This is a genomic window from uncultured Holdemanella sp. (assembly GCF_958348295.1).
In the GTDB taxonomy this organism is placed as follows: domain Bacteria; phylum Bacillota_I; class Bacilli_A; order Erysipelotrichales; family Erysipelotrichaceae; genus Holdemanella.
Window position 1 is genome coordinate 1 of sequence record NZ_CATVYQ010000008.1, and the last position, 50,662, is coordinate 50,662.

General features: G+C 33.7%; 52 protein-coding genes and 1 other annotated feature. Of the genes, 6 read left to right on the plus strand and 46 right to left on the minus strand.

The window, feature by feature from the left end; genetic code table 11:
- The 3 genes from lysS to Q3907_RS02520 form a co-directional block, all read right to left on the minus strand.
- Positions 1-1,512 (minus strand): lysine--tRNA ligase (gene lysS / locus Q3907_RS02510; protein ID WP_301897080.1); only part of this gene is annotated, 1,512 nt, incomplete at its 3' end.
- 44 nt (positions 1,513-1,556) lie between these two features.
- Positions 1,557-1,768 (minus strand) — a binding site (T-box leader).
- Positions 1,769-1,808: 40 nt separating this feature from the next.
- Positions 1,809-2,369 (minus strand): TetR/AcrR family transcriptional regulator C-terminal domain-containing protein, encoded by a 561-nt coding sequence (locus Q3907_RS02515; RefSeq protein WP_301897082.1) that lies wholly within the window; start codon positions 2,367-2,369, stop codon positions 1,809-1,811.
- A gap of 10 nt (positions 2,370-2,379) precedes the next feature.
- Positions 2,380-2,937, minus strand: a complete 558-nt coding sequence (locus Q3907_RS02520) for a manganese efflux pump (protein ID WP_301897084.1) — start codon at positions 2,935-2,937, stop codon at positions 2,380-2,382.
- A 102-nt stretch (positions 2,938-3,039) separates the two neighbouring features.
- On the opposite strand from Q3907_RS02520, the gene Q3907_RS02525 reads away from it, so the two are divergent.
- Positions 3,040-4,068 (plus strand): Mbeg1-like protein, encoded by a 1,029-nt coding sequence (locus tag Q3907_RS02525; protein ID WP_295560872.1) that lies wholly within the window; start codon positions 3,040-3,042, stop codon positions 4,066-4,068.
- Here the strand turns inward: Q3907_RS02525 and Q3907_RS02530 are convergent.
- The 14 genes from Q3907_RS02530 to Q3907_RS02595 all read right to left on the minus strand — a co-directional run bounded on the left by Q3907_RS02530 (position 4,065) and on the right by Q3907_RS02595 (position 19,498).
- Positions 4,065-4,691, minus strand: coding sequence for an SdpI family protein (locus Q3907_RS02530; protein ID WP_301897085.1), 627 nt, complete (start codon positions 4,689-4,691; stop codon positions 4,065-4,067). The two genes, Q3907_RS02525 and Q3907_RS02530, sit on opposite strands and share 4 nt — an antisense overlap.
- Positions 4,678-4,959 (minus strand): autorepressor SdpR family transcription factor, encoded by a 282-nt coding sequence (locus Q3907_RS02535; RefSeq protein WP_301897144.1) that lies wholly within the window; start codon positions 4,957-4,959, stop codon positions 4,678-4,680. The genes Q3907_RS02530 and Q3907_RS02535 overlap by 14 nt, the downstream gene beginning before the upstream one ends.
- Before the next feature lie 108 nt (positions 4,960-5,067).
- A complete protein-coding gene (locus Q3907_RS02540) occupies positions 5,068-5,958 on the minus strand; it encodes an O-acetyl-ADP-ribose deacetylase (protein ID WP_301897086.1) in 891 nt (296 codons plus the stop codon).
- Positions 5,959-5,960: 2 nt separating this feature from the next.
- Positions 5,961-6,254 (minus strand): hypothetical protein, encoded by a 294-nt coding sequence (locus Q3907_RS02545; RefSeq protein ID WP_301897087.1) that lies wholly within the window; start codon positions 6,252-6,254, stop codon positions 5,961-5,963.
- A 51-nt stretch (positions 6,255-6,305) separates the two neighbouring features.
- A complete protein-coding gene (locus Q3907_RS02550; protein ID WP_301897088.1) occupies positions 6,306-7,226 on the minus strand; it encodes a patatin family protein in 921 nt (306 codons plus the stop codon).
- A 50-nt stretch (positions 7,227-7,276) separates the two neighbouring features.
- Complete coding sequence (locus tag Q3907_RS02555; protein ID WP_301897089.1) at positions 7,277-8,020, minus strand: SPASM domain-containing protein; 744 nt, start codon at positions 8,018-8,020, stop codon at positions 7,277-7,279.
- Positions 8,021-8,074: 54 nt separating this feature from the next.
- Entirely contained in the window at positions 8,075-8,620 is a 546-nt protein-coding gene (locus tag Q3907_RS02560; RefSeq protein ID WP_301897090.1) for a radical SAM protein, read from the minus strand.
- A 201-nt stretch (positions 8,621-8,821) separates the two neighbouring features.
- Positions 8,822-10,825 (minus strand): bilirubin reductase, long form, encoded by a 2,004-nt coding sequence (gene bilR, locus Q3907_RS02565; RefSeq protein WP_301897091.1) that lies wholly within the window; start codon positions 10,823-10,825, stop codon positions 8,822-8,824.
- An 8-nt stretch (positions 10,826-10,833) separates the two neighbouring features.
- Entirely contained in the window at positions 10,834-12,756 is a 1,923-nt protein-coding gene (locus tag Q3907_RS02570) for an FAD-dependent oxidoreductase (protein ID WP_301897092.1), read from the minus strand.
- A 245-nt stretch (positions 12,757-13,001) separates the two neighbouring features.
- Positions 13,002-14,609, minus strand: a complete 1,608-nt coding sequence (gene rlmD / locus Q3907_RS02575) for a 23S rRNA (uracil(1939)-C(5))-methyltransferase RlmD (protein WP_301897093.1) — start codon at positions 14,607-14,609, stop codon at positions 13,002-13,004.
- Positions 14,606-15,367, minus strand: coding sequence for a putative RNA methyltransferase (locus Q3907_RS02580; RefSeq protein ID WP_301897095.1), 762 nt, complete (start codon positions 15,365-15,367; stop codon positions 14,606-14,608). The genes rlmD and Q3907_RS02580 overlap by 4 nt, the downstream gene beginning before the upstream one ends.
- Before the next feature lie 51 nt (positions 15,368-15,418).
- Positions 15,419-16,609, minus strand: a complete 1,191-nt coding sequence (gene thiI, locus Q3907_RS02585; RefSeq protein ID WP_301897097.1) for a tRNA uracil 4-sulfurtransferase ThiI — start codon at positions 16,607-16,609, stop codon at positions 15,419-15,421.
- A complete protein-coding gene (locus Q3907_RS02590) occupies positions 16,593-17,723 on the minus strand; it encodes a cysteine desulfurase family protein (RefSeq protein ID WP_301897099.1) in 1,131 nt (376 codons plus the stop codon). Before Q3907_RS02590 ends, thiI begins: the two co-directional genes overlap by 17 nt.
- Complete coding sequence (locus tag Q3907_RS02595; protein ID WP_301897101.1) at positions 17,723-19,498, minus strand: septation ring formation regulator EzrA; 1,776 nt, start codon at positions 19,496-19,498, stop codon at positions 17,723-17,725. Before Q3907_RS02595 ends, Q3907_RS02590 begins: the two co-directional genes overlap by 1 nt.
- Positions 19,499-19,764: 266 nt before the next feature.
- Between Q3907_RS02595 and rpsD the strand changes: the two genes are divergently transcribed.
- Positions 19,765-20,373 carry a 30S ribosomal protein S4 gene (gene rpsD / locus Q3907_RS02600; RefSeq protein ID WP_295642884.1) on the plus strand — a complete coding sequence of 203 codons (609 nt, stop codon included), beginning with the start codon at positions 19,765-19,767 and terminating at the stop codon, positions 20,371-20,373.
- Between the two features lie 151 nt (positions 20,374-20,524).
- On the opposite strand, the gene Q3907_RS02605 is transcribed toward rpsD, so the two are convergent.
- The 6 genes from Q3907_RS02605 to rdgB all read right to left on the minus strand — a co-directional run bounded on the left by Q3907_RS02605 (position 20,525) and on the right by rdgB (position 26,516).
- Positions 20,525-20,770 carry a single-stranded DNA-binding protein gene (locus Q3907_RS02605; RefSeq protein WP_301897103.1) on the minus strand — a complete coding sequence of 82 codons (246 nt, stop codon included), beginning with the start codon at positions 20,768-20,770 and terminating at the stop codon, positions 20,525-20,527.
- A 174-nt stretch (positions 20,771-20,944) separates the two neighbouring features.
- On the minus strand, positions 20,945-22,198 hold the full coding sequence (locus Q3907_RS02610) for a pitrilysin family protein (protein WP_301897104.1): 1,254 nt from the start codon (positions 22,196-22,198) through the stop codon (positions 20,945-20,947).
- The gene (locus Q3907_RS02615) at positions 22,188-23,387 is read right to left on the minus strand and encodes a pitrilysin family protein (protein WP_301897105.1); all 1,200 of its coding nucleotides are present in this window, start codon (positions 23,385-23,387) and stop codon (positions 22,188-22,190) included. Before Q3907_RS02615 ends, Q3907_RS02610 begins: the two co-directional genes overlap by 11 nt.
- Before the next feature lie 68 nt (positions 23,388-23,455).
- Complete coding sequence (locus tag Q3907_RS02620) at positions 23,456-24,700, minus strand: NlpC/P60 family protein (protein WP_301897106.1); 1,245 nt, start codon at positions 24,698-24,700, stop codon at positions 23,456-23,458.
- 716 nt (positions 24,701-25,416) lie between these two features.
- Positions 25,417-25,938 (minus strand): tRNA (cytidine(34)-2'-O)-methyltransferase, encoded by a 522-nt coding sequence (locus tag Q3907_RS02625; protein WP_295642873.1) that lies wholly within the window; start codon positions 25,936-25,938, stop codon positions 25,417-25,419.
- A gap of 2 nt (positions 25,939-25,940) precedes the next feature.
- Complete coding sequence (gene rdgB, locus Q3907_RS02630; RefSeq protein WP_295642870.1) at positions 25,941-26,516, minus strand: RdgB/HAM1 family non-canonical purine NTP pyrophosphatase; 576 nt, start codon at positions 26,514-26,516, stop codon at positions 25,941-25,943.
- Positions 26,517-26,804: 288 nt separating this feature from the next.
- On the opposite strand from rdgB, the gene Q3907_RS02635 reads away from it, so the two are divergent.
- Both Q3907_RS02635 and tgt read left to right on the plus strand, forming a co-directional pair.
- Entirely contained in the window at positions 26,805-27,053 is a 249-nt protein-coding gene (locus Q3907_RS02635; protein ID WP_301897107.1) for a hypothetical protein, read from the plus strand.
- A 32-nt stretch (positions 27,054-27,085) separates the two neighbouring features.
- Entirely contained in the window at positions 27,086-28,297 is a 1,212-nt protein-coding gene (gene tgt, locus Q3907_RS02640; RefSeq protein WP_301897109.1) for a tRNA guanosine(34) transglycosylase Tgt, read from the plus strand.
- A gap of 44 nt (positions 28,298-28,341) precedes the next feature.
- Here tgt and Q3907_RS02645 read toward each other — a convergent pair whose 3' ends face one another.
- The gene (locus Q3907_RS02645) at positions 28,342-29,442 is read right to left on the minus strand and encodes a methionine synthase (RefSeq protein WP_301897111.1); all 1,101 of its coding nucleotides are present in this window, start codon (positions 29,440-29,442) and stop codon (positions 28,342-28,344) included.
- 126 nt (positions 29,443-29,568) lie between these two features.
- Here Q3907_RS02645 and Q3907_RS02650 point away from each other — a divergent pair, with 126 nt between their 5' ends.
- A complete protein-coding gene (locus tag Q3907_RS02650) occupies positions 29,569-30,603 on the plus strand; it encodes a hypothetical protein (RefSeq protein ID WP_301897113.1) in 1,035 nt (344 codons plus the stop codon).
- A gap of 23 nt (positions 30,604-30,626) precedes the next feature.
- On the opposite strand, the gene Q3907_RS02655 is transcribed toward Q3907_RS02650, so the two are convergent.
- The 22 genes from Q3907_RS02655 to Q3907_RS02760 all read right to left on the minus strand — a co-directional run bounded on the left by Q3907_RS02655 (position 30,627) and on the right by Q3907_RS02760 (position 49,735).
- Positions 30,627-32,435, minus strand: a complete 1,809-nt coding sequence (locus Q3907_RS02655) for a Na/Pi cotransporter family protein (RefSeq protein ID WP_301897115.1) — start codon at positions 32,433-32,435, stop codon at positions 30,627-30,629.
- A 160-nt stretch (positions 32,436-32,595) separates the two neighbouring features.
- Positions 32,596-33,237, minus strand: coding sequence for a site-2 protease family protein (locus Q3907_RS02660; RefSeq protein WP_301897117.1), 642 nt, complete (start codon positions 33,235-33,237; stop codon positions 32,596-32,598).
- A complete protein-coding gene (gene ychF / locus Q3907_RS02665; protein WP_301897118.1) occupies positions 33,230-34,333 on the minus strand; it encodes a redox-regulated ATPase YchF in 1,104 nt (367 codons plus the stop codon). Before ychF ends, Q3907_RS02660 begins: the two co-directional genes overlap by 8 nt.
- A 17-nt stretch (positions 34,334-34,350) precedes the next feature.
- Positions 34,351-34,542: a DUF951 domain-containing protein gene (locus tag Q3907_RS02670; RefSeq protein ID WP_295561578.1), complete on the minus strand. Its 192-nt coding sequence runs from the start codon at positions 34,540-34,542 to the stop codon at positions 34,351-34,353.
- A 2-nt stretch (positions 34,543-34,544) separates the two neighbouring features.
- Positions 34,545-35,399 carry a bifunctional methylenetetrahydrofolate dehydrogenase/methenyltetrahydrofolate cyclohydrolase FolD gene (folD, locus tag Q3907_RS02675; RefSeq protein WP_295561579.1) on the minus strand — a complete coding sequence of 285 codons (855 nt, stop codon included), beginning with the start codon at positions 35,397-35,399 and terminating at the stop codon, positions 34,545-34,547.
- Complete coding sequence (dtd, locus tag Q3907_RS02680; RefSeq protein WP_301897121.1) at positions 35,399-35,848, minus strand: D-aminoacyl-tRNA deacylase; 450 nt, start codon at positions 35,846-35,848, stop codon at positions 35,399-35,401. The genes folD and dtd overlap by 1 nt, the downstream gene beginning before the upstream one ends.
- On the minus strand, positions 35,845-36,330 hold the full coding sequence (gene ispF, locus Q3907_RS02685; protein ID WP_301897122.1) for a 2-C-methyl-D-erythritol 2,4-cyclodiphosphate synthase: 486 nt from the start codon (positions 36,328-36,330) through the stop codon (positions 35,845-35,847). The genes dtd and ispF overlap by 4 nt, the downstream gene beginning before the upstream one ends.
- Positions 36,323-36,838 (minus strand): nitroreductase, encoded by a 516-nt coding sequence (locus Q3907_RS02690; protein ID WP_301897124.1) that lies wholly within the window; start codon positions 36,836-36,838, stop codon positions 36,323-36,325. The genes ispF and Q3907_RS02690 overlap by 8 nt, the downstream gene beginning before the upstream one ends.
- Positions 36,839-36,925: 87 nt before the next feature.
- Positions 36,926-37,939, minus strand: coding sequence for an NlpC/P60 family protein (locus Q3907_RS02695; RefSeq protein ID WP_301897126.1), 1,014 nt, complete (start codon positions 37,937-37,939; stop codon positions 36,926-36,928).
- 134 nt (positions 37,940-38,073) lie between these two features.
- Positions 38,074-38,820 (minus strand): triose-phosphate isomerase, encoded by a 747-nt coding sequence (gene tpiA / locus Q3907_RS02700; protein WP_003864374.1) that lies wholly within the window; start codon positions 38,818-38,820, stop codon positions 38,074-38,076.
- An 18-nt stretch (positions 38,821-38,838) separates the two neighbouring features.
- Positions 38,839-40,023, minus strand: coding sequence for a phosphoglycerate kinase (pgk, locus tag Q3907_RS02705; RefSeq protein ID WP_301897129.1), 1,185 nt, complete (start codon positions 40,021-40,023; stop codon positions 38,839-38,841).
- Between the two features lie 107 nt (positions 40,024-40,130).
- Positions 40,131-40,604 (minus strand): 23S rRNA (pseudouridine(1915)-N(3))-methyltransferase RlmH, encoded by a 474-nt coding sequence (locus tag Q3907_RS02710; RefSeq protein ID WP_117570818.1) that lies wholly within the window; start codon positions 40,602-40,604, stop codon positions 40,131-40,133.
- Positions 40,601-41,311: an AAA family ATPase gene (locus tag Q3907_RS02715; protein WP_295642829.1), complete on the minus strand. Its 711-nt coding sequence runs from the start codon at positions 41,309-41,311 to the stop codon at positions 40,601-40,603. Before Q3907_RS02715 ends, Q3907_RS02710 begins: the two co-directional genes overlap by 4 nt.
- Positions 41,312-41,417: 106 nt before the next feature.
- A complete protein-coding gene (locus tag Q3907_RS02720; RefSeq protein WP_301897132.1) occupies positions 41,418-43,385 on the minus strand; it encodes an ABC transporter permease in 1,968 nt (655 codons plus the stop codon).
- The gene (locus tag Q3907_RS02725; RefSeq protein WP_301897133.1) at positions 43,378-44,145 is read right to left on the minus strand and encodes an ABC transporter ATP-binding protein; all 768 of its coding nucleotides are present in this window, start codon (positions 44,143-44,145) and stop codon (positions 43,378-43,380) included. Before Q3907_RS02725 ends, Q3907_RS02720 begins: the two co-directional genes overlap by 8 nt.
- Positions 44,146-44,236: 91 nt before the next feature.
- A complete protein-coding gene (locus Q3907_RS02730; RefSeq protein ID WP_301897134.1) occupies positions 44,237-45,226 on the minus strand; it encodes a sensor histidine kinase in 990 nt (329 codons plus the stop codon).
- Complete coding sequence (locus Q3907_RS02735) at positions 45,223-45,891, minus strand: response regulator transcription factor (RefSeq protein ID WP_301897135.1); 669 nt, start codon at positions 45,889-45,891, stop codon at positions 45,223-45,225. The genes Q3907_RS02730 and Q3907_RS02735 overlap by 4 nt, the downstream gene beginning before the upstream one ends.
- Positions 45,892-45,982: 91 nt before the next feature.
- Complete coding sequence (locus Q3907_RS02740; RefSeq protein WP_301897136.1) at positions 45,983-46,729, minus strand: GDSL-type esterase/lipase family protein; 747 nt, start codon at positions 46,727-46,729, stop codon at positions 45,983-45,985.
- Positions 46,730-46,731: 2 nt separating this feature from the next.
- Complete coding sequence (locus tag Q3907_RS02745; RefSeq protein ID WP_301897138.1) at positions 46,732-47,865, minus strand: DHHW family protein; 1,134 nt, start codon at positions 47,863-47,865, stop codon at positions 46,732-46,734.
- 11 nt (positions 47,866-47,876) lie between these two features.
- Entirely contained in the window at positions 47,877-48,314 is a 438-nt protein-coding gene (locus Q3907_RS02750) for a hypothetical protein (RefSeq protein WP_301897139.1), read from the minus strand.
- 12 nt (positions 48,315-48,326) lie between these two features.
- Positions 48,327-49,250, minus strand: a complete 924-nt coding sequence (locus Q3907_RS02755; protein WP_301897140.1) for an MBOAT family protein — start codon at positions 49,248-49,250, stop codon at positions 48,327-48,329.
- Between the two features lie 8 nt (positions 49,251-49,258).
- A complete protein-coding gene (locus tag Q3907_RS02760; RefSeq protein WP_301897141.1) occupies positions 49,259-49,735 on the minus strand; it encodes a DUF4358 domain-containing protein in 477 nt (158 codons plus the stop codon).
- A 111-nt stretch (positions 49,736-49,846) separates the two neighbouring features.
- Here Q3907_RS02760 and Q3907_RS02765 point away from each other — a divergent pair, with 111 nt between their 5' ends.
- Positions 49,847-50,254, plus strand: coding sequence for a hypothetical protein (locus Q3907_RS02765; protein WP_301897143.1), 408 nt, complete (start codon positions 49,847-49,849; stop codon positions 50,252-50,254).
- The last annotated feature ends 408 nt before the right edge of the window (positions 50,255-50,662 follow it).

A 50,662-nucleotide genomic window follows, 5' to 3' on the forward strand; every position in this document is an offset into this window, starting at 1 on the left:
TTTTTTAGCTGCTGCTTTCTTGTTTGAATCCCCTATGTTTTTCATGTGAGGGAATAATAATACTTCACGAATTGTTCTTTGATCAGTCAACAACATTACGAAACGATCAATTCCAAGTCCTACACCACCAGTTGGAGGAAGACCATATTCCAATGCTTCTACATAATCTGTATCCACTTCGTTGGCTTCATCATCACCTAATTCACGAAGTTCTAATTGTTTTTCGAAACGTTCTCTTTGATCAATTGGATCATTTAATTCAGAGAATGCGTTCGCATATTCGTGTCCACAAATGAACAATTCATAACGATCCGCAAATCTAGGATCCTTCTTATTCTTTTTAGCTAATGGAGAAATTGATGTTGGATGACCATATACAAATGTTGGTTGTACAATTGTTTCTTCAACATATTTTTCGAAGAATAAGTTGATGATGTGTCCAACTGTATTATGGATCTTTTCAACTTCAATATCATGTTCCTCAGCCAATTTAACAGCTTCTTCATAACTCATATCTTGCCAGAAATCTACACCACAAGCTTCTTTGATCGCATCAACCATGTGAATACGTTTAAAAGGAGCCTTTAATGATAATTGAGTTCCTTGATAAGTAATATCTGTAGTACCCAATACTTCATTAGCTACTGAATCAAATAAACCTTCAATCAAGTCCATCATTCCATGTAAATCACTATAGGCAACATAAGCTTCAACGGTAGTAAATTCAGGATTATGCATCGCATCCATACCTTCATTACGGAATAAACGACCAATTTCATAAACACCTTCTAAACCACCAACGATCAAACGCTTTAATGGTAATTCAGTCGCAATACGCAAATAGAAATCCATATTTAATGTGTTGTGGTGCGTTACGAAAGGTCTAGCACTTGCACCACCTAAGATTGGTTGCATAACTGGAGTTTCAACTTCCACTAAACCTTGACCATCCAAATAATGTTGGATTGCACGAATAATTTTTGGTCTTGTTAGTGCAATATGCTTAGCTTCTGGATTCATGATCAAGTCTACATAACGACGACGGAAACGCTCTTCAACATCTGTTAAACCATGGAATTTTTCTGGTAAAGGACGAAGTGATTTTGAAAGGTGTGTATAATTTTTAGCACGAACAGACAATTGTCCATGATCTGTTTTCATAACAGTACCTTCAATACCTACAATGTCTCCAATATCATTTTTCTTGAAGATTTCATATTGATCATCACCAATTTCATCTTTACGAACATAAATCTGAATTTGACCTTCACGATCCTGGATATTCATAAAACCAGCCTTACCCTGACGACGCTTCGTCATGATACGACCTGCAATTTTAACAGTTACTTGTAATTCATCTAATTCTTCTTTTGTCTTGTCTTCATAAGATGATTTGATAATACCCGAATTTGAAGTACGATCATAACGAGATCCAAATGGATCAATACCCATGTCGATCAAATCTTGCATCTTTTGACGACGAACTTGTTCTTGTTGCGTTAACTTTTCCATTGTTTTCTCCTTTTTCTTTTATCCATAAAAAAAGGCACTTGCCACAAAGGGACGAAGTGCTCGTGTTACCACCCTAATTTACCAGACAAATCACTTTGTCTAGCCTTAGTCACTGTCTATAAACAGCGCTTCCTTTAATGCAGGAAATACAAATAGCTCCAAGTCTTTATTCCCAATTAGTCCTACGCTTTTTTTCACCAACCAAAAGCTCTCTAAAGTATTTCTAAAAGGTACTCGCCCTCTTCATTGCCTTTTTATACGTTTTTATCCTACTAGACAATACACAATTTGTCAATTTAAGATTTATCCATATATCGAATATTTAATTCTTTAATACTGTTTTTAAATAAAACATCAATCTTGGCATAATATGTTTCTACATCCGGTTCAAAATTATGCGAAATCCAATACTTTAAAAAGTATAATAAATCATTCGCATAATAATCCACTAAAAAATCTATTGTGAATCTTGAATCCATCCTACTCACATCTAAATAAGAAAATACATTTCTAAATATTTCTTTAAACACATTACTCATTAAATCTTCAAAACCATTCTGCCCTGTAATTCTATAACAAGACTTAAAGAAATCACGATCATCACTTACAGTCTGAAAGATATGTTTTATAATTTGAGGATTTGATTCATGCTCAATCCCTTTATAAAACATACGATGAATCAAATATTCCAATGCCTCATACTTATCCATAAAATGATTATAGAAAGTTCCACGAATAACGCCTGTTTTATCGCAAATCTGTTTGATTGTGATCTTTTCGAAAGGCTTTTGTTGCATCAAAATATACAATCCCTCACTCAGAAGATCTTTCATTGTCACCTTTTCATTAAATGTCATGAAATCACCTCTACAATCGAATTAATTTAAAAATTAATGATAAGCTCATAAATAAGTATACGACTCCGCAAAGAAAATAATAAGCCTTTTGATATCCGGCCCCATTATAATATCCAATATAAAAATGAATCATATAGCCAGCAAGTACAATTAAAAATAAGACTAAAGACTCCATCAAATAAGGAAGATTCATATAATAACAGCCAACTCCAACAAAGAAACAGTCGAGTCCTCCAATAAGAGCCAATTTAATAATTTGTTTTGTATCAAACTCTTGTAGTCTTTCCACAAACTTTCCACGCTTAAAACTATAAATGATCATTCCATTTCCAAGAATCAAAAAGACAAATATCGCAACATATTTATTCAATGTTGCCAATGGACGCCCAAAAATATGTGTGGACATTCCATGTCCTAATAAAAACATACCCGAACTGCATAGTGCAAAAATCAATCCATAAACCAATGCTTTTGAAAAGCGAATATTACGAATTGAAGCCCCCTGTTCTAGTGCACATACAAATACATCTAAACTCAGACAAATACTCAAAATCCCAAAAATCAACATAACAATCCACCTTCACTAACTTTATTGTATACGAACTCTTTAAATTTTAAAATTATGGATGAACATATTTCAATAAATGTATTTCTGAACTACAATAAAGCTATGAAAAACATCATTGACTACATCAAAGAATACGGAAATTTAACCCTTGAAGAATACCCATTTAATAATGTGGACTCTTTGATTCTCTCACAAATTTCCTATATTAAATTTGAAAACTCAAGCATTGATATCGAATCCGAAATCCATTTATTAAATGATTTTGAAAATGAAATTGATACTTTATGCATGGATACCCGAGTACCTGAATTAAACGAAGAATTATTTCTTCAATTCATACACTCCCTTCGCTATGAAGCCATTACCATTTCTCATCTACAAACTAATTTTGACAAAGATAATGAAAAACAATTCTGTGCTATGACTTTTCATTTACCCAACCAAATAGATTACATTGCCTTTCGCGGTACAGACGCTAGTTTTGTAGGATGGAAAGAAGACTTCAATCTATGTTTTCAAGAAAATATTCCAAGTCAAATTTCTGCCTTAAACTATGTGAATAATTATAAGACAAAACACAAACTCATCTTAGGAGGACACTCCAAAGGAGCAAATCTTGCCCTATATGCAGGCATACATACACATAATCCAATTTATTGTATATACAACCATGATGGGCCTGGATTTCTTACACCTTATCAAACGGATAAGAAAGTATTTAAGACCATACCACAATCGAGTATTATTGGACTCTTACTTGAAGAAACAAATAATTATCAAATCATTCAAAGTGATGCCATATCCATCCTTCAACACGATCCATTTACGTGGTGCGTTGAAAACGGTGATTTTATTTATCTTAAACAAAATGATCAACTATCCAAACATACACAATCCACACTATCCAATTGGCTTAAATCCATTGATGTCAATACCCGCAAACAAGTCATTGATACCATTTATTCTGTCTTTTCAGATTATGAAAATCCAAAGGATTTAAGAAAGAATATCGATATGGTTGAGATGATCAAATCCATTCAAAATATGGATAGTCAAACGAAGAAAATGATTAGTGAAACGATTCAAGTCTTATTCAAATGCATCCAAAATGAAATCAAGCGAGGATTCTAAATTCCTCGCTTAAATAATATATAACTATAGATACACGGAATAATAGTCGCTACAAGAATCACAACAATTCCCATTGTCATATAGCCAAGTAATCCAAGTACTATATATAAGATTCCAGCTATCACCATACAATAGCCACCCACACGATTTGACAACACCCAGTTTTCATCACTATTCAATGCCCACGATGTTTTAATTCCAACTGCATAATTCCGTTTTACTTTTGGCAAATAATTTCCTAATACAATTAGTAATACACCCACTAGAATATTCATCACAAAACTAACATCAAAAGGATAGCCCAAACCAAAATAAATGATTGTCATATCGATAATGATACAGATGACTGGACAAATCATAAATAAAATATTCATCATAAAATCTGGAATATTATTTCGCTTTGGATCTTTTACACTCACAAAACAAGTAAACACATGGATTGCCAAACACAAAAATAACATGCCAAATAACCCCATAAACTTAGGCATTGTTCCATTGACTTGTCCATTTACATCAAAATGGGTTGGCACAACATCTGGAAGTTGATTATAGAAAACTAGATTCAATACTAAAGGAATCACAAACAAAGCTAAACTAAACATAAACCATTTATTCTTCAACATCTTCATTCCCTCCAATAAAAGATTTAAAATAACACAACATCTCCTCAAAAACAGATGCGTTAATTTGATAAAAGATAAAATTTTTATCCTTCTCTTCACAAATCAAACCTGCATCCTTTAATAAGGATAAATGATAAGAAACAGTAGCCTGGCTCATATCAAAATGACTTGCAATATCTCCAGCTGACATTTTGCCTTTCTTTAATAAATTCAATATGTCTCTTCGTACTGGCGCACCTAGCGCTTTAAATGTTTTTTCAAACAAAATATCACCACCTATTTAGAAATATTTCTAAATAGATTATATACCTTTTAAATATTATTTCAATACTATTTAGAAATTTTTCTAAATAGTTAATAAAAAGAATCAGGAAGATTATTCTCCCTGATACGATGTATATTTTTGATATTCCTTTGTCGTTTCTTCATCAAAACAATACAAACTGATTTTCATTGTATAATCACTATTCGCATCCAACCAATCCGCAATTGTCTTTAATACTAATGGCACTGCCTTTTCTACTGGATAGCCATAAACGCCACATGAAATAGCTGGAAAAGCGATTGTATGAATATCATACTTTCTAGCTAACGTTAAGCTATTCCAATAACAATCCCTCAACATATGCTCATCTTCATGTTGACCCGAATAAATGGGTCCTACTGTATGAATCACATACTTCGCCTTTAAATCATAGCCCTTTGTAATCTTGGCCTGCCCTGTTTGACAGCCATTTAATAATTTACACTCTTCAAGTAACATGGGGCCAGCTGCTCTATGAATAGCGCCATCTACACCGCCGCCACCCAAAAGCGATTCATTCGCTGCATTGACAATACAATCTCCATCAAAAGTAGTGATATCTCCTTTTACTACTTTGATTTCACTCTCTAAATTCTTATTGTCTAAAATCATTTCAATTAAAACCTTTGGTAAAAAATACGAATCTTTCCAAGGATTTAATACAACTCCACTTACACCTTGTGTATCATGCACCATATGGAGTACATCCATCACACTTTGATTTAATGTTTCTGTAGCCTGACCCAAATCCACTTGATTCTGAGTGGTAAAGGCTACAAATACATCTTGACCATCATCTAAAGATAATCTTCGATAGACCTTTTCACCATTTGCATCACCGACAGGAATAATAAATTGTTTTTCTTCTTTTGCCAGTTTACGAATATGCGAAAGAACCTCCATATTCTTTTCACGAGTTCCTTCTTGATATAATTCTTGAATCAATGTTTCTAATTTTTCCATACTTATTTCCTTACTACAAATGTTAAACTAAAAGGAAAAGCCCCAATCACATCTTGATAAATAGAGTCATCAATAAAGAATCCATCTTTCATTGCACTTTCCTTTAATAGTGAATCTAACGAAATAAATTCTTCTTCGCTAATTTTAAAATCATTAAAACAATATCCATCATTGAAACGTTGATAGTTAAATACTTCATCCATTAAATCCCAAGTACTTACTTCACTACCATCTTCTAATGTATCCATATAGTTTAATAATTCATTTACAATTTCTTGTTGTCTTTCTTGTACCATAAAAATCACCTACACTTATTCTAACACAAAACGAAAAAGAGGCATCGCCTCTTAATCAATTTCTAAATATTCTTTGATTCTTTGAATCTGATTCAAACCATCCAAATATCCCATGTAGTAAAGATCAGCGAGTTTATCCACATCTCTCTCTACACGCGATACATTCACAGGCTTGCTTGGGGCAATCGTAAAGATTCTACCTTCATTTTCAAGTTTTGCTAATTCATCACACTGCTTATTGTAGTCACTATTCATCGATTCTAGCTTCTTTTCTAAAGCTGGATAGCCTGCATACAATCTTTTCGTCATTTTTTGAACCAAAGGATTTACTTCACTTTTACGATACTCTCTTTGACGCGTACGAACCACAATGATTTTCTCATAATCATGATCCAACGCCCATTGATACGCTATCTTATCACTGCAGCCACCATCTAAATATAAACCATCTTCAATTTCAACCATCTTTGAAACATATGGCATGGTTGCACTGGCTTGTACAGCTTTAAAAATATCTTGCGTTTTATTCTTACTAAAATATTCAGGTCTTCCCGTTTTACAATTCGTACATACCGCAATAAAATCACGCGTTGGATTCATAAAACGAGGCGTATTTAATGGATCAAAATATTGAGTTCCTTTCATCAAAAAATCAAATCCAATGATTCCTTTGTTGTTTTTAAAAGCTTCTAAACCAACATATCGAGAATCATGACGATACCCTAAATTAATTCTAGCACTACGACCAATTTGACCAGCCACATAGTTAAATCCGTTTAGTGCCCCTGCACTTGTACCTACTGTACACTGCATATTGATTTCAAACTGCATCAAAGCATCTAATACTCCTGATGTATATAATCCTCGAAAGGCACCTCCCTCAAGGACAATACATCCAGGAACAATTTTATTTGAAGTATTTCCATTTGGAAGTTTGGATATTCCCGAAAAACGCTTATTATTCTTCTTCATAACATCCCTCCTTCTTAGCTGAAAATTTTATACTCATTTTTTAAATTTGTCTACTTCTTTTGTTCATTCCAAAGTTTGTCAGCCATTGGCTTCCAGTTTTTTGCATATGGAACTGTCTTTTCTAATAAGTGATCCACATCTTCTAATGATTCATAATCTGTATTGACTGCTTTACTTTGTTTAACCAATTCTTGAATGCGTCCCGCATTTTCTAACATTGGACAAGGTCTTAACATATTTTCATTAAATGGTTGATTATCATGATAAGCCTGGAATAATGGAGATCTAAGTGCATCGAGTAATGTCGTGTCATGAATATTGCAGTTTGAATAATGAATGAATACACATGGTTCTACATCCCCTTTGGCATTGATATGAAGATATCTTCTTCCTCCGGCAATACATCCACCAACATATTGTGCATCATTTTGGAAATCCATAGTGAAAATTGGTTTTTCACTTCTGAACTTACGAATCTGATGATAAACATACGCTCTTTGTTCTGGTGTTGGAAGCAATTCTTTCACAGCCCCATTTCCTACTGGCATATAGTGGAAGAACCAGCAGAATAAAGCACCTGAATCAATCATTAAATCAAAGAATTCATCACTTGCGATATCTTTATAGTTTACACTTGTATAACATGTACTAATTCCAAAAGGCAATTTGTGTTTCTTTAATAATTCCATGGCACGTTTTACATTTTCATAACAGCCTTCACCACGTCTAGAATCATTCGCTGTTTCAAAACCTTCCAAACTAATGGCTGGCACAAAGTTTTTAACTCGCAACATATCCTGACAGAATTCTTCATCGATCAATGTACCATTTGTGAAAGATAAGAAGGCTCAATCGGGGTGCATTTCACAAATTTTAATCACATCTTTTTTACGTGTTAAAGGTTCTCCACCCGTATAAATATACATGTAAGTACCTAATTCTTTTCCTTGACGGATGATCGAATCAATATCGTCTAAAGATAAATTTAATTGATGACCATATTCAGCAGCCCAACAACCTGTACAATGCAAATTACATGCAGATGTTGGATCTAATAATACGGCCCAGGGAATATTACAATTATATTTTTCTGACAATTCCTCTTGTTTTGTACTACCATTAAGTGTTGCATTAAAAATAAAGTTTTTAAATACAGCCTGACGAACGCCTGCATCCAAATCATACAACTTTAAAATGTAATCATACCAAACACCTTTTTCATCGATTTGTTCACGAATCAACTTACGCTGTGATCCATACCAACCTTCAGGCATAACCTTATCTACTAAATTCATTAATTTAGGAATGTTTGTTTCTGGATCCTTCTCCAAATATTTTAACGCTTGGTTCATACCAAATTTTTGAACACTACTCTGTAAAGAACTAAAATTCATAACTCTTCCTCCGGTTTCATTTATAATTTCATTCTAGTTCTTTAAAAATATATTTTTAATAGACAAATTTTCAAATATGTAAAAATTTATGAGCTATGGTCATTATTTTTATACCGTTTTGAGATATATATTATATATGATTTATATATTTATGAACCACGGTCATTTTTTGTGAAAAAAAGAAGGTGTTTTCACACCCTCTTAAATTTCATTGGCAGCCTTATATCCTGTACGAATTGCACTTGCGATATCCGCTGTTCTTTCACCACTGCAGTCTCCTACATAAGTAAATGGAACACTTAACTTACTATCATCAAATACATTCTTTTTAGAACCTAATGCATTTACGATTGTATCTGCTGCAATTTCAACATTTGTCTCTTCTTTTGTATTCACTGCATAGATCACATTATCTTTAATTTCACTAACACGTGTATTCACAAATTTTTGAACATTGTGTTCTTCAAAATCAGCTTCCATCAAAGGTAATACAGTTTCAGATTCTTGTGCTGCAATCTTATCCATCATTTCTACGATTGAAACTTCTAGACCTTTATTTGCCAAATATTCAGCGGTTTCAGCACCTACTAAACCTCCACCTAAGACAACACATTTACCAGATACTTCTTGACCATTCAAGATATCCCAGCTTGATACAACATTTGAATTTGCTACAGGCATAGGAAGATCCATATTGTGAGCACCGATTGCCAAGATAACATGATCAAATCCATTCAATTCTTCCATTGTTGGTTCGTGGTTTAATTGAATGTCCACTTTTCCAGGCAAGAATTTTTCGTAGTATTGAACCGAACGTAAAATTTCATCTTTTCTAGGTGGAACTGATGCGATATTGATTTGTCCACCTAAACGATCTGATTTTTCAAACACTGTCACTGTATGTCCACGTTTATATGCTACACGAGCGGCTTCTAATCCGGCAAGACCTGCACCAACTACGGCAACGTTCTTTGTTTCTTCACATGGCTTAATAAAGATTGTTTCTTCAACTCCATTTTCTGCATTTAATACACAACTTAAATAACGACGAGATTGGATGGCATCTACACAACCTTTATTACAATTCAAACATTCACGAATGCATTCACCTGAGCCAACTTTATTTGCGATATCTGGATCTGTTAATAAACTTCTTCCATAGCCAATCATGTCAGCTGTACCATCTTCTAGAATCTTTTCACCAGCTTCCACACTGACAACACGACCCACTGTTGCGACTGGACAATGTACAACAGCCTTTACTTTTTCACAAGCACCTAAAGTCCAGTTATATGGAACAGCACCCATAGGAGGAATTGTATCGCCCATGTTTCCTGTGTGGTTAGCTTGAGCTACTTGAATCATATCAATTCCTGCTGCATCTAACATTTTTGCGAATTCAACCGCTTCATCTTCCAATAAACCACCTTTACCACGTAAAGATCCATCTGGATTGACTGTAATAATTGGAAGTTTATATTCGACCATCATGGTTGGCGCAGCTTCTTTAATTGCTTGTAAAACTTCTAATGCATAACGAGTACGATTTTCTAAGCTACCACCATAGTTATCTGTACGATGATTTAATAAAGTTGAACATAATGAACCAAGTAAACGGTCCCCATGAATTTCAATCGCATCAATACCAGCTTTTTGTGCTTTTTTAGCACATTGGGCAATACTGTTTTTAATAGCTGTTAATTGTTCAACACTTGCTTCAGTCACAAAGTGCTGCATATCATGATGTAATTTTGCGTATGCACCCTTTGTCAATTCATCACAGATCTTTTGTTGTTTTTCAGCCTCTTCTAAATCATTGGCAGCCTTCGCTTTTGCAGCCAATTGACCAGCAATACCAGCTTCCATAATCATTTTTCCTACACCTTGAACATCATATTCTGGGTGGAACAATTGTAAAGCGACTTTACAATCGTGTTCATGTAAGGCATCAGCCAATTTTTTATACATTTCAATTTGTGATTCATCATATAGTTTTGGTGTTGGACTTGCCGTACGAACCGGTGCCACATCACCAATAACAATATAGGAACATCCACCTTTGGCAAGTCTTGTATAGAAAGCTAATGAACGAGGTCCAATTGATCCGTCTCTTTCTTCATATCCTGTTGTCAAAGGGGGAAACATAATTCTATTTTTAAATGTTAAATTACCAACTTGAATTGGTTGTAATAATTTACTTGTCATATTTTCTCCTAGATATTTTTTGCGATTTCATGCGCATTTGTGATCGCATCTTTTAAAGTTCCTACTTTTTCACAATCACCAATGTAGTGTACATTTTCACTTTCTACTTCCACTTTCTTAGGTGCATATCCAACTGCGAAAATTAAAGTATCCGCTTCTGTAAGCTTGTGTTCAACACCCTCTTTTACATACGTAATTGTATTTTCATCCACACTTGTTACTTGTGCATTCAATTCGATGCGAACACCTTTCTGCATCAATCTTTGAGTCAATCTAGATTTTGCAGCTCCACCTTCACCAGGCATTAAGTTATTTGTCATTTCTAATAATGTAATCTTACGATTCATTGGGAATAAGTCATTGATTAATGGTGCTAAATAATCAGCTGTTTCACATCCAACACTTCCACCACCTAATACGACAATATTACGTCCTGGATATTTCTTTCCAGACAATACATCGTCTGCAGTCATCCAGTTTTTAAATACTTTAAATGGAGGAATTTCTTTTGGAGTAGCTCCACTTGAACATACGATTTCGTAATCTTTAAATTCATTTTCAAGCATTTCTTTTGTGACTTCTGTATTTAAGCGAACATCAATACCTTCATGATCTAAACGACGAATCATGAATTTAATAACTTTACACAATTCTTGTTTCGCGATTGGAACCGCGGCAAGTCTTAATTGTCCACCAAGTTCATTTGATTTTTCACAAAGAACAACTTTGTGTCCACGTTTTTTAGCAACATATGCCGCTTCCATACCAGCAGGACCACCACCAATGACTAATACTTTTTTCTTATCTGTAGCTTCTTCAATCGTATCATCTTCAACGCTTGGATTTACTGTACAAGAAATGCGTTTACCCATCATGATACCTGTCAAACAACGTCCACATCCAATACATGGACGAATATCGTCTACTTTACCTTCAAATGCCTTATTCGCAAATTCACTATCACATAAGTTTGGACGTCCAATCATACACATATCACATTTTCCGTTTGCGATTAATTCTTCTGCCATCCAAGGTTCGTTGATACGAGCAACAGTAGCGACTGGGATATTTACATGCTTTTTGATTTCTTCACTTAAATGAGCGTGAGGTGCAGCACTTGTACCAGGAGCTGGCATACTTGATCCACGTTTGATTGTGTTACCACCTGATACGTGAATAAAATCAACACCGGCTTTTTCTAGTTGCTTACAAACATAGATCTGATCATTTAATGTCAATCCACCTTCACTATATTCATCACCACTAATACGAACATCAATAATGAAGTCATCTCCACAGTATTTACGAACAGATGCGATTACTTCTAAGCATAAGCGTAAACGTCCATCAATATTTCCACCATATTCGTCCGTACGTTTATTATATAAAGGTGTTAAGAAGCCACCTAATAATCCATGGGCATGAGCACATTGAATTTCAACACCATCACCACCGGCAATCTGTACACGGTGAGCCGCTTGACCAAATTGATCAACAATTGTGTGTAATTCTTCAATGGTTGCTGGTCTTGGTGCACTTTTTGCATAATAAGGTCCTACACAGCTTGGTGCAATCAATTGAGGTGTTCCTGGAACTGGGAATGCCATATAAGCTGGGTGGAACAATTGTGCTAAGATTTTAGTTCCATATTGGTGTACGCCATCCACCAATTTTTTCCATCCTGGAATAAAACTATCATCATAAATTGACATATCTCCTGGAAGATATACATAAGTTGGTTCTACAGTTACAACTTCAGTAACGATAAGTCCAACTCCACCTTTTGCACGTGCAGAATAGTGTGCCACTAAATCATCTGTAACATATCCCTTATCGGCCATGTTAGTTGAAATAGGTGGCATAAAAATACGGTTTTTTACAGTTGTTTTTCCAATTTCAATTGGTTCAAATAAATGTGGAAAATTATTCATTTTCTAAACTCCTCCTCATTGATTCAGATTATTTTATTCACAAATTGGCACATTAAAAGAATATCCAATTTTTTTAATATTAATTATTATGAAAAAAATAAAAAGAATGCGCTATCGATTTTAGTATAACGCATTTGTTAACATAAAGCTATCTATTTAGTTAATTTGTGAACTTTTTTAGTTAGGTATACTTAACAAGAATCCAATAAGAAAAGGATTTCAGTCAATCTGAAATCCTAGCATGTTTATTTTCCGTATCTACGATTTGGTTTGTCATCATTAAAACGTCTTCTTGGTTTGAAATCACCATCTTTTTTATCGTCAAATCTACGTTTTGGTTTATAGTCACCATCTTTTCGATCATCGAATCGACGTCTTGGCTTGGTATCGTCAAATCTGCGTTTAGGTTTATAGTCACCATCTTTTCGATCATCGAATCGACGTCTTGGCTTGGCATCGTCAAAGCTACGTTTAGGTTTAAAGTCACCATCTCTTCTTCTTGGTTTGTAGTCACGATCTTTTTTATCATCAAAACGACGTCTTTGTCTATAGTCATCATTACGAACAAGAAGTGTAACACTTTCTACATGAGGCGTTTGACTAAACATATCAACTGGCTGAATCTTAACAATGCGGTATTCTTTCTTTAATACGCCCAAGTCTTTTGCCAAAGTAGCAGGGTTACAAGAAACATAGATCATCGTTTTGATCTTTGATTTTAAAATTGTTTCCTTCATTGTATCATCCAAACCAGAACGAGGCGGATCCACAATCAATGTATCCACATCTTTTTCTTGCACTAAGTGTGCTAAAGCACTACCCGCATCTTCACAAATAAAAGATACATTATCGGCATGATTTAACATCGCATTTTCATTGGCATTATCGACCGCATCTTGAATGGATTCAACACCTATAATTTCTTGCGCCTTATCCTTCACAAACAAACTAATAGCACCAATTCCACTATACGCTTCTACAGTTGTTTTTGATCTTGGCATCCAATCTTTGACCACATTATAAAGGTTAACTGATTGTTTCGTATTTAACTGGAAGAAGGATCTAGGAAGTAAAGAAAGTTGAATGTCTTCTAATTGAAGATGCATCTTTTCTTCTCCCCAAATAAAGCGCATATCCCCAAACACTTCACGCTTCGTTTCTGTTTTTACACTTTGCCAGATAGATACAACACCCTCTAACTGTGTAATATCATGAATGAATTCTTCACTTAAATCTTCTTTTCCTGTCACAAAAATAATTTGAATCTTAGAATCAAATTCCTTCATGACCAACGTACGATAACCTGTTTTCTTTTTATCATCATACATCTTTAAATGGTGTTCATTCATGATTTTTAAAACAGCCTGACGCGTCTGTTCTAAAAGTTTTGAATGTACATAACATCTTTCCATCTTTTGGAAATGATTTGTGTCACGCTCATACATTCCTGTATATAATTCACCATATTCTTCACCAAAAGGAAGTTTACAACTATTACGATATGACAATGGTTCTGGATTTTTTAGAATCGGTAATATACGACCATTATAATCCGCATACTTAATTAATGTCTCTTTTAAATTACCCTCTTTCATCTTACATTGTGCAGGATACTTTACGTGCATCAAGGCACATCCACCACACTCTTTCCAAATTGGACATAAAGGATAACGACGCTTTGAACTTTGTTCAACTAAACGAGTCATTTCACCAATCAAGTATGTATTTTCATCACTTTTAATATCAAATTCGATGACTTCTTCAGGAATGGCATTTTCAATAAATACCGGTTTGCCTTCATGGAATGCAATCCCTTCACCGTTGATTCCCCATTTTTTTATTGTTGTTTTCATATTTTTTTGTACACAGTTACGACAAATTCAAACGTAACCTCTAACCTTTCTAATTCTTTTACTCGATCAAGACCAGCTTGACTTGTTTTATATCGATATGGTGTCATTTCCAACAAAGCCCATACATCATCAACCATTTTCGTTTCCTTAATGATTTCTTGACTCACCATGTCATATTGTTCTTGTATTTCAGGCATTTCATTCTCGTAGGGTGTGTCATACAATACTTCTTTTAATTCAAAACAATGCTTAGGACCCGGACCCACAACGATCCAATATCCATTTTCTTTTAGAATGCGATAAATTTCATTTTGTCCTAACGGCACAAAAATACTGGTAACACAATCAATACTCGCATTTGAAAAAGGCATATCAAATAAACTACCCACAATATATTGCGTATGTTTATCTTGTTTAGAAGCATGAAGAATCGCTTCCTTACTCAAATCAATCCCATAACTATGTTCAAAGTTTGCACCTATCTCTTTTGTATAGTAACCCTGACCACAACCAGCATCCAAATAAATAGATCCATTAGCCTTTTCCTTTACATATTGACGCATAAAATCATAATAATCTTTTTCCAAAAAATCCGTACGCGCTTTGACCATTAAAGCATTGTCCCCATGATTCTTTGTCTGTTTACGAGATAAGTTCACATAGCCTTGTTTGGCACAATCAAAAGAGTGATTATTTACGCATCGAAAAGTTTTATTTTCTTTTATTAGTTTCTCTTTACACACCGGACATATCAACATAAAAAGATTATAACATAAAAGAAAAAGAGAAGTGCTTAATTTTCACTTCTCTTAGAACAAATCCTCTTCAACCTTAACTGGATGTACCCAAATATCTTCTGTATTATCTATACAATCATGTACCATCTTGTCAAAATCCCATTTTGCTTCATATTTTTCGCATTTATCAACACGAGGTTTTGTGACTGGATTTTTAGGTGTAAAGATCGTACAACAATCTTCATAAGGAAGAATACTTGTTTCATAAGTTCCAATCTTTTTAGATAGATCAATAATTTCAACTTTATCCATACAAACCACTGGACGAATAATCGGCATATTTGTGACATCATTGATTGTAAGCATACTTTCTAATGTTTGACTAGCAACCTGTCCAATCGATTCACCTGTTGCGATAGCTTGTGCATGTCTTTTTTTAGCAAGACCTGTCGCAATACGCATCATCATACGACGCATCAATGTGATCGCATAGCTTTCATCTGCATTTTGATAGATAGCTAATTGAAGATCTGTAAATGGAACAACATGAACTAAAACATCACCTTGATAGCCAGATACAAGTCTTACCAGTTCCATTACTTTTTCTTGTGCATTTTGTGAAGTATATGGAGGAGATGCATAGTGAATGCATTCAATGTGTACGCCACGCTTCATCATTAAGTAGCAGGCAACTGGAGAATCAATTCCACCACTCAATAAAACCATGGCCTTTCCACCAACACCGACTGGATATCCACCAGCTCCTTGAATACGATCTGTCATAATGTAAGCTGCATCTTGATGAACTTCTACAACAATTTTAACATCCGGATTATGCACATCTACTTTCCAGTCACTGTTCTTTAAAATTTTAGTAGCAACCTTACGATTGATTTCATCTGAAATATAAGGGAATAATTTATCACTACGACGAGCAGCCACCTTAAATGTTTTTGGCGTTGTTAAATCTAAAGATTCATAACAAGCATCAATGATTTGATCTAAATCTGGTTCCACTTTAATAGCCAATGAGAAAGATGAAATCCCAAAGACTTTTGCTAAAATGTCACTAACCTGTTTTGAATCTTCATCATGAAGGTAAATATACATACGATCATGTTGTTTTTCAAATTCTAATGTTGGGAATGCTTTTAAAGCCTTACGAACATTATCATAAAGCGCCTTAATAAAGTTGTTACGGTTTTTTCCTTTTAAACTCAATTCGCCATAACGAATCAAGATATGATTATAACGATAAGCCATAATTCTCTATAATCTCCTTACATGTTTTTATAAAATATTTTGCCTCTTCCAAAGTATTCTCATAAGAAAAAGATAAGCGAATTCCATGTGTCGCATCAAATTCCGACTTATGCATAGCCAATAAGACTTCAGAAGCATTGGTGTTTTGTGAAGAACAAGTACTTTTTGCGGATACACAAATTCCCTTTTGATCCAATGCATTCAATAAGACTTCACTTGTAATTTGATCAAATGAAATATTTAGAATATATGGAATCGCACTCAAAGGAGAATGAATATGTGCACCATCGATTTTCGCCAATTCTTCACGCAAATATTGATTGATCTTTAAAACATGAGCATACGCACTAGATTGTTCTTCTAAAGCCAAACGAATCGTTTTTGCCAAAACAATATTGGCCGGTGCATTCTCTGTTCCTCCACGAAGACCTTGTTCTTGTTGACCACCTTGAATAATTGGAACAAGCTGAATCTTCTTTTTCTTCATTAAAATGGCACTCCCCTTTAGACCATGAATCTTATGTGCAGAGATTGTAGCCATATCTAATTTTCCAAAAGGAATATCAATTTTTGAGAAGCTCTGTACACAATCTACATGAAATACACAAGTAGGATTTTGGTGTACAATTTTTTCTAATTCTGAAATTGGGTTGATTGCACCCATTTCATTATTCACATGCATAACAGAAACTAAAATCGTATCTTTACGCATATGCGCTTTTAAACATTCCGGTGTAACGATACCTTCTTCGTTAATTGGAAGAAATTCAACTTCAAAGCCAAAACGCTTTAAAAATTCCATCGCATGACGAACACTCGAATGTTCAACATTACTTGTTAATACATGATGACCCCTATGTTCATTTGCCAAAGCATATCCAACAATAGCTAGCGTATTGGATTCACTAGCTGCTGAAGTAAAGATGATTTCACTTGGATCTACATGAAGCATAGAAGCAATATTTGATCGACTTTTTTCCATGAGCGTACTTGCCTGACGTCCAGCCGCATGCAAACTATCTGGGTTGCCATAACAAGTTTCTAACATTTGCCCATAAACACGACGAACCTCTGTACGTACAGAGGTTGTCGAAGCATTATCAAAATAAATCATTACTGCACCTGATTCATGACAGCAGGATCTTTTTGAGCTACTAACTTCTCATAAATTCCTGGGTGCATGTTTTCGATTGCTTGAATTGCAATCTTAAGTGCACGAGTATATTCTCCATTTTGGAAACATAGCTCTGCACGAGTTAAATCCGAATCCATTTGTGCATGCGTACTACGGAAACGGTTACCAAACACAATCGCATTTTCTACCATAACGGCAACACCGACTAAATTGTTTGCGTTATTGTATAACTTATACACAAAGTCGATGGCATCCTGCAAATCTGCATTTAATGTTTGTACATCTAATGGTGAGTGATCCAACACGACACGAACACGTTGAATCAAGCGTTCGCCTTCTTTTAAATCTGCAGAAAATTGAGATGAAATACTAGGTAAATGACGTGTTACTGTATTTAGACGCACCTCATTTAAAATCAACTGTAATTTAGTTAATTGTTTTTTAGCACGTGATTCATCACTGCTTGCTCCCACTAGCATCTCTTTCATATCCTTGACTTGATCGTGGAATTCATTAACATCTTCTGAAAATTTACGATAACCATGAATTACATCTACGCTTGGACGTTGATTTTGTTTCAATTCTTTTTGAATTTCATCACGACGAGCTTCTAAATCTTCCATTTGAATTTGTGCCAAAGAGAAGCGGTGTGTCCAATCTTCTAGACCAAAACGATCTTTAATATTGGCATAAAGCGCCATGATTTCCTCAAGTTCCTGACCAATTACATTAACAATATCTAAATTTGATTGAAGACTCACATGAATTTCTTCATATGCCTGTTTTTCATTTGTCACATCATCCTGTAAAGCTAGAATATGATCTCCAATGACTTCCAAGTTTTCTTGAGCCACTTCAAAGTCACCAGCATCCAATTGATCAATTGAGCTTGCCAATGCATTTTGAATGGTTGTTAATTTTTCTTCTGGTTCTAAATAAGATAAGTCAATATCTTTTTCTTGTAATTCCTTAATGTGCAAACGAACTTCGTTGATAGCACGAGGCAGTACATTTTTGGCCTTTTCGTAGAGTCCAGGGAAGGCTGCAATTTTAGAGCTGATCTCATCCACCATTTTTGAGATTTTTTCTTGTTCTTCCTTTGCCTTATTAAATTCAGAAGCAAACATCCATTCTTCGAAATTAGAGAATTCATTTTCAATCTCCTCTAAACATGAATCCACATAATTTACAGATCCATAGAATGAAGAACGATTATCTTGATAAACAGTTTTTACATTGCGAAAACGCTCTTTTAAAGCATTTGCCGATTCACGAACTTCTGTTTCACGAGCTAGGATGTGATCCAAAGATTGCGTAACAATACGAATTCTTTCTTTCGTTTCATCCATCATTGTTTCTAAATCATCCATTGCACGTACAGACTTGCGAAGACGATGTCTAGAAACATAATCATCAGCTTCATTAAACAAATCATCACATGCACTTAAGTTATTTTGACAAGTATCATATTTTGGAGTTAAGTTTTTTACTTTATCCATGATATCGTCGTTCACTCTAGCAAATGCAGATGCTTTGTTGAATTTATAGGCCAAGGAATTGTTACGAATTTCATTCATTTCAATTTCAAGATCTGAAAGTCGTTTCGACGCCTTTTTACGTTTGATCATACGCATAAGGATCCAAATCAATATCAAGACTAAAATTGCTATACAAAGATAGATGATTACAGTCACAGAAAGTTGATTCTTTATAAATGCGTATACTGATCGAAAGAAATTCAAAACACTATCCATAGTGGTACCTCCTTGCAAACCATTCTTATTATAGCAAAACTTCAAAATCATTGCATCATTTTCTTGATTTTATTAATGTTCTTTGATATGATACATAAGCATAAATTGATAGCAGCATACAAAGTTAAAGGAAATGCGTTACAGCCTATATAAGCGATATGAGTAAGCTAATAGCTGATAGCGGAAAGTATCATTGTCAACACAACCTTTAAAGATTTGTACTGTTATTGTTTTGTGAATGATATAAAACAATAGGAGGAAAAATTATGTCAAGAAACACAGGAAGCGTTTGGAAAAAGTCACGCCGTCTTGGATTCTCAGTTTTAGAAACTGGTGAAGAATTAACTCGTCGTAACACTATTCCAGGACAACACGGAAATGCTCGTCGTCCAAAATTAACAAACTACGGTATCCAATTACAGGAAAAACAAAGAATTCGTCACACTTACCAATTAAGTGAAAAACAATTCTACAACACTTACTTAAAAGCAAGTAAAAAAGCTGGTTCTGCTGGTGAAAACTTCTTAGTAATGTTGGAATCTCGTTTAGATAACATCGTTTATCGTATGGGATTTGCACGTACTCGTCGTGCTAGCCGTCAGTTAGTAAACCACGGACACGTATTAGTAGATGGTAAGAAAGTAGATATCCCTAGTTTCCAAGTAAAACCAGGACAAGTTATCGAAATTCGTGAACGCGCTAGAAACTTAAGCGTAATCAACGAAGCTTTAGAAGCTGCAACAGCTACTGTTGATTTTGTAGAAGTTAACAAAGATGCTAAAAAAGGTACTTATGTTCGTTACCCAGAACGTAAAGAATTGTTCACAGCTCAAGAAATCAACGAATTGTTAGTAGTAGAATTCTACAACCGTTAATCTTAGGCATAAGACAAGAAAGAAGCGAATTGTATCGCTTCTTTTTTTTGTGGATGTGTTTTCATAATTCATGTATTTCTTCTTTTTACTAACGTAAAAAATCGATTTTTTCAGCTACAAAGCCATAGTTTAAGTATATTCTTTCATCCTTTTAGTATTTACGCGAATGAATACGACCATTAATACCGACATAATCACCAATTTTGCATGAGGCACTAACCGTTTCCGCAAGACCTCTCCATACTTCAATGATCATATCATCATTTTCATAAATACCTTCCGAATTTGGAAAGTTACGCTGCACAGAAATCGGAAGTTCACAAGTCTTTAATCCATTTGTTGTTTCCTTTAAAACTGGCATGTCCGTAATTTTTCCTACAATACTAAACGCATTCATAATTAATTATCCTCCTTCAAATTTGACCACCATTTTCATCACCATCCTTCTTCAAGAATATTCTACAAATACGCCCATAATAAAACAAACGACCTATTTGCTCTATAGGTCGTTATTTTTTACATATTTTCGTGTTTTACAGCCTCTAATTTAATTAAAATCAAGCAAATTAGATCAAATAGAGTCATTTGGAAGAATTTTAGTGACACATATATTTGAAAAGTCTAAAGACTTAATATATTCTATCACCTTTTCTAAAGTCATAGTTTGAATACAATTTAAACTATCTAGATAATCATATTCCTCAAAATAACTTCTCAACAAGTCATTAGCCAAACCATCAAAGTGATCTAATCCACGCAAATTATTCGCAATAGCCTGTGCATGCAAAGACTGATAATCATCCTTTGATATTTCTAGATTCGTCACTTGTTTTTTTATAAGTTCAATAAACTCATCCGGATTTGAAGTTTGTGCATAAAACAAAACATAACTATGATCTATAGTAAAATCGGCTTCTGCCCCAACAAACTGCGTGAAGACTCTTTGATCAAGCCATTCTTGAAATTGAGGATTCAATGGCCCCATAATAGAATCAAGCCATACATTTACCGCAAAATCCTTCTCAAACGCTTCGATTTTATTTGTACAAGGCAGCATTTTAAAGCCTACACAAACAAAAGGCTGATGAATATCCATTGTATCCACATATTCTTGACGATTCACTTCCACAGGCTCTGTTTTAAAAACTCGTGAAATATTCTTATCACACTTACTTACAACATCTTTTTGACATTCTTTTATCCAATTCATTACATCATCTGTATCTTTACCAGTTACTCCAACAAGACACAATTTACTCGAATCATAATTCAATTCATAAAATTGTTTTAAATCTTCCATATTCATATTTTGAATATCTTCTTTTGAACCAAGAACATCCACTTTCATCGGATGATATTTATACAACGAAACTAATGTTTCTTTGAAAAGACGCTGTTCTGGTGATTGTTGATACATATCATATTCACTCAAAATGATACCTTTTTCTTTTTCGATCGTATCTTCTGTCACATCTAAATTTTCTACAAATTCCAACAACAACTTCAATGGTTTTTTCACATCTGCCGTTGTCGAAAAATAAAATGCTGTTTCTGTATAGGATGTATAGGCATTTGTAGAGCATTGTAAATTCGCAAATAACTCACTTACATCTTCTCCATCCAAATAAAACATTTGATGTTCTAAATAATGTGCCAATCCACTTTTATGATGTACGATAGATCCATCTACATTTTGATCAATATCAAAGCCCCCTACTTTTGCTCCTAAAAGAAATAAAGATCTTTGATAATCTGGCTTATGAACAAGAATAACCTGTAAGCCATTCGGTAATGTTTCTTTTTTTATATTCAAATTATAATTCATTTTCTTTCTCCGCAACAATGGCAACTGATGCCAGATTCATTTGTAAGGCAACACGAGATATATCTTCTTTTGTCACCTGCATAATTCTCTCTATTCTTTGTTCAGTCGTAAGCTCACGATGCAACAAATCATCTAAAAAAGCTTGTGCAATCAAAGATAAAGGTCTATCTAAGCCACTAATAATCCGATCTTTAAAATCCATTTTCGCTATTTCCAAATAAGAGTCATCATAATCCATATTCAATAATCGATCAATTTGTGTTTCAATCAAATTTAGTACTTTATTAACATCCTTACGATTCACACCCGTATGAATCAATAAAGCGCCATCAAAGCGAATTACAGAAGAGTTAATCGAATAACATAAGCTATTCTTTTCACGAATTTCATCAAACATCAAGTTTTTTTGGCTTTGTCCTAATATACTATTTAAAATCAATTCTGCCTCATAATCAAGACTAGAAATATCTACCCCAGTAGAATACACTTGCGATATGCATGTCTGCGAAATATCTTTTTCATACATTTTATAACTAGACTCTACTTTAGGTAATAATGTTCTTTCAGAAATAAAAGCACAATGAGAATCTAATGAATCAATATAATCATACAAATCTTGTGTTATGTATCCACAAATATAGAAGTGTTTCGCCATATCCATATATAATGTATAAACTTGTTTCACATCTTCCAATGTTAGCTTATTTAAATCTTTTAAACTTCCCTGTACAGGAATTGAAATAGAGTGTTTTTCATGTGCCATTTCAAATGCATACATGCACGACAAATTAGCTGGATCATCCATCTGTGCTAACAATCTATTTTGCAAAAGATATACTGATTCTTTAAAGTTTTCTTCATCCAACACAGAATGGTAAAGAACTTGATCCATTATATCTTTGATTTTATTGACATAACTATCATCTTCAATCCAGTCTGGACGAACAAATTGAAAACGAACATCTACCTGAATTAAATCTCCATAAGAAGTTAATCCATAGGATACTTTCGTTCCATAAGCTAGATTCAATGTTGATGCAAGTTTTTGCTTGGAATTCATCTTTTGTGTTTTCGCCTTCATCATATACACAAGAATATTTAATGCAGTAATTGTGTTTCGATTAAAAGGCATCATTGTTTTACAAGAAACATAAACATCGCTAAATTTTTGCGTTTGAATATAGTTCATACAAGACCTCCTTGAAAATATATTATTGATTTTACCACAAAAGTTAAAAAAAAGGCTAGAATTGTATTCTAACCTATATGAACATAACCAAGTATTGTATTACCACAATTAGCAGAATATTTTACTGTTTGGCTTCCGTAGAATCCACCATGAACTGCCATTCCATTTCCAATATAAATTGCAACATGCCCTGAGTATACAATAATGTCGCCTGGAACTGGATTTGATGTAATTGTTCCTAAACTCAAATAATCTTCTGGCCATCCGTGGAAATTAATTCCAACAGCCTTTAAAGAATTGGTTACTAACATTGTACAATCTTGTGTAACCCCAATCTGTGCTAATGCTGCAGAAGCAATTGCTGAAGCATTCACATTTGAAGTTGATGGTACATAATTATTGTTTGTCGAACTACCAGTATTGTTTTGCACTGGAGCTTGAGTAGTATTTGTATTCGTTGTACTACTTTGAGCTGGAGTACTTGTAGTAGTATTTTGTGTTGGAGTACTTGTAGTTGTATTTTGTGTTGGAGTCTGAGTTTGTTCAGGAGTTATTTCAGTCGCAACACCATTTTCATCAATTTTATATCCATCTTTTTCTGCATTTTTAATCAAGTTACCATTTTCATCGAATGCCCATTTAGTACCATCGATATCTAAAATTTGATTCTTTGTAACTTCACCATTTTTTGCATAATAATAATCCTGACCGTTAATGACTTGCCATCCTGTACGGAACACACCATCTGAGTCTGTGAAATATGTCGTTCCGTCTACATCGAATTGACCTGTAGCCATCTTACCATCTGAACCAAAATAATATTCCTGGCCTTCAATTTCTTGCCATCCTGTTACACAATTTCCATTTTCATCAAAATAATATTTAACACCATTGTCTTCAACCCAATTTGTTGAAGTCTTTTTACCCTTTTCATCATAGAATGATTTACCATCTTCACTCCATCCATGAAGTAGGATACCTTCTTTTTGGAAATTATATTCACTACCCTGAATTGTAACAGTACCAGTAGCAGCAGTTCCATCTTTTTTGAAATAATAAGTTTGATCAGAAACTGTTTGCCATCCAAACTGCATCTCTCCTTTACTATTGAAATAATAAAGTTGAGTATCGATTTTTGTTAAACCAGTCGCTGTCTGACGATTTGATTCTAAAATATAATAACGATCTGCGCCTTCACCATGCCATCCAGGTTGAACTTCTTTAGCATACATTGTCGAAACAATTGGTCCTGAAGTTAATAGACATAGACTTACGGCTAAAATTTTACTATGTTTTTCGATAAAATTCATCATATCACCTCTTCGTTACAACACCTGAAGTTTAACAAGTTTTTTTTTTTGATGCAAATTTCCGATAAAAATTCGTTTGCACTTTTTAGTAATTTATTTCTTAATATTTTTCTTAATGCCCTTTATTTAAAGGGTTTGAATATGAATTATGGTATATTATGTGATTTTATAAAAAATTGCACATAATTTATGAAATGTATAATAATGTCTATAAATCGTGAACAGTTTTATTAAAATCAACAATAAGTTCTGCAAGCGTATACAACCATATACATACACTTATTAAAACACATATAAAAAGGCCTAAAGAAAGCCATTTTAAGCAATTAATTACCAAATATACACTTTTTGAGTGTAATGCTTTTATGATCCAAAACAAGCCCCAAACATATTTAATTCCATTAAAAACAACCACAATTCGACACTTTTTTATCAATAAAACAATGCCTGCAATAGCCAATATGTCTATTAATTTTATACATCGAATTAAACTTAACAAATTCAATGTTGGGTTTGAAATCACATAATATATGATACGAATAAAAACACTAGATTCATACGAACTAAGTTTTGCCTGTATGTTAAATAAACTTTCATAATCATACACAAAAAATAATTTGCCAAACAGAATCAGCTGCCATAGATTCTGCCACAACCAATATAGACAAAGAAAAAATATAAAAAGAAAGATTCGTTTTTCAAACGAATCCATACATTTATCAATCGACCTTAAGATTTTCAAGCCAATCCTCTCCCTTAAGCTCTTCATGTGTACTAAGTCCAGGATAATCAAGTTGACGTAACACTTCATACACAATAATGGCAGCACAATTGGATAAGTTCAAGCTTCTTGCGTTTGCGACCATAGGAAGACGCATACAAGTATCTAAATGTGCTTGAAGGATCTTTTTATCTACACCTGTACTTTCTTTTCCAAGTACTAAATAAACATCGCCCTCTTCTTTTGTGAAGTCAAATTCGCTTGGAGCTTTTTTTCCATAGCGTGTCATAAAATAATAATGTTCACTTGGATTTTCAGCTACAAACGCATCCCAATTTTTATGAATATGAATATCGGCATCTTTAATATAATCCATTCCTGAACGGCGCAAATGTTTTTCATCCAAAGAAAAACCTAATGGTTCAATCAAATGTAGACGAGAACCTGTCGCCATACAAGTTCGAATAATATTTCCTGTATTTTGTGGAATTTCCGGTTCATACAATACAACATGCAACATACTTATTTACTCCAATCTTTCAAAAATTTTTCTAAAGCGATTCCTCTATGAGATACACTATTTTTCTTTTCTTCACTCACACTGGCAAGTGTTGTCTTAAATTCAGGATAATAGAAGATAGGATCATATCCAAATCCATTTTCCCCTTCCAATTTATCATGGATCAAACCTTCACATTCACCGCGATACACATGTTCTTTTCCTTCTTCATCAATATACGCAATCACACATACATAACGAGCTGTACGCGTCTTTCCTTGCACTTGATCTATAATATATTGATTCTTAATATCATAGCTCGTGTCTTCACCTAAAAAACGAGCCGAATAAACACCAGGCTTTTTATCCATCGCATCCACTTCTAAACCTGAATCATCACTAATGACAGGTTCATGTAGTTCGTTAAATAATGTACGAGCTTTGATCAATGCATTTTCTTCAAAAGTTGTTCCATCTTCAATAATATTGATTTTATGATCTAAATCCTTTAAACATTTCACATCACAATCCTTCAACATTGTCTGAAATTCTTCAACCTTATGAGCATTGCTCGTTGCTATCCAAATTGTTTTCTTCATAAATTATCACCGATATATATTATAGAAAGAAAAAATGGGGTTTTCAATAAAACTTATGGCAAAATAAAAATTGTTTTTGAAAGATAAATATTTATTGTTTGTTAGTGCGTACTATATATTACCTATAACTATATTGAACCCTACTTATCGCAAGAGGCAAACTTATCCAATACAACAATTACATTTGTACTTTCTTTATTGGATGTTGCCAGAATCGGCAAAAGTATATTGTCCTCAAATTTCAATAAGAACAGAAAGAGATTCATCTTAATTTCACTATTCTCTTTGATGTGTATTGTATGGAGAACTAGCTCTACTGCATTTAATGTGGCTTGTCAATCAGAAACAATGTTAGCAACTGATGAAAATACAAGTTCTGTTGCGATGTCGATTTTTTCAGGCATCTTTAATCTAGGTATTGGATTAGGATCTTTTATTGGAGGACAAACCATTAATTTGATGAATATTCTATCCATCGGATATGTTGCAGGTATAATCAGTATACTTGGCATAATCTTTTATATAAGCCGACGCTAATATGTGATAGAATAAATGGGTTGGAGGCATTTATGGAATATAAAAATGACAATAAATTTTATTTTGAAATTGAAAAAAGAATTCCTGGCCATTTAGGAAGAGCCGGAATTATACATACACCTCATGGAGACATTAAAACGCCGGCATTTATGTGTGTGGGAACACATGGGGAAGTTCGTTTTGTTTCTATGGAAGAATTAAAGAGCATCAATGCTCAAGCCATGTTAAGTAATGGATATCATTTACGAAACATTTCCCCTGAGATTGCCGCTAATGGAGGCTTATCTGCATGGTCAAAATGGAATGGTCCTACTCTAACAGATTCTGGTGGATTTCAGGTCATGTCTTTAGGTTCAGGTTGTGGAAAAGTTGTCAGCATGAAACGTGAAGACAACATGAAAAATACCGAAGAAGAAAAACGTTTGGCTCATGTCACAGAAGATGGAGTACACTTTCATGATCCATTTACAGGACAGGAAGATTTTATTGGTCCTGAAGAAAGTATGCAGATTCAATGTCGTATTGGAGCTGATATCCATATGGCTTATGATGAATTAACTTCTTTAGCGGATACATATGAATATAATGTTGAATCCTTGGCAAGAACTGAGCGTTGGGCAAAAAGAAGTCTAGATGAACATAAGAAACATTGTGATGATTTAGGCTATCACCAATCTTTGTATGGAGTTATCCAAGGTGGTCGTTGGGAAGACTTGAGAAGATCTACTTGTAAAAAATACGCACAAATGGATTTTGATGGCTATGGCTTAGGCGGAGCTTTCTTGAAAGAAACATTAGGCGATATTTTAACTTGGTGCAATGAAGAACTTCCAGAAAATAAACCAAGACACTTATTAGGTTTATCCCATCCAGATGATATTTTAATTGGAACTGAAAATGGAGCGGATACATTTGATTGTGTTGCCCCCACAAGAGAGGCAAGGCATGGAAGATTATATACAATGCATGGACCTATCAATTTATCTAAATATAGAGATAGTGATTTGCTAATTGATGAAGATTGTGATTGCCCTACATGTCAAAGTAAAATCACATTAGGCGAATTAAGAAGACTATGGAAATCGCAAGATCGTACTGAATCTGCTAAATATTTTGAACTAGCTTCCATGCATAATCTTCGCTTCATCATCCGTCTTACAGAACAGGCTAGACAAGCTATTTTAGATGGTACATTTAAAGAATTCAAAGAATCTTTCTTAAATTCATACTACGGGAACAAATAATTGTTCCTTTTTTTGTGAAAAAAAGAGAAATCGAACGATTTCTCTTAAATGAAGTCTTGGCAAGATACCAATAAATCAATTTTCTTCCACTGTGTTTCTTCATCAATACAGTTTCCTTCTTCTACAGAGGCAAATCCACATTGTGGAGAAAGAGCAATGTTATCTCCTACAACTGCTTTAGCTTGTTCATAACGAGCTTTAATCACATCATGTTCTTCTAATTCTGGACGTTTTGTAGAAATCAATCCAGCCACAAATGTGCGGTCTGTGCCTTTTAAAATAGCCCATGGATCAAAGGTTCCACTACGAGCATCATCATATTCTACAAAATAGCCATCATATGGAATACTTGCGACAGATTTTGCAATCGTATCATAGAATCCATGGAATAAAGGATTTCCTTTAAAGTTTCCTTTACAGAAATGCGTCGCAATCTGCATATCTTCAGGACGATTTTCTAATGCCTTTATACTTACACGTACAAACCAATCTAATACCTGAGCTTTTGTATAACCCAAACCTTCTACTTTGGATACAAACGTATCATCAATCATATATGTCCATGAAGTATCATCAATTTGAATATAGCGACATCCATGATTATAAAAATCACGAATGGCTGCTTGATATGCCAAACCAATATCTTCAATCACAGCTTCAATATCCGTACCATAATATGGTGTATCTTTAATGCCTAATTGTAAGAAATGATCAATCAAAATCATATTTGGTCCAGAAATACATTTCTTGGCCTCTACTCCATATTTACTAGCCTCATTCTTCAAAAAATCCCATGCGTACATTTCTTTATGTGCTTTATTTGGATCATAGAAGATCTTTCCTTCAATCATACCCAATTCAATATGATTGTTTCTTCCATTAATAAACTTATCTAAGTGTTTTGTGGTAAAACCATCAAATTCTTTTAACCAATCCAAATGCCACCAGCGACGACGGAATTCTCCATCTGTCACAAACTTCAAGCCGTGCTGTACTTCTTTGGCAACCAATTTTGTGATTTGTTCATCTTCAATATCACGCAATTGTTCATATGTGATTTCATTATTATTAAATTTAGCACGAGCCTCTTTAATTTCTTGTGGTCTTAAAAAAGATCCTACAATATCATATTTTATATTCAACATAAGTAAATTCCCTCCAATAACATTATTCTATCATTTCTAAATGATTATTGATAATATTTAATAATATACGCCAGTTATAGTTTTTATCTATAATAAAAAAGAGAAGAATATGATAAAATAATTTCTATGAACACCAAAGAATATATCCTCAATCAATTTAAAATCTATCCTAAATTAGAACTACAAGACCTTATGAAATTCTTGTATCAAAGTTGTTTTGGTTGTGAACACCTTGTTTCTGATTTTTCTAAAGTCAAATCAAATATTGAACATGAACTACAAGACAATAAAGATTCTTTTAATTCTATAGAAGAATTAGACGGAGACTATGTTCGTATCCATTTAAATTATGGTTTAAGTGTAGACACGTTGAGCACTTTATTTATATTATCGAGTCAACAAGAAAAAAATGGAATAAAACAACTCGAAGAAAAAAATCAATCTCTTATGGATTTAATTTCAAATAACGAACTTCCCTTTTCAGTAGAAGAATCAAAATGCATTCTTTCTAAATGGAAAGAAGATAATTATCCGGCCATTCATCATTCCGATACATTCAATCAATTGTATCATCCTGCATATCGTCTGATTCACAAAAAATATGTTCCATTTTTAGAACTATTCAAATATATAGACAACAACCACCCTTCTATGATTTCAATTGATGGACGTTGTGCTTCGGGTAAGACAACACTTTCAAATCTTTTAAAACTAGTATATGACTGCAACGTATTTAAAATGGACGACTTTTTCTTGCAACCCCATCAAAGGACAACAGAAAGACTTACAAGTCCAGGAGAAAACGTGGATCATGAGCGTTTTGAACAAGAGATATTGATTCCATTATCAAAACATGAAGATGTGAAGTTGTGTAAATTTAATTGTTCAACTATGTCTATAGAGCATACTATCTTGATTCCATATAAAACATTCAATATTATAGAAGGCTCTTATTCTATGCATTCTAGTCTTCAAAAATATTATGATTTTTCCGTTTTCTTAACAGTCAATAAAGATGAACAAATAGAAAGACTAAGAAAAAGAAATCCAAAGATGTTGAATAATTTCATTCAACGCTGGATTCCTTTAGAAGAAGCCTATTTTAATACTTTTTCAATCCAAGACAAATGTGACATTCAAATTAATACATCAAAGGCCTGATTTCTCAGGCCCTTTTTTAATTTCTATTCAACTTGATCGTCTTCCATACTTACAATACGACCTTCTCTTTGTCCAAGATCATATTTTTCGCGATATTCAGCCAACGTCGTTTTATAATCATCACCCTCAATCGCATATACTTTTGAATCGTGAATGTGGATATCTGTATCTTTTTCACGAATCTTGACCAAGGCCACCATACTACTTGCACAGTGTGTGGCAATACGGTTTAAACTATTCAATAAATCATTGAATACTGTACCTTCTTCAAGTCCACAGTTTCCTTGAGATAAACGTTCAACGTGACGTAATTTCATTTCATCACATAGTCCACGAATGACAATTCCAAGTGGAGATACACGTCGAGCCAAATCGAAATCATCTTCTAGATATGCATGGTATGTCATATTCATCGATTCACGAACTGCTTCCATGACAAGGTTTAACTCATTCATGGCAGCTTCTGACATTTCCATATGATTTTCATTGATACTCTTTGACATCTCGGCAATATCTGCCGCGTGATCACCGATTCTTTCAAAGTCACTAATAGTATGAAGATATAATGAGACTTGTCTTGTTTGTTCAGTATTTAATGCTTGTTTTGTAAGTTGCATCAAATAAGAACCTAAACGCGCTTCATATTTATCAATCAATGTTTCTTTACGATGTACCTTCTCATATTTTTCAGGTCTAAATTCATTGATCAAGTTCATTGAACGATTCACATTATTACGAACCTTTTTAGCCATACCATTCATAACACGATGACATTGAGCAATAGCTAAGGCAGGATAAGGAATCAAACGTTCTTCTAATAAATCAAAGTCAGCCTGTTCTGCTAGATCTTCTGGACTGTCTTTGACAATACGCATCAATAATTTTTCAATTTGAGGAATGAACCAGAATAAAACTAATACATTTCCACAACGAATCGCTGTATTCATTAATGCAATATTTATTGGAGACATAACTTTATTCACAAAATCATAGTGCATAAATAGATTTGAACCATAGAATAAGATAGACCAAATAATCATACCAAATAAGTCATTGATCAAATATTCTAATGCGGTACGTTTACCATTCTTGTTTGCACTTAAAGCAGAAATCAACACTGGACATGCAGCACCAATACCAATACCCAAGTTAATTGGGAATGCTGCCGCAAATGTCAATGAGCCTGTCATAGATAGTGCCTGCAAAATACCGATCGCAGCACTTGCACTTTGTAGAACCGCTGTAAACAAAATACCAACAAGAATACCCATGACTGGATTTGAGAACATTGTAAGCATACTAATGAATGTTTCATTTGTTCTTAAAGGTGAAACAGCTCCACTCATTTGTTGCATACCCGTCATTAAAATCGCAAATCCAAGCATGATATTACCAACATTTTTATGTGTTGTACGTTTTCCAAATGTTTTTAAACAAATACCAATAAACGCAAACAACGTTGTAATCGTAGCTGTCGAAAATAAGCTTGCGATACCACTAGATCCACCAACATAAGATAAACACAATATCCAACCAGTAATACTTGTACCAATATTAGCACCCATAATAATACCGATTGCTTGTCTTAGTTTCATCATACCTGAGTTAACAAAACCAATGACCATTACTGTCGTAGCACTACTAGATTGAATAACGGAAGTAACACCTGCACCTAGGGCAACACCTTTTAAACTTGTGTTTGTCATTTTGTACAAGAATGCTTCTAATTTATTACCGGCTACGCTTTTTAGTCCATCGCCCATTAAAGACATACCGAACAAAAATAACGCAATGCCACCTAATAGGGATAAGACCATTGTAACTATTTCCATCTCGAACTCCTTTTATAAAATGAATTATTTTATTTTCAATTTTTACGCATATCGCGACGCCTTTATTATGCAATAAAAATAATGTCAAAACAATATTAAATTTGTGTTAATTTTTAGTTAAATGGTATTTTTTTCTGAAAGCGTTTAAAAAAAGATGACTTTAGAAACCTAAAATCATCTTTGCAATCATCTCAAAAAATTGAATCATATTCGAGCGTAACATGCCTAATGGATAATCTAAGATACCTGTAAAAATCATAAAGATAAACAATAAATTCATCCATGGTGCTCCATTGATAAACTTATAATATTTATCATCAGGCAAAAATGAAAATAACACCTTAGAACCATCTAATGGAGGTACTGGAATTAAATTAAATATTCCAAAACCTGTTGAAATAAGTCCTGTATAAGTTAATGCATTTGATACAAAATAACCTACCTTTGACATCATAAAATAAGGAGCAAATTTATATAATGCATAAAACAGAAACACACAAATAAAGCTTAAAAGAAAATTTGCAACTGGACCCGCAAAGCTTGTCCATATAATTCCTGTTTTTGCGTCTTTATAATATCTCGAATCGATTGGTACTGGTTTTGCCCATCCAAATCCACATATCAACAAACAAACTAGACCAACCCAGTCTACATGCTTAAATGGATTTAAGCTCAATCTTCCTTCGATTTTAGCTATAGGATCTCCCATCCAATAAGAAACCAAACCATGTGCCATTTCATGAATGGACATAGATAATACTACGGCAATAACCAAATAAATTATATTTTGAAAATTAAACATTAAATCTAAAATGCATTACATCGCCATCTTGAACGACATAATCTTTTCCTTCTAAGCGCAAGCGCCCTGCTTCTTTAATAGCTAATTCACTACCTAATTCATCAATATCGTCAAAACGATATACTTCTGCACGAATAAAGCCTTTCTTAAAGTCTGTATGAATAATACCGGCACAATCAGGTGCTTTCATGCCCTTTTTAAATGTCCATGCACGACACTCATCTTCTCCAGCAGTCAAGAATGTGCATAAATCCAATACTGAATATGCCTTTTGAATCAATTGATCCAATCCTGATGTTTTTACACCTAATTCTTCTAAGAATGCATCTTTTTCTTCTTTATCCAAGCCAGACAATTCTTCTTCCATCTGCGCACATAAGGCAACAACCTGATTATTTTGGCTTTGCGCATATTCTTTTACTTGATTATAGTAAGCACATGAATCTGGATCCATAATACCTTCATCATCTAAGTTAGCAACATAGATCATTGGCTTTGCGGTTAATAAGTTATAGCCCTTCATCAAAATTTGTTCTTCTTCATTCAATTCTAGAGAACGAGCTGGTTTTCCTTCTTCTAAAACAGGTTGAAGACGATCTAATAAAGCCAATTCATCTAAAGATTCCTTGTCTTTGTTTGTCTTAGCTTTACGTTCAATCTTACTTCTACGATTTTCAATAGTTTGCAAATCTGCTAAAGTAAGCTCTAAGTTAATGATTTCAATATCACGAATTGGATCTACACTATTTTCAACATGTGTAATATCAGGGTTATCAAAACAACGAACCACGTGACAAATCGCATCTGTTAAACGAATGTTTGATAAAAATTGGTTTCCTAAACCTTCACCTTGACTAGCACCTTTAACCAATCCAGCAATATCTGTAAATTCAAATGTAGTATAGATTGTCTTTTTTGGATTGAAGATTTCAACTAAACGATCAATACGATAGTCTGGTACTTCTACAACTCCTACGTTAGGTTGAATTGTCGCAAATGGATAGTTTGCAGCTTCTACCTGAGATTTAGTAATAGCGTTAAATAACGTTGACTTTCCAACGTTTGGAAGACCAACGATTCCTGCAGTTAATGGCATAAATTTATACATCCTCTCTATTCTTCTTCATGTCGAATTACTTTTTTTAATTTTTTTTCAAATTTTTGTCTAGGCATCAAAACACTGGCACCACAACCTAAACATTTAATTCGAATATCAGCACCCATACGAATAATTTTCCATTCTTTGGACTTATGACAAGGATGCTCTTTTTTCATTTCTACAATATCATTTAATCCATAATCCATAATTATTCTCCTTGTATATGCATTTTATATGCATCTAACGTATTCGATAATAACATACAAACCGTCATTGGACCAACACCTTTTGGCACTGGACTTACATAACTAGCCTTTTTTGACACAGATTCAAAGTCGCAGTCACCAACAAGTTTTCCATTTACACGATTAATTCCTACATCGATTACAACGGCACCTTCTTTTACCCAATTTTCATTGACCATTTGACTAACACCCATCGCAACAATCAAAATATCTGCTTGTGAAGCAATTGTTTCGATATCCGGTGTTTTTGAGTGTACAACCGTGACGGTCGCATTGCGATTTTGAAGGAGTAACGCAACTGGTTTACCCACTAAATTACTTCTCCCACAAACAACCGCACGCTTTCCAGATAAATCTTTATAGCCAATTGAATCTAACATTGCCATGACACCTTGTGGTGTACAAGGAATAAATCCAGGTCGATTTGTTAATAAACACCCTGCATTCATAGGGTGTAAGCCATCCACATCTTTTTGTGGATCAATCAGTTCTAATACAGCTGTTTCATCTAAATGTTCAGGAAGTGGCATTTGTACTAAAATACCATCAACTTCAGGATCTAGATTTAAATTTACAATTACATCACTTAATTCTTTTTGCGATACATTTTCATCTAAACGAATCGTTTGTTGAAGCATACCAATTGAGGCACATGCCTTTTCTTTACCCCGAACATAAGAATTACTTGCCGCATTATTACCAACAAGAACTACACTTAATAATGGTAGTCTTTTTCCTTGGGCACGAATATCATCAATTTTTTGTTTCATTGAAGACTTGATGTTATCCGCAATTATATTTCCATAAATAATTTCCATTAAAACAACTCCTTTGAATCTAACACAATCGTTACAGGACCATCGTTCAACAATTCAATCTTCATATCTGCTCCAAAGATACCTGTTTCAACATGCATGCCTTGCTCTTGAAGTTTTAGATTAAATTGATCATATAATGCCGTAGCCAAATCTGGCTTACCAGCATTTGTAAAACTTGGACGATTTCCTTTTTTGCAATCCGCATATAAAGTAAATTGTGAAATAGATAGAATGCTTCCAACGACATCCTGTATTGATTTATTCATCTTGCCATTTTCGTCTTCAAAAATACGTAAAAATAAAATTTTATGAATCATTTTATCAATAATTTCATCTGTATCCTCATTATTAAAACCAACTAAAATACAATATCCATGATCAATTTGACCTGTAATTTGACCCTCTACTGTACATTTTGCGTTTTTTGCTCTTTGAATTACAACTCTCATGCTTTTCTCTCCAATATACAAACACTTAAACTAACAATACCCTCTTCATTCCCTACAAAGCCTAGTTTTTCTCCACGAGTTGCCTTAATAGAGACATCTTCTATATCACAATGTAAAACATGTGCGATATTTGTTCGCATTTGAATGATATGAGGTGCCATTTTAGGTCTTTCAGCTAAAATGGTCGCATCCACATTACCAATTTGATATCCCATATCATCCATCATGTCATAAATATGACCTAATAATACCAAACTATTGGCTCCTTTAAATTTTGGATCCGTATCCGGAAAGTGTTTTCCTAGATCTCCTAAAGAAAGTGCTCCTAAAATACTTTCACCAATCGCATGAGTTAAAACATCTGCATCTGAATGTCCTAATAAACCTTTTGAATGCTCTATTTCAACACCGCCCAGAATTAGTTTTCTGTTCTCTACAAGCTGATGAATATCTACAGCTTGTCCAATACGTATACTATGCATAAATCACCTTAGAAGTTCTTTGAGCACGTTCTGGTAGCTCTTGCGCACGATATCCTAATATGCAATGTCCAATCCCTTCATATGATTCGGGAATTTGCCACTTCCTCTTTAATTTTTTACCAAATTCAGTTTCAAATACCTCTTTAGCACGATGAATCCAACATGAATCTACACCAAGTGCATTCGCCGCATTCATTAGATTGCCCATAGCTAAAGCGCCATCATATAAATAGGTTGGTGCATTAGAATCGGCAAAAACAATAATCATGCTTTTAGCACCATAGAAAGGATCTGATGTTGAATTCATTACTTCAGCATTCATTTTTGACAATTTTTCAATCAACTCTTCATTTTCTACAACCACAAAGGCAAAAATTTGACGATTCATTCCACTTGGTGCACACTGACCAGCATACACGATTTTTTCAATTACATCATGACTTACTTTTATATCATTAAAATTTCTAACACTTCTTCTATCGATTATATTTTTATATGCTTCATTCATAAGATTTAGCCTCCAAAACTACCTCATATTATACAATACAAAACATTAAAAAAAAAGCTTGGTCAAAGCCAAGCTTATAAAATCAAATTATCTAACAACACGAATGAATTGTGGGTTAGCTGCTCCAGGTACATATGCACTAGCAATTACAGTCTTACCATTATAGTTTCCATGTACTGCCATTCCATTACCGATATAAATCGCAATGTGATCAATTCCACGTCCACCATTGTTGTAATACAATAAGTCACCTGCTTGAGGAGAATCAGTATAATATCCGTATACACCAGCATATTGATCTGGCCATAATTGATATGCATCACTTACACCTGCATTAGCTAAAGCTTGTTGAACAACTTGTGTACACCATAATCCATCTGTAACACCTACTAATTCTTGAGCTGCAGCTGAAATTCTATCACCTAATGTTGAATCAGCTGGTGCTTCTGGTGTAGCTGGAGTTTCAGGAACTGCAGGAGCTTCTGGTGTAACAGGAGCTACAGGAGCTTCTGGAGTTACTTGATCAGTTGAAGTGTCTGGAGTAACCGTTGTGTTTGTGTCTACACTTGGTGTTTCTACTGGAGCTGCTGGAGCTGCTGGAGCTTCTGGAGTTACTTGATCAGTTGAAGTATCTGGAGTAACTGTTGTGTTTGTGTCTACACTTGGTGTTTCTACTGGAGCTGCAGGAGCTTCTGGAGTTTCAGTAGTATCAGTTGTGTCTGTTGTTTCTTCAGGTGTAACTTCTGGAGTTTCAACAGGCGCTTCTTCAACAGCTGCTTTTTCTTCTGTTTCTTGTTTCACAGCTTCTTGACTTGCTGTAGCCACTGTTTCTTTAACCTCCCCTGTAATGTTACTAGAAACACTAGCTGTAGTAGCATTTTCAGTTTTAGAAGAATTTACTGTACCATCTTCTGAGAAGTAGTAAGATTTTCCTTCGATTTCTTGCCATCCTTTAGCTACAGTTTTATCTTCATTTACGTAACGATCGCCATGCCATCCTGGTTCTTCCTTGGCTGCAACTACTGTTGCTACAACAGGGAAAGCAGATGCCACGCAAAGAATTGCTGCGACTTTTTTACCATTATTTTCTACAAAGTTCATTTTATTCTACCCCCTATTTAAAATAGTTCATGAGTATTTTACCATGAAACCGCCTCACAAACAACCCTTTATTTTATTTTTGGTTAGAAGCCACTAAAATTAAAGGCCTCTTTCGAGGCCTAAATCATCATTAATTATTTTGTTTTTTCAATGATTTCTGTGAAGCTATCTTCTTTTAAACTAGCACCACCAATTAATGCACCATCGATATCTGGTTGAGCCATATATTCAACGATATTGTTAGGTTTAACACTTCCACCATATTGGATACGTACTTTTTCAGCAGCTTCTTCACCATACATAACCTTAACTTGGTCACGTACAATCTTACAGCAGTTTTCAGCAATTTCAACTGAAGCAGATTTTCCAGTTCCAATAGCCCAGATTGGTTCGTAGGCAATTACCATTTCACCAACACATTTTGGACATAAGTCAGCTAATGAACCAGCTAATTCTTCACGAATTACTTTTTCTGAGTTTCCAGCATCGTAATCAGCTTCTGTTTCACCAACACATAAGATTGGAGTGATTCCAGCTTTGATTAAACGTTTTGCTTTTTTGTTTACTGTTTCATCAGTATCACCAAACATTTCACGACGTTCTGAGTGACCGATAATGCAGTATTTAACACCCATTTCTTCTAACATAGGAACACTAACTTCACCTGTGAAAGCTCCACTATCTTCAAAGTGGCAGTTTTCAGCAGCTACAACTAAGTTTTTAGCGTGATCCAATGCAGTTCTTAAATCAGTAAATGGACATCCAATTCCATAAGTAGCATTTTCGCTAGCAGCAACACCGTCAACAGCTTCGAAGAAAGCTTTTGTTTCAGCGTTGTTTTTATTCATTTTCCAGTTTCCAACGATAATAGGTTTTCTCATTTTAAGTACATCTCCTTATTACTTTTCGCTGATAATAGCGATACCAGGTAATGTTTTACCTTCCATGTATTCCAAACTAGCTCCACCACCAGTTGAAACGTGAGAGAATTTGTCTGCATATCCTAATTGTTTTGCAGCAGCAGCAGAATCTCCACCACCGATTACTGTAATAGCATCTGGTAATTCAGAGATTGCTTTACATACTTCTTCAGTACCTTTAGCGAATTTAGGCATTTCGAATACACCCATAGGTCCATTCCATACTACAGTTTTAGCACCAGCTAAAGTATTTCTGAACAATTCAACAGATTTAGGACCAATATCTAATCCCATCCATCCATCAGGAATTTGTCCAGCATCTGCAACAGAAGTGTTAGCATCTTCACTGAATGCATCAGCGATTACGTTATCTACAGGAAGAACTAATTTGTCTCCAGCTTTTTCTAAATATTCTTTAGCTAAATCCAATTTGTCATCTTCAACTAATGAAGTACCGATTGAACCACCAACAGCTTTAGAGAATGTATATGCCATTCCACCACCGATGATAACTTTGTCAGCTTTTTTCAATAAGTTGTCAACAACATCGATCTTACTAGATACTTTAGATCCACCAATGATAGCTACGAATGGGTGAGCTGGTTCATCAACAGCTTTTCCTAACATTGTAACTTCTTTTTCAACTAAGAATCCTAATCCATTTTCTTTAATATTTGTAGGGATACCTACAGTAGAAGCGTGAGCACGGTGAACAGATCCGAATGCATCTTCAACGAATACTTCACCTAAGCTAGCCCAATATGCACCTAATTCAGGATCGTTTTTGCTTTCGCCTTTTTCGTAACGAGTATTTTGCATTAATACGATTTCTCCATCAGCTAATGCATTTACAGCGTTTTCTAACTCTTCACCACGAGTTACTGGGCAGAAAGTTACTTTTACATCTGGTAACAATTCTTGTAAACGTACAGCTACGCATTCCAAGTTGTTTTTAGCTTTGTCTTCTTCAGTCTTAACTTTTCCTAAGTGAGACATCAAAATAACTTTAGCTTTGTTTTCTACTAAATATTTAATTGTAGGTAAAGCCATTACGATACGGTTATCATCTGTGATAACACCATCTTTTCTTGGCACGTTAAAATCACAACGTACGATGACCTTTTTTCCAGCAACATCAAGGTCTTTAACAGTTCTCTTTGTCATGTATATTCCTCCTACTGTCATTTTTTTGCACATCCATTATATCACTACATAAATTGATTGACTAGTTTTTCACAAGTAAAATCTTTCACAAAAAGCGCTTACATCACTTACTTGTGGTAATTACGACCATTATTGATCATAAAACCACGATAAATCTGTTCCAACATCAAGACACGCGTCATTAAATGTGTAAAAGTTAGATCCGATAATTTCCAACGATAATTCGCTCTAGAAACTAATTTTTCACTTGGCCCTAGACTTCCTGCAATCACAAAAACAATATTTGAATGCTTCATTTGCCACATATCCAAATTTTTCGCAAATGTTTCGGAATCAATCATCTTTCCATGAAGATCAAGTAATACCACAAAATCTTGGTCCGATAATTTTTCTAGAACACGATTCCCCTCTTTTTCTTTCACCAATAAAACCTCGGCTTCTCTAGAAACATGCTCATTTGCTTCATCCTTGACTTCGATTTCACTAAACTTACAAAAAGCCGACAATCGCTTCATATATTCTTTTTCCAAAGACTGTAATGCCTTATCTTTATTCTTTCCAATCGCAATTAATTTAATCACAATATCCCTCCTTCATTATTCTCTTGAATGTCTTTCACAAAATAATCATACCGATCCAAAAACAATTTCATCGTTTGATAGCTAGAAGTTGATTTATAATCCACTTCTTCTACCTTACCATCATCAAACGATAAGATTTGAGCATTGGGAAAGCCCAATAATATAGGTGAATGTGTCGCAATGATAAACTGACAATTCTGTTTCACACATTCCTCAATCAAATAGAGTAAGGCCAATTGATTCTGACAAGATAAAGCTGCTTCCGGTTCATCTAGAAAGTATAATCCATTTTTATTTGTTTGTTTCATCAATACAGAAAAGAAACTTTGACCATGCGATTGATCATGATATCTTTCAGAAAAAACACCACTATATTCCATTTCCTTTGTCGCAACATTATAGAAGCTTTCTGCACGCAAAAAATACATCCAATCCGGTTTTCTAGAACGCCATAAACGCATATGTTTATGTAAGTTAGAATACGAATCATACGTAGAAAAATCATAGTTTCTTGTTCCACCTTCTGGATTTAATCCATTTTTAATCGCAAGAGCCTCCAACAAGGTGGATTTACCACTTCCATTTTCTCCACAAAAGAAAGTAACCGGCTTATTAAACATGAATTGATCTATACTTCGAATACTTTTAATATCGGCCACATAATCATCAATTTCATCCCGCAAGATGTCAAATCCATTTATAAACATATATATCACCTAAAAAAATAGTACTCTATCTGAGTACTAAATTCCATGATGATTTACATAATAAATATAGATACATAACCCAATCAAAAGAAACCCTAATATCCAATTAAACATTTCTCTTTACGATTCCATAATAGATTTTTGAAGTTAATACATAAATCACAATGTAGACTAGCGCAAAGGCCACAAAACAGAATATTGTCGTACGAATATAAAGCCATGAATCACTCACAAATAATAAATGAAGTAGCTTTTCAATCATTGGATACGCAAAACTTATATGAATACCCGCCACAAGTAAAGGCATAAAGAATACCGTTAACACTTGCGAGTGAATAGCCTTCTTTACATCACTTTGTTCAAGTCCTACTTTTTGCATAATCTCAAAACGATCCTTATCTTCATAGCCTTCTGTAATTTGTTTGTAGTACATAATTAGAATGGTTGCCATGATAAATAAAAAGCTTAAGAAGATTCCAATAAATAAGATGCCTGCATATAATTCAATCAAGCGTTGTTTCTGATCCGATTTATTCATCCAAATAAAATCATTTATATTCTCATTCTGGCCTAACTTTTTAATAACTTCACGCTCATTCGCATCACAATCAAATGAATAACTCGCAAATATTGTACTCGCGTTATCGCCATACACATTTGTCTGATCTTCTTGCATCCTCTCTAAAGTCTTTTCTGAATCCACAATAATATAATAATGTTCTGTCACATTGGGATTGCTCTCATCCATCTTCAAATGATCCAATTGTTTCTTCACAACATATTCTTTTCCAAATAAAGATAAAGTCTTTTCTTTGATTGTCTCTACGTTGGAATACACATAGATTTCATTTGGCTTTAAAGACCCCTTAATATTTTCATAATCCTGAATATCCTTTAGTGGAAGGCAATAAAATTCTTGAATCTCATTTACGGCATTCATCCCCTCATTCTGGTAATCTGTAATCAAAGTTCCATTCTTTAAATATCCAGCATAGCTCAATTCTTTATACGCAAGAAGATTCTTTGGAACAATGCCCATACGAATCAATTCTTCATTCATTTCATCAAAATCAATATTGGCAGCTTCCCCATATCCATTTCCCATTACACTTCTAGGGTATTGCGAATCCACAATTTCATCAATACCTGACCACATACTGAGTGTTGTAGACAACATCACTAAAACCATTGTTGAAAGAATACAAATATTGGCTAGTCCTACGGCATTTTGTTTCATACGATACATCATGCCAGAAATACTAATAAAGTGATTCGTCTTATAATAATAATTCCTGTTTTTCTTCATTAATTTTAAGAAAGTGATCGAAATCGATGTAAATAATAAATAGGTTCCAATAATGACAAGTACTACAGCCACAAAAAAGACGTAGAGTGCGCTTAAAGGATTTTTAGTCGTAATTGATAAATAGTATCCAATGCCTAGACAAAGAATACCTATAATAGAAAGAACCCATTTGGCCTTAGGCTCTTTTTCCCCCATATGATCGGAATGAAGCAATTCAATTGGACTTGAAATATGAATACGAATCATAGAATAGAAATAGATCAATACATAAATCAATCCAATCACAAGAACGCATTGTCTCATGCCAAAAAAAGAAAAGTAGAAGCCGAGTACAATATCTGCACCAATCATTTTTGCGATGATTAAAAACATCGCTTTATCCAATAAAACACCTAATCCAATCCCTAAAATTAATGAAACAAGTAGAGTTATTAATGTCTCATAAAACAAGACGCGAGCTAAGTGTTTCTTTTCCATTCCTAATATAGAAAATAACGCAAACTCTTTTTGTCTTCTTTTAATCAAGAAACTATGTGTATAGAACAAGAAGATAAACGCAAAGATTTCAATAATCACAATGCCAAAACCTAATAACTGCTTTATAGATGTTCCTCCTACAATTTCATCTAAATGCGGATTAGTTGCCAAAGAAACGACCATATACAACATCATTGTCGTTAAGACACTCGTTAGTATATAAGGAATAATGGTACGCGCATTCTTTTTCAAGTTATCTACTGCTAAATTTAAATAGAAAGCTCTACTCATGATGAACACCACCTGTAGCTAGTAATGTCAACGTATCACTAATACATTGGTACATCTGATCTAAATTCTTGTTACCCTTATAAATTTCATGGAAGATCTTTCCATCCTTAATAAATAGAACGCGAGAAGCATGACTGGCAGCCTTTGTCGAATGGGTTACCATTACGATCGTCTGTTGATTTTCATTGATGGTTCCAAACAAATGTAAAAGTTCCTCTGTACTCTTTGAATCCAAAGCCCCTGTTGGCTCATCCGCCAAAATTAGATCTGGATTTGTGATGATGGCACGAGCAACAGCCACACGCTGTTTTTGACCACCACTGATTTCATATGGAAACTTATCCAAAATATCTTCAATCCCTAATTGTTTGGCGATTGGAGTCAATCTTTCTTTCATTTCTGGATATTTTTTCTTACTTAAAACCAAAGGCAAGAAAATATTATCGCGATTATTAAAATTATCTAATAAATTAAAGTCTTGAAATACAAAACCTAAGTGTTCTCTTCGAAAGTTCGCAATTTCCTTTTCTGAAATATGCGTAATATCTTTACCATGTAATAAGACTTGTCCACTTGTTGGTTTATCTAAAGCGGCCAAGATATTTAACAGTGTTGTCTTACCAGAACCAGACTCCCCCATAATAGCGACATATTCGCCTGTATTCACACTAAAATTAACGTTGGTCAATGCCTGTACTTGATTCTGTGTAAATCTTGTTGTATATACTTTTTTCAAATTTTTTACTTCTAATAATGCCATATTCATTACCTCCATGTACACCAAAATTCTACAAAGAATTCAAAAATGCAGCCATCGATTCAGCTAACACTATTCTTACAAGATTGTAAGGTTACTCGATTCTTCCTTCAAAATGCGTAAGATCTAGTAATACACGAGTACCCTTACCTACACTAGATTCAATTGTTATTTTATGATTTAACATATTCAAAATATTCTTACATAAATATAGACCTAGACCACTGGCCGTTTTATCACTACGCCCATTCATACCTGTATATCCTTTTTCAAACACACGATTTAAATCACTTGCACTAATTCCTATCCCATTATCTTCAATAACTAAAACATGTTTAGACTTCATATATATAGATATCAAACCATTTTCTTTTGTATATTTAAGACTATTTGAAAGGATTTGCTCCAACACAAACACAAGCCACTTTTCATCACTTAAAATCACATCTCCAGTTTCTTTAAAATGTAATTGAATGTGTTTTCGAATAAATTCTGTAGAAAAACGACGAATCGATTGTCGAATCAAATCGTCTAATTCTAATTCTTTAAATAAGAAATCTGTGTGCGTACTATTTAAGCGTAAATAGGCTAAAACCATATCTGTATATTGATCCATACGTAAGAGTTGCAGCTTAATTTCACTACGACTCAATTTCTCGTCTTCAAGTAACAATTTCATAGCGGCAATAGGAAGTTTAGCCTGATGTACCCACATCGTAAAATAATCTTCTAGATCATGCATTTTATTTTCCGAAGAAATAACATATTCATCATGATATTCTTTCATAGCCATTAAAATTTCATGATAGTCTTCTCCCATCAATGAAGAATCTTGAAGATCACAAGACAAAGAAACATTACTATTGGATTGAAGCGTTACTAGTGTTTGGTGTTTCTTATAATATTTGTAGTAATCCACACAGAAACAAACCACCAATAAGACACATAAAATCATAAAAGCATATGTAAAAGCTTCTAGTTCTAGATTATATAATTTAAATACGCATAAACAAACAAATACACTGACTACATAGATAATAATAAAGAACAATCGATCTTTTAAATAATGGATAAACAACTTCATATTTTATATCCCAATCCTTTTTTAGTTTGAATAAAATCCACAATGCCAATACTCTCTAACTTTTTACGCAAGCGATTCTCATTCACACTTAGTGCATTTTCGTCCACATAAAAATCTGTCTTCCACAAATATTCCATTAAACTATCTCGAGATACAATCATCCCCTTCTTTTCCATAAGCAGTCGAAGTATCTTCGCCTCATTCTTGCTCAGTTCCATTTGAGAAGATTGAAAACTTACTGTATTATCATCTAAATTAAAGCGTACACCTTGATATTCAAGAATATTATGATTGGATACAAAGTCATAGCTACGTCTTAATATTGCCGTAATTTTAGCGGCAAGAACATTTAAATCAAATGGTTTACACACAAAATCATCTGCACCCTTAGAGATTGCCATCACAATACTCATATTGTCGGTAGCACTTGAAATAAAGATAATAGGTACCTTTGATTCTTCACGAATCTTTTCCGTCCATAAATATCCATTTAAATAAGGCAGTGTTATATCCATTAACACTAAGTCTGGATTAAAGGATTGAAATACATCCAAAACATTATAAAAATCAACAACTCGATTAACATCATAGTTCCAAGATTTAAGAAACGATTCTAATTTTTTTGAGATGAGTTCATCATCTTCAATAATCATTATTTTATACATAGTCTCACCCACTTTATTATACTGCAAAACACAAAAATTCTTTCTAACAATGGTGTAAGAAAAAGAAAAAACTAAGAACACATACGCATTCTTAGTTGTCCATACAAGATACTAAATATTGAGTCCATGTTGGATAGAAATCGCTTTTAAAGTGATAGCCATCATCTGCATATATATCTGCTAATCCACCTACGCTTAATGTTTCATCATCAATATATTCAACAAAATCATATTCATCGACAATTTCCTTTAATACAGAATTAAATTCACCTGAATTTTCAACCATTTTTAAACGTTGTAATCCATATGGACTAATAGGAATCATTCCACACACATAAATTGTAGCCTTTGGCACTATTTCATGTATTTCTTCCAAGGCATTACGCACAACTTGTGGATAACCACCCTCTTCATCGTCTCCAACCTTATAGTAAATATCATTTACTCCATATGCCATTAGTACACGTTTTGGATTCAATTCTTTCAATCGATCATTATATTTAGATGTATTTGCGAAGGTTTCTCCATTATCCGCAAAAACGCGTGAAGACTCTAAAAAGCCATAAGAACAATAATGAAGCACCCTTGAATCTCCATAAAACACAAAATCACCTAATAAAGAAAATGGATCTAGTTTTCCTTCTAAAATAGCTTTTTCTCTTTCTTTCTCCTTACTTTTCGCAATTTTTTGTGTGACTTTTTTTAAATTTCTATGTTCTTGTGCCTCAATATATTCAACCCCTTTTTTAGGACTGTTTTGAAAAAAAGACACAAACACACATACGATAATCACCCCAAGAATTAATATGCTAAAATGTTTTTTCCTTATTTTTTTCATTGCTATTCTCCCAACACATCCGCTAAAGATGTATCTTCTACAAACGTATTTGTGTTATATAAATACATTACATCCGTAATTAAATCTTCCTGCATCACCTTTTCAATATCATCACGATAATATCTTGGATCCACAATCGTAATACTACAATAATCATTCATGATAAATTGAACAAAGCTATTCGCATAAGAATCTTTAAACAATAATAAATGACGTTTTGAATTATTATTTAACTCAATTCTTTGAATATCTTTATTTCCGCCTAAAAATACACTATATTGATCCTTTGTCTTTAAGAAACTTGAATCATAAATCGATCCTTTATTTTTTTGTTTAGGTTCTTGAACATAATAATCGCTTAAATTCTTATTTACAAAAATAGTAATATCATCCTTAATTCCAAAACTGCCACTACCATTTGCTAAAGTACCACGGAAATTATTCGAAACGACATATTGATCATAATCTTTTAATGAAACATCATCATTTCCTTGTTGTTTTTGCCAAGCTTGATATGTATAGAAAGCACCTAAGCTTGTCCAATGATGGTCACTCTTATAGTACAAATATTCTTCACTGTGCTTTTTTAAAGTTTTTCTTGCATCAAACGAATAAACAGAACTATCTAAAGTATTATAGATTGAATCCATAATTTTTCCTTGATCATTCTCATCTGAAAAATAAGGCAATCGCTTATTTTGTACATATACTGCATTAGGAATCAACATAAATGAAGTATCCACATCAGAATGCTTTTCTGTAAATGCATTGATCGCATTTAAATTTCTTGATAATTGTGTTTTATTTGGAAGTTTTGTATCTTCAATCAACTGCTTACCACATAGATAAATATCATTGATCTTTTTTTGTCCCATTAATTTTAAAACTCCATAGCGAAGGTGAATCAATCCGTTTCGACCCACAAATTGATCTCCAAACCAATTTGACATTTTATTTTCAAAAGAACCATCAACGAATGACGTTTTATTTATCTCAGGAAATTTTTGTAGAGAACGATTTTCCACAAATGAAATATCTTTATCTGGAACAATTATATTGATCACAAGTGCAAGGAGAATGAATAAAGGCATTAGTAGCGCAAGCATTCTTTTTATTCTTTTTTGATATTTTTTCATACATCCACCCTCTAAAACGCGAAATACAAGAACGACTGAAATGTATTTCCAACAATAAATGCCAAACTAATCAAGAAAAGTACACACCAGAAACAAACATTAAATACCACAGCTTTTTGTTTCCAAATATATACAATACGTTTTTCAATCACGTCAAATATCGGCATACTAAAAATGATGGCAATCACAATCAAAATTAAATTTTGTCTCAAAGAGAACAGTACTTGATTATCCCAAATACCATTTGTACCAATGCCAAACAAAGCTAAAATTGTTGAACCCGCATCTTTTAAGCTTGAACTATAGAAGAATACCCATCCAATCAACACAAGAAATAATGTATATATATGTTGTATAAATTTAGGTAGTTGAGAAAGCTTATCTTTCCATACAAATCTTTCTATCAACAATAACACGCCATAGTACAATCCCCATACAATAAAATTCATGCTTGCACCATGTCAAATGCCAGTTAAAAACCAAACCACAAATATATTTCTAATATACAATGAATCTGAAACACGATTTCCTCCTAGAGGAATGTATATATAATCTCTGAACCATCTTGATAAAGAAATATGCCATCTGCGCCAAAAATTCTGCACACTATTTGCGATATATGGATGATCAAAGTTTTCATCAAATTCAAAACCAAATAATCGACTGATTCCAATTGCCATATCTGAGTATCCACTAAAATCAAAATAAATCTGAAGCATATACGCAATGGCACATAACCAAGTACCTAAACAAGTTGTATTTGTAGACAATGTAGAATACATCGAAGATAATTGATCAGCGACAATCACTTTTTTCGCTAGGCCTTTAATAATTCTTTGAAAAGCTTCTCCAAATTGTACAACAGTAATTTTATGTTGTTTAGCCAAAAATGCTTCCATATCATGATATTGAACAATGGGTCCCATGCTGACTTTGCCAAAGAATGATAAGTATAAAGCCAATGACAAAATATTATTTTGTGCATTACTTTTTCCTAGATAGACATCTGCCAAATAAGAAATGGCACTGAACGTAAAAAATGATAATCCAACTGGCAATGCCAACTGAACATGAATGGAAGTAAAGCCAAAAATGAAATTGAAATATTTATAAACCATCAAAATCAACACATGAAACAATACGCCAATCCAGAAAATAACTTTTCGCTTTTTACCTTCATAAAGAGATAACTCTAAACCAGTAAAATAATCCCATAAAATAGTCACAAGCATTAAAACTAAAGATGCAGGTTGTCCCCATGAATAAAATAATAAAGAACAAATAACTAATATACTACACTTACATGTCCATGTAGGAATAAAAGTATATGCCAAATATACTATAGGTAAAAACATAAATATAAAGATTAAACTATTAAATACCATAATTCCTCCTACAACTGTTCTTTATATATAGAAACAACATCATTTGCCGTTTCACAAGTTACATAGATCGCATAGTTCATATCTAAAGAAATAACAGCCTTTTTTAATAAAGCAACCTGTTCTACACCATACCCATTAAATGCATTGATTTGTGTATCAATACGCTGTTGCATAGCCTCTTTAAACGCTTCTCCTTGATTAGGATCTTTAAATTTCACAATCACAATTTCACGAACATTCATCGGATCAGATGATTTATAGTATTGAATATTCTCATAATCAGCTGAGTTAATAGACAAATATTTTTTTATTGCCTGCCCACCCTGTTTTTCTAATTCATACGTACCCATGGTTTTTATTACATTTTCTTCAACCACACTAAAATCCGTATCACTCATACTTGGTCCACTTAATTCATTGCATAAGAAAAAACCAAAGAAAATAACCAAGCATATCTTAAGTGCTATTAATATCGCCTTTTTCATTATATCTAATACCCTTTCCCTATTTTTAAATAACCCTAAAATTTTATAACCTCAAAAAATATTATATATGCTTTATTCATGATATACAATAAAGAAAAAGGAAGCGATAGTATGATCTATATTCAAATAGGAATCCTCATTCTAGAAATCATTTTATGCATAATACTAAACAATCTATTAAAAGATAAATTAAACAAAAAAATACGATACGCTATCTGTATCGCATTTGTATTAAACTGTTGGAATATGCGTACGTATCAAGCTATGTGGGCAATACATACACTATTCTGTTTATTTGTATTATTAATCGTATTCAAGAAAAGAAAATCAATCATCTGTATGATTCTTTCAGCCATCATATCCACATCCAAAGAAGATATGGAAATCCTGTTTAAACAAATCGGAAGACTTACTAAAGCAGCCCCTGTTTATTTTGTATATGGTAATCACGAAAACAAGATAAAATTCACAAAAATAAACTTAATCAAGAAATCACTAAAAACAACATTATCATTCTAAATGATCAAGAAGTACATTTAAACAACATAACTCTAATTGGCAGAAAAGACTACACAAACAAAAAACGAAAGAAAGCCAAAGACTACCATCTTACAAATAACACCTACAACATTGTCCTAAACCATCAACCACAAGGAACAAGAGAAAACATTAAAAATAATGTCGACCTCAACTCAGTGGCCACACCCACAACGGACAAATGTTTCCACTCTCTTATTCTTACCATTTACAACCTGACTTTGCAGGAAATTACGGAAAAGAAACATTCAAGCACTGCACAATAATCATTAGCTCAGGCCTTGTTGGTTGGGGTTTTCCTATAAGAACAGAGGGTATTTTTGAGTATGAGGTAGTTAATATTAAACAAGACCAATAAAATCAAATAATACAAATAAACTTAGTCCTCAA

What these genes read in the sequence shown, in the direction of transcription:
- Q3907_RS02695 (WP_301897126.1), bottom strand. Translation starts at nt 37,939, where the DNA reads ATGAACTTTGTAGAAAATAATGGTAAAAAAGTCGCAGCAATTCTTTGC.
- Q3907_RS02670 (WP_295561578.1), bottom strand. Translation starts at nt 34,542, where the DNA reads ATGGATTATGGATTAAATGATATTGTAGAAATGAAAAAAGAGCATCCT.
- ychF (WP_301897118.1), bottom strand. Translation starts at nt 34,333, where the DNA reads ATGCCATTAACTGCAGGAATCGTTGGTCTTCCAAACGTTGGAAAGTCA.
- rpsD (WP_295642884.1), top strand. Translation starts at nt 19,765, where the DNA reads ATGTCAAGAAACACAGGAAGCGTTTGGAAAAAGTCACGCCGTCTTGGA.
- Q3907_RS02725 (WP_301897133.1), bottom strand. Translation starts at nt 44,145, where the DNA reads ATGGCATTATTAGAAGTAAAAAATTTGAAAAAAGTATATACAACAAGA.
- Q3907_RS02660 (WP_301897117.1), bottom strand. Translation starts at nt 33,237, where the DNA reads ATGTTTAATTTTCAAAATATAATTTATTTGGTTATTGCCGTAGTATTA.
- Q3907_RS02750 (WP_301897139.1), bottom strand. Translation starts at nt 48,314, where the DNA reads ATGAATTTTATTGTATGGGGATTGTACTATGGCGTGTTATTGTTGATA.
- Q3907_RS02720 (WP_301897132.1), bottom strand. Translation starts at nt 43,385, where the DNA reads ATGAGTAGAGCTTTCTATTTAAATTTAGCAGTAGATAACTTGAAAAAG.
- Q3907_RS02570 (WP_301897092.1), bottom strand. Translation starts at nt 12,756, where the DNA reads ATGAATAATTTTCCACATTTATTTGAACCAATTGAAATTGGAAAAACA.
- Q3907_RS02655 (WP_301897115.1), bottom strand. Translation starts at nt 32,435, where the DNA reads ATGGAAATAGTTACAATGGTCTTATCCCTATTAGGTGGCATTGCGTTA.
- Q3907_RS02555 (WP_301897089.1), bottom strand. Translation starts at nt 8,020, where the DNA reads ATGTTGCGAGTTAAAAACTTTGTGCCAGCCATTAGTTTGGAAGGTTTT.
- Q3907_RS02730 (WP_301897134.1), bottom strand. Translation starts at nt 45,226, where the DNA reads ATGAAGTTGTTTATCCATTATTTAAAAGATCGATTGTTCTTTATTATT.
- Q3907_RS02525 (WP_295560872.1), top strand. Translation starts at nt 3,040, where the DNA reads ATGAAAAACATCATTGACTACATCAAAGAATACGGAAATTTAACCCTT.
- Q3907_RS02605 (WP_301897103.1), bottom strand. Translation starts at nt 20,770, where the DNA reads ATGAATGCGTTTAGTATTGTAGGAAAAATTACGGACATGCCAGTTTTA.
- Q3907_RS02760 (WP_301897141.1), bottom strand. Translation starts at nt 49,735, where the DNA reads ATGAAAAAGGCGATATTAATAGCACTTAAGATATGCTTGGTTATTTTC.
- Q3907_RS02610 (WP_301897104.1), bottom strand. Translation starts at nt 22,198, where the DNA reads ATGAATTATAATTTGAATATAAAAAAAGAAACATTACCGAATGGCTTA.
- tpiA (WP_003864374.1), bottom strand. Translation starts at nt 38,820, where the DNA reads ATGAGAAAACCTATTATCGTTGGAAACTGGAAAATGAATAAAAACAAC.
- Q3907_RS02560 (WP_301897090.1), bottom strand. Translation starts at nt 8,620, where the DNA reads ATGAATTTTAGTTCTTTACAGAGTAGTGTTCAAAAATTTGGTATGAAC.
- Q3907_RS02550 (WP_301897088.1), bottom strand. Translation starts at nt 7,226, where the DNA reads ATGAAGAAGAATAATAAGCGTTTTTCGGGAATATCCAAACTTCCAAAT.
- rlmD (WP_301897093.1), bottom strand. Translation starts at nt 14,609, where the DNA reads ATGAAAACAACAATAAAAAAATGGGGAATCAACGGTGAAGGGATTGCA.
- Q3907_RS02645 (WP_301897111.1), bottom strand. Translation starts at nt 29,442, where the DNA reads ATGTTGAATATAAAATATGATATTGTAGGATCTTTTTTAAGACCACAA.
- tgt (WP_301897109.1), top strand. Translation starts at nt 27,086, where the DNA reads ATGGAATATAAAAATGACAATAAATTTTATTTTGAAATTGAAAAAAGA.
- folD (WP_295561579.1), bottom strand. Translation starts at nt 35,399, where the DNA reads ATGGAAATTATTTATGGAAATATAATTGCGGATAACATCAAGTCTTCA.
- Q3907_RS02635 (WP_301897107.1), top strand. Translation starts at nt 26,805, where the DNA reads ATGTGTATTGTATGGAGAACTAGCTCTACTGCATTTAATGTGGCTTGT.
- Q3907_RS02740 (WP_301897136.1), bottom strand. Translation starts at nt 46,729, where the DNA reads ATGAAAAAAATAAGGAAAAAACATTTTAGCATATTAATTCTTGGGGTG.
- ispF (WP_301897122.1), bottom strand. Translation starts at nt 36,330, where the DNA reads ATGCATAGTATACGTATTGGACAAGCTGTAGATATTCATCAGCTTGTA.
- pgk (WP_301897129.1), bottom strand. Translation starts at nt 40,023, where the DNA reads ATGACAAAGAGAACTGTTAAAGACCTTGATGTTGCTGGAAAAAAGGTC.
- Q3907_RS02595 (WP_301897101.1), bottom strand. Translation starts at nt 19,498, where the DNA reads ATGGATAGTGTTTTGAATTTCTTTCGATCAGTATACGCATTTATAAAG.
- Q3907_RS02755 (WP_301897140.1), bottom strand. Translation starts at nt 49,250, where the DNA reads ATGGTATTTAATAGTTTAATCTTTATATTTATGTTTTTACCTATAGTA.
- Q3907_RS02520 (WP_301897084.1), bottom strand. Translation starts at nt 2,937, where the DNA reads ATGTTGATTTTTGGGATTTTGAGTATTTGTCTGAGTTTAGATGTATTT.
- Q3907_RS02590 (WP_301897099.1), bottom strand. Translation starts at nt 17,723, where the DNA reads ATGATTTATTTTGATAATGCTTCGACAACCTCTGTACGTACAGAGGTT.
- Q3907_RS02690 (WP_301897124.1), bottom strand. Translation starts at nt 36,838, where the DNA reads ATGAATGAAGCATATAAAAATATAATCGATAGAAGAAGTGTTAGAAAT.
- Q3907_RS02745 (WP_301897138.1), bottom strand. Translation starts at nt 47,865, where the DNA reads ATGAAAAAATATCAAAAAAGAATAAAAAGAATGCTTGCGCTACTAATG.
- Q3907_RS02765 (WP_301897143.1), top strand. Translation starts at nt 49,847, where the DNA reads ATGATCTATATTCAAATAGGAATCCTCATTCTAGAAATCATTTTATGC.
- dtd (WP_301897121.1), bottom strand. Translation starts at nt 35,848, where the DNA reads ATGAGAGTTGTAATTCAAAGAGCAAAAAACGCAAAATGTACAGTAGAG.
- Q3907_RS02735 (WP_301897135.1), bottom strand. Translation starts at nt 45,891, where the DNA reads ATGTATAAAATAATGATTATTGAAGATGATGAACTCATCTCAAAAAAA.
- Q3907_RS02540 (WP_301897086.1), bottom strand. Translation starts at nt 5,958, where the DNA reads ATGGAAAAATTAGAAACATTGATTCAAGAATTATATCAAGAAGGAACT.
- Q3907_RS02715 (WP_295642829.1), bottom strand. Translation starts at nt 41,311, where the DNA reads ATGTTTATAAATGGATTTGACATCTTGCGGGATGAAATTGATGATTAT.
- Q3907_RS02615 (WP_301897105.1), bottom strand. Translation starts at nt 23,387, where the DNA reads ATGAACTATATTCAAACGCAAAAATTTAGCGATGTTTATGTTTCTTGT.
- Q3907_RS02625 (WP_295642873.1), bottom strand. Translation starts at nt 25,938, where the DNA reads ATGTTGCATGTTGTATTGTATGAACCGGAAATTCCACAAAATACAGGA.
- Q3907_RS02545 (WP_301897087.1), bottom strand. Translation starts at nt 6,254, where the DNA reads ATGGTACAAGAAAGACAACAAGAAATTGTAAATGAATTATTAAACTAT.
- rdgB (WP_295642870.1), bottom strand. Translation starts at nt 26,516, where the DNA reads ATGAAGAAAACAATTTGGATAGCAACGAGCAATGCTCATAAGGTTGAA.
- thiI (WP_301897097.1), bottom strand. Translation starts at nt 16,609, where the DNA reads ATGGCTTATCGTTATAATCATATCTTGATTCGTTATGGCGAATTGAGT.
- Q3907_RS02620 (WP_301897106.1), bottom strand. Translation starts at nt 24,700, where the DNA reads ATGATGAATTTTATCGAAAAACATAGTAAAATTTTAGCCGTAAGTCTA.
- Q3907_RS02650 (WP_301897113.1), top strand. Translation starts at nt 29,569, where the DNA reads ATGAACACCAAAGAATATATCCTCAATCAATTTAAAATCTATCCTAAA.
- Q3907_RS02530 (WP_301897085.1), bottom strand. Translation starts at nt 4,691, where the DNA reads ATGTTGAAGAATAAATGGTTTATGTTTAGTTTAGCTTTGTTTGTGATT.
- Q3907_RS02580 (WP_301897095.1), bottom strand. Translation starts at nt 15,367, where the DNA reads ATGTTGATATGTCCGGTGTGTAAAGAGAAACTAATAAAAGAAAATAAA.
- Q3907_RS02515 (WP_301897082.1), bottom strand. Translation starts at nt 2,369, where the DNA reads ATGACATTTAATGAAAAGGTGACAATGAAAGATCTTCTGAGTGAGGGA.
- bilR (WP_301897091.1), bottom strand. Translation starts at nt 10,825, where the DNA reads ATGACAAGTAAATTATTACAACCAATTCAAGTTGGTAATTTAACATTT.